Here is a 55,499-nt window from a genome sequence, read left to right as displayed (position 1 = left end):
TTCGGTGTGGGCACGCGGGCTGGACCTGCCGGGCCCGTTCATGACCGCGGCCGGGCAGATGATCTGCGGTGGCGCGCTGCTGGTGCTGATCGGCCTGGCGGTCGGCGAGCGCCCGAGCACGCTGCCCGATACCGGTGGCCTGCTGGCGATGGCGTACCTGTGCGTGTTCGGCTCCATCGTCGCGTTCACTGCCTACGTGTGGCTGCTGCAGAACGTGCGCCCGGCGCTGGCCGGCAGCTATGCGTACGTCAATCCGGTGATCGCGGTGCTGCTCGGCGCGCTGCTCAACGGTGAGCGTTTCGGCTGGCGCGACCTGCTGGCGATGGCGGTGATTCTCCTGGGTGTGGTGGTACTGACGATGGCAAGGACGCGAAAGAGATGAGCATGGACGAGAAAGAACAACGCCGGGGCCTGCTGGTCACCGCGTCCACCTTCGTGATCTGGGGCCTGGTGCCGGTGTACTGGCACCTGCTCAACGAGGTGCCTTCGTTCCAGATCATCGCCCACCGCATCATCTGGAGCACCGTGCTGGTGCTGGGCTGGCTGCTGATCAGCTCGCGCCTGGGCTGGTGGCAGAAGATCGCCGCGCAGCCGCGCGCGCTGCCGATCCTGCTGGTGTCGAGCCTGACCATCGCCTTCAACTGGGGCCTGTACATCTGGGCGGTCAACGCCGGCCATGTCATCGAGACCAGCCTGGGCTACTTCATCAACCCGCTGGTGAACGTGCTGCTGGGCGTGCTGGTGCTGAAGGAACGCCTGCGCCGCCTGCAATGGGTGGCGGTGGCGATGGCGGCGGTGGGCGTGGCCTGGCTGACCATCGACGCCGGCACACCGCCGTGGATCGCGCTCGGCCTGGCTTGTTCGTTCGGCCTGTATGGCCTGCTGCGCAAGCTGGTCTCGGTCGACCCGGTGGCCGGCCTGGGCGTGGAAAGCATGTACCTGTTCCTGCCGGCGCTGGCCTTCGCGATCTGGGCGGAAAACGGCCATGGCGGTGCGTTCTTCCATGGCTGGGGCTGGCGCAACGACCTGCTGCTGATCTTCGGTGGCGCAGTCACCGCCGTACCGCTGATCGGCTTTGCCTACGGCGTGAAGCGCATTCCGCTGTCGCTGGTCGGCATCCTGCAGTACATCGCACCGAGCCTGCAGCTGCTGCTGGGCGTGTTCTTCTTCCACGAAGCGTTCGATACCGCCAAGGCGATCGGCTTTGCCGCGATCTGGGCCGGCCTGATCCTGTTCGTCGGCGACAACATCCGCACGATGCGCGCCAAGCGCTAGCGCCGGCGGGGCTGCGGGGTCGGATCCCTCCGCAACGCGGAGGGCTCTGACCCTGTTCTATCCGTCGCGTGGGGTCAGAGCACTTCGCAGGGCGAAGGGATCCGAGCCGCTTCCACCCAAAAAAGAACGGCGCCCCGAGGGGCGCCGTTCTGCTTCCATCCACGGCCAGGAGAGAGGGATGGCCGTGGCGGGAACGCGGTTGCAGGCTTAGAAGCGCTGCTGGTACTTCATGTACATGAAGCGGCCGATGTCGAAGCCACCGTAGTAGGTGAAGCTGCTGTTCGGCTGGCTGTACATGATCGGACCCTGGTGGTTGAACACGTTGTTCACGCCCAGCGACACGGTGCCATCCGACGGCAGGCTGTAACGCACCTGCAGGTCGTGGAAGGTGTTGGAGCCCACCTTGTTGGTCGGCGACGCGCTGGTGTACGACGAGTTGAAGCCCGGCATGTTGCACTCATCCATGTACGAGCACTTCTCCTTCATGCTGGAGTAGTAGCGCGCGGTCCAGCCGATGCCGAGGTCGCCGTACTGCCAATCCAGGTTGAAGGTGGAGCGCACGCGGAAGTCGCCGGCCCAACCGGTACGCTGTTCCACCGGGGTGGTGGCGGCGCTGTCGTTGCGCTGCTCCAGGTAGTCGGTGTAGGTGGTGTTCCAGTTGACGGCGAACTTGCCGAACGCGGTTTCCGGCAGGCGGTAGCGCACGTTGATGTCATAGCCGGCGGTTTCGCGGTAGCCCGCGTTGACCAGCGAGCGGTCCAGCGAGTTGACCTGGCCGTTGCTGCCACGGGTGAAGCGGCCGCAGGCGGCATCCGAACCCTGCACGTAGCACTGTTCCAGGATGTTGGTGGCCGACTCACCGACGATGGCGTTGTCGATGCGGATCTTCCACCAGTCCAGGCTGACGTCCAGGCCCTGCACGAAGTCCGGGCTGTAGACCAGGCCGACGGTCCAGGTCTTGGCGGTTTCCGGCTTCAGGCCCGGGTTGGAGCCCGAGCTGAAATCGGTGGTGGCCTGCTGGCCGGGCTTGGTGGCCACGCTGCCATCGCTGTTGAGCTGGCGGAAGTTGGCCGGCACCTTCAGCGCCTGGCAGCGGGCAGCGACGGTCGGGCTGGTGGCGGCGGTACCGAAGGAGGTATCGCACGGATCGGTGAACGAGTCGCGGCTGCTGACGGTGCCGCCGTACAGGTCATCCACGGTCGGCGCACGGAAGCCGGTGCCGTAGGTGGCGCGCACCAGCAGGCTGTCGATCGGCTTCCACTTCAGGCCGAACTTGCTGTTGGTGGTCGAACCGAAGTTGTTGTAGTCCGAGTAGCGGCCGGCCATGTCCAGCGACAGTTCGCGGGCGAACGGCAGGTCGGCCAGCAGCGGCACCTGCAGCTCCAGGTAGACCTCGTTGAGCGAGTAGTTGCCGCGGGTCGGCTGGCCGCTGGTGCCGGCGATCTCGCCCTTCTGCACCATCGTGTCCGGAGTGTAGCTGGCTTCTTCGCTGCGGTGCTCGAAGCCCATCGCGGCCAGGATGTCGCCGGCCGGCAGGGTGAACAGCGAGCCGGAGATGTTGCCGCTGGCGACCTTGGTGGTGCTCTGCATCTTGTCGACGAAGCGGGTGAACAGGTAGTCCTGCACGTCCTGGTTGCTCAGCGAGCCGGGTCCGGTGTAACCCATCGGGGCGGCCGGGTTCCACGGCACGCAGCCGGCGATCACCGCGCCCGGCGCACCGCAGCGGGCCACGTTGCCGTCCATGAAGGACGGGCCGACGGCCAGGTTGACGTGCGGCTGGTACATGCTGCCGGTACCGATGCGCTCGCCTTCGTTGCGGTTGTACATGTAGTTGACGTTCCAGTCCCAGTACCGCGAACCGGTTTCGAAGCTGCCTTCCAGACCAATGCTGGCGCGCTTGGTTTCCAGGTTGTTCTCGGTGCCGCGCGGCAGTTCCTCGGTACGGTGCGCGAACAGCGCATCCTGGCCCCACAGGTTGAACGCGCTGTCCTTGGACAGGGCGGCACGGCTGCCATTGCGGGCCTGCGCGGCGCTGACCGAGTACGGGTAACCGGCCAGGTGCTTGGTCGACTCGCGCTTGCTGTACAACGCGTCGGCGACGATGCGCAGGTTGTCGGTGATCGAGAAGCCACCGTTGGCGAACACCGAGGTGCGTTCCAGGCCTGTCAGCAGGCTCATGTTCGACTTGGTGTTGGCACCATCAGCCGGGTCCGGCGCATGGAAGTTGCCGGCCTTGCCCGGGTCGCCGCCCGGGCCCACCGTCAGGTTCTTGCCACCGACGGTGACGTAGCCCCACGGGGTGTTGCCATTGAGGCCATCGTTGGGGTGGCGCGGGCCGTTGGTGTAACGGCTGAACTCGCGGTCCTTGCCCAGCACCTCATCTTCCTTGGTGCGCTCGGCGCCCACGCTGAACCAGCCGCGCTCGAAGGTCTTGCCGAAGGTCGCGCTGTAGGCGCGCTTCTGGCCGTCACCCTGGCCGTACTGGCCGACATAGACGCTGGCTTCGCCACCATCGAAATTCTTGCGGGTGATGATGTTGACCACGCCGGCGATGGCATCGGAGCCGTACAGCGCGGAGGCGCCGTCGGTCAGCACTTCCACGCGCTCGACGATGGACGACGGGATCGAGGCCAGGTCGGAGTAACCGCCGGCGCTGATGCCCATGCGGCGGCCGTCGATGAGCACCAGGCTGCGTTCCGGGCCCAGGTTGCGCAGGCTGACGTACATGCCGCCGAAGTCGCGCGAGGAGGTCAGCGACGAGGCGCGGCTCATGCTCGGCGCACCGGCGGCAGGAATGTCCTGCAGGATGTCAGCGACGTTGACGTAGCCCTTCTTCTCGATCTCGGCGCGGTTGAGCGCGACCACCGGCTGTGCGGTTTCGACACTGGCCTGGCGGATGCGCGAGCCGGTGATTTCGATGCGGTCGAGGTTGGTCGGGGTATCGCTGGTGCTCTGTGCGAAGGCGGGGGTGGTGCAGCTGGCGGCCAGCGCGATGACGATCGCGTTGCGCAGCGGATTGGTTTTCAGGGACATCCGTGAAATCTCGTGTTTCGGTAAAAACAAGCGCCCGTTCTATGGGCGCGTGGGGTGCTGCAAACCAACGTGGGGGGCGCGATTCTAGAATGTTTCCATTCGTAACTGTTTGTCTCGGCGCCGCTGGACGTGCGCGAAAATGAATCGCAACCAACAATCCACAGATGCGCTGTGCGCAGCGTCACGCGCGCTGCGTTTGCGATGGGCAGAGGCATCGATAGCGGCACGAAGCTGGCACGCTTGAGTGGTTGCGACAACGCGTCGCAGTACGCGCTTGTATGCAGGCGCGCAGGCGTTGTGATGCACGTGCCCGCATGAAATGCTCTTCGCCTTGTCATCGAAGGCAGGAGACGAAGGAATGATCCAGCTTGAAGAAGCACGCCGTCGCGTGGAGGCTGCACTTGCCAGCGACGATGAGCCGGTTGCCATCACGCATGAGCACGAAGTGGTCGAAGGCTGGCTGTTCTGCTTCCAGTCGCTGCGCTACCTGCAATCCGGCGAAATCTCGGATGCATTGGCCGGCAATGGGCCGATCTTCGTCGACCGGCACACAGGCGAGCAGCACGCGCTGGGCACGGCGTATCCGCCCGAGGAGGTCCTTCGCCAGCATCTGGCCGCGCGCGGCCCCGCCGTCTGATGCTGCGGCGGCGGATTTCTGAGTTCGGCAACGTGAAAGGGACGGAGCCTTCGCTCCGTCCCCTTGCGTGATGCGCAGTCCACCGCTGCGCGATGCTCAGGTTTCGCGCAGCGCCGTGGTGATCGGCAAACGTGCCGCGCGCAGTGCCGGGAACAGGCCGCCGACCAGGCCGATGCCCAGTGCCCATTTCAGGCCGGTCCACAGCAGTTCCGGCGACACATGGAACTTGAACACCACTGCGCTGAAGTTGCTGCCGATGGTGGACACGCTGTAGCCATTGAACAGCAGCCACGCCACCGCACAGCCGAGCAGGCCACCGAGCAGCGCCAGCAGCATCGTCTCCAGCATCACTGCCGTCACCACCGGCAGGCCGCGGAAGCCGATCGCACGCATGGTGGCGATTTCGCGGGCGCGCGTGGCGACGGCCGCATACATGGTGTTGAGCGCGCCAAACACCGCACCGACCGCCATGATCGTGCCGATCACCTTGCCAAGGATGTCGATCAACTTGGTCAGCCCGCCGCCCTGCTTGCTGTAGTACACGCGGGTGGTTTCCACGTCCAGTTTCAGGCGCGGGTCGGCGGCGACGGCGGCCTTGAACTGATCGAAGCCTGCCTTGCCCTCGGTGCGCACGCTGATCGACTGCCAGGCGCTGCGCTGGTAGGTGGTGGCCAGCGTATCGGCGTCGGTCCACAGTTCCGAATCATGCGCATCGCCGGTGGCGAACACACCCACCACGGTCCAGGTCTGGTTGCCCAGGGTCAGTGTCCTGCCCACCTCCATGTCGCGGAACTGGCCCTTGGCGCCCTGGCCGACCACGATCTCGCGCAGGCCAGTGGCGAACTTGCGGCCCTCGACGATCCTGACCTTGTCATGCACCGCCCACGCCTGCGGGCCCACGCCGCGGAACTGCGCGTTGACGTCGGTGCCATCGGACTTCGACACCAGGTTGACCACCTGCGACAGCTCCGGCGACAGCAGCGGCCGGCCCTGCGCATCGCGGCTGATGCCGGGCAGGGTGGACAGCATCGGTACCTGCTCGCGGGTGATCACCGAGTTGGTCTCGGCCTGCGAGCCACCGCGCAGCACGATGGCAGTGGTGTCATCGCCGGTGTTGTTGAGCGTGGCCTGGAAGCCTTCGCCCATCGCCAGCATTGCCACGAGCACGCCGACCACGCCGGCGATGCCGACCACGATCACCGAGGACGCGCCCCAGCGCTGCGGCAGGCTGGCCACGCCGATACGGGTGGCGGCCAGCGCCAGTCGCCCCCCGCGGGTCAGCAGAAGCCACAGGGCCACCAGCACGGTCACGGCCAGCACGCCGGTCCACGGCAGGCTGATCCACAGCACCAGGCCGACCGCCAGCAGCAGCACCGTCACGCCGTTGCCCAGCCACTTCTTGAGTTTGCTCTTGAACATGTCTGTGTTCTCCTCAGCGACCGGCCAGTGCGTCGACGATCTTCAGGCGCTTGGCACGCAGCGCCGGCAACAGGCCGACGATGATGCCGATCACCACGATCAGGCCCAGCCCCATCAGCCAGGTTGGCGTCGGCACGTGCGGCGGCAGCATGCCCATGCTCTTCGGGCCGATGGCCGGCAGGATCAGCGCGGCCAGGCCCATGCCGATCAGGCCGCCCAGGCCGATCAGCAGCACCGATTCCACCATCACCAGGGTCAGCACGGTGCTGTCCTTGAAGCCCAGCGTTTTCAGCGTGGCCAGCTCCGGCACGCGCTCGCGCACGGCCTGCGCCATGGTGTTGCCGGTCAACAGCAGCAGGGTGAAGAACACCGCGCCCATGATCGAGGTGACGATCATGCCGATATCCGCGAACTGCTTGACGAAGGCCTGCTGGAACGCCGATTCGGTCTGGGTCTTGGTCTCGTGGTCGGAGTTGGCCGAGATCGCGTCGATCGCCTGCGCCACCCGCGAAGAGTGGTCCGGGTTGTCCAGCGTTACCGTGTACCAGCTCACCTGGTTCTTGATGTAGTCGTTGGATTCATCGAAGTACTTCCAGTTCATCATCAACTGGCGTTCTTCGTTGGCGGCCAGCGCACGGTCCTTGGAACGGTAGATGCCCTTGAGCACCAGCGGCCAGTCGTTGCTGCCGCCACGCGGGAAGATCGTGGCCTGCAGCGGGATGGTGTCGCCGATCTTCCAGCCGAACTGCTTGGCCAGGGTTTCGCCGACGATGGCGCCGGTACGGGTCTGCTTCCAGTCTTCCAGCTGTGCCGGGTCGATCTGCAGCTCGCGGTAGACATCGAAGTAGTTGGGGGACACCGAGAAGTTCGGGAAGAAGTTCTTCGGGTCCTGGTAGATGCCACCGAACCACATGCCATAGGCCACGTCGCGCACGCCGGCCACCTGCCGCACCTGGGCCTCCAGGCGGATCGGCAGCGACTGGGTGATCGACAGCCGCGATGCGACCACCAGGCGGTTGGCGCCTTCCACGCTGCCGCCGGAGGTGAATGCCACGCGCACCGAATCGAGCATGCCGAACAGCAGGAACGCGGCCACCACGGAGAGCAGGGTCAGCAACGTGCGGGTACGGCTGCGGAACAGCTGCGCCCACACCAACGAGAAGTATTTCATCGCCGTGGCCTCCGTCAGTGGGCCAGCGGCGCGTCGGCCAGCTCGCCCTTGTCCAGGTGCACCGTGTGCGTGGCGTACTCGGCGGCCTTCGGGTCATGGGTGACCATGATGATGGTCTTGCCATGCTCCCGGTTGAGCTGCTGCAGCAGGCCGAGGATCTCCTCGGCGGACTGGCGGTCGAGGTCGCCGGTCGGTTCGTCGCAGATCAGGAAGGTCGGGTCGGAGACGATCGCCCGGGCGATTGCCACGCGCTGCTGCTGGCCGCCGGACAGTTCATTCGGGCGGTGGCTGCGGCGGTCGGCCAGGCCGACCAGGGTCAGCGCGATCTCGGCGTTGCGGCGGCGCTGCGCCGCATTGAGGTGGGTCAGCAGCAGCGGCAGTTCCACGTTCTTCTGCGCGGTCAGCATCGGCATCAGGTTGTAGAACTGGAACACGAAGCCGACGTGGTGGCTGCGCCAGGTCGACAGCTGGCCGCCGCTCATCTGGTCGATGCGCTCGCCCTCGATGCTGATCTCGCCGCCGCTGGGGTTGTCCAGGCCGCCGATCAGGTTGAGCAGGGTGGTCTTGCCCGAGCCGGACGGGCCCATCAGCGCGACGAAGTCGCCGCTGGCGATGTCCAGGTCGATGCCGTGCAGCACCTGCACTTTCTCGGGGCCACGCTGGTAGGTCTTGGTGATGTTGCGCAGTGAAACCAGGGTCGACATGGGTGGTTCTCCACGGAAGGCGGGAAACGGGGAAGCGCCACGGCAGGGGCCGCAGGCGTGCGTCGAGCGGTGCTGCCGGCGGCGCCCGTGGGCGCCAGGCCGCTACTGCGCTTGTTTCTGTTGCACCTTGGCGCCATCGCGCAGGCTGTCCGGCGGGTTCAGCACCACCGATTCACCTGCGCTCACGCCCTTGAGGATCTGGCGGTCCTTGCCCATCGCCTGGCCGGCCTCGACCGTGCGCTGCTGCACGCGGCTTTCGTCACCCAGCACGAAGGCAACCGAGGCGCCCTCGCGCTGGACCACGGCGCCCGCCGGCACGCGCACGCCCTGCGGTTTGGCGGCCGCCTGCGGCTGCGCCTGTTCCAGGAAGCTGACGCGCACGCCCATCTCCGGCACGATGCGCGGGTCCTTCACCTTCAGCGCCACGCGCACCTTCACCGTGGCCTTGCCGCGGTCGGCGGTGGGGATGATGGCGATCACCTCGCCCGGAATCTTCCACTCCGGATAGGCGTTGAGCGTGGCTTCGACCGGCATCTTCGGCTGCACGCGGCCGATGAAGGCCTCGCCGACCTCGACTTCGATCTCCAGCGAGTCCATGTCGACGATGGTGCCGATGCCGGTACGGGTGAACCCACCGCCCGCCGACAGCGGCGAGACGATTTCGCCGGGCTGCGCGGCCTTGGCAGTGACCACGCCGGAGAACGGCGCGCGCACGATGTTGTTGTCCACGCCCAGATCGGCGATGGCCAGCTGGTCGTTGGCCACCCTGACGTTGCGCTGTGCGGTGTCCAGCTGTGCACGCAGGCTGTCACGCTGGGCCACCGCCTGGTCGTACTGCGAGCGCGACACCAGCTGCTGGCCGACCAGCGCCTGCAGGCGGCTGGCTTCAGCGGCCGCCTGCCTCTGCTGCGCTTCCAGCCCGGCCACCTGGCTGCGTGCGGCCTGCAGCTGCGAGGCATACAGGCTGCGCTGCGCGTCGGCATCGATCGGGTCCAGGGTGGCCATGATCTGGCCCTGTTCCACGCGCATGCCTTCCTCGATCATCACCTCGCGCACCTTGCCGGTGATCTTGGCCGATACCGTGGCCATGCGCCGGGCGACCACGTAGCCACTGGCATCGAGCACCGAACTGCTGGCGCTGCCCTGCTGGATGGCCACGGCGGGGGCGGTTTCCACGTCCACTGCCGGCGTACGCCCGAACAGGGCGAAGCCGACAGCGGCCAGCAACAACACGACCACGATGATCGCGATCCACAGCCAGCGGCGGCCACCGCCACTGCCGCCGGAGGCGGGCGGCGGCGATTTGCGGTCGATACGGAGTTCCTTCAACAGCTCGGCAGAAGCGTTCATTCGTTCCATCACAGGCGTTTGGGCGGGTGTGGCCGGAAGGGCGGACGGCGGCGGTTCCGGCGGTGGAGCGTGCGGCACAGCATGCAGGCAGGCACAGCGATGACGGCAGTGACAGCTGTCACCCGATGACACTGACGGCGGCAACTGCGAAACGTGACCACGGCGGCACAGGATGGCAACGTCCCCGCTACCGGTACCGCCCATGGATCCGATCACCCCGTCGCTGGCCCGCCACAGCCGCGCCGCCAAGCGTACCGTGATCCGCGCTCGGTTGCGCCGGTGCCGCCCGGCCGGTGGTGGCGCCTGCGCGCAGGCGGCTGAACTGGCATGATCGGCGGCGATCGTCCCCGCCTGGAACCGCCCGTGCCGTCGACATGGCTTGCCTCGCTGCTGCGCCCCGCGCCGGACTCGGCGGTGGCCGATACGCTGCGCCGGGGAAAATCGCCCTGGAGCGAGGCAGTCCACCTGCTGTGGTCGGTGTGGATCTTCCTGACGCCCTTGCTTGGCCACGGCTTCACCCTGCGCTGGCTGCTGCTGACGCTGGCCAGCTACCCGGTGTTCCTGCTGCTGTACGCCAAGGTGATGGTGGCGCCGCGCCATCACGCTCCGCGCTATGCGCTGGGCCTGATCGCGATGTCGCTGGTGCTGCTGCCCTGGTATCCGTCCGGGCTGACCTACTTCGTGTTCGGCTGCGTGCTGCTGCGGGTGAGCGGGTGCGGTGGCTGGTGGCAGTATCTGCTGCAGCTCACTGGCCTGAACCTTCTGTTCTGCAGCCTCGCGCTGCTGTTCCAGTACCCGTGGCAGAGCCTGGTCTGGATCCCGGCCGTGTCCTACATCGTGGGGCTGGTCGTGAACGTGGAAGCGCTCAACCAGCAGAAGGATGCGGCACTGCAGCTGTCGCAGGACGAGGTGCGGCGGCTGGCGGCCACTGCCGAGCGCGAACGCATCGGCCGCGACCTGCATGACCTGCTCGGCCACACCCTGTCGCTGATCACATTGAAGCTGGAGCTGGCGCGCAAGCTGCACGACCGCGGCGACGCGCGCGCGCGGCTGGAGATCGGCGAGGCCGAGGCCATCGCCCGCGAAGCGCTGGCACAGGTGCGCAGCGCGGTTACCGGCATCCGCGCCAGCGACCTGGCCGGTGAGCTGGCATCGGCGCGGCTGCTGCTGGAATGCCAGCAGGTCCACCTTCAATACGCACCACCACCGGCGATGCCGGTGGATGTCGAACGCGGGCTGGCGCTGGTGCTGCGCGAGGCCGCAACCAATATCGTGCGCCATGCACAGGCGACACAGGCACGGGTGGAGTTCATGCTGGAGGGACGCATGCTGGCGATGCAGATCCGCGACGATGGCCGTGGCGGCGTGCAGGCCGAGGGCAACGGGCTGAGCGGCATGCGCGAACGCGTGGCCGCCCTGGGGGGCAGCCTGCAGGTACAGTCCGCAAAGGGTGAGGGCACGCGACTGACCGTGCGCGTGCCACTGGCTGCCGCGACCACACCGTTGCCGCCGGGAGCGCCGCCGTCGCTGGCACAGGACGGTGCCGCATGATCCGCATCCTGCTGGCCGAGGATCAGGCGATGGTGCGCGGTGCACTGTCGGCGTTGCTGGGCCTGGAGCCGGATATCGAGGTGCTGGGCAGCGCCGCCGATGGCGAAACCGCGTGGCGGATGCTGCAGCAGCTGCAACCGGACATCCTGGTCACCGACATCGAGATGCCCGGCCTGTCCGGGCTCGAGCTTGCCCAGCGCATCGCGCGCCACGAGCTGCCGATCAAGGTGGTGATCGTGACCACCTTCGCCCGCGCCGGCTTCCTGCGCCGCGCGCTGGAAGCCGGCGTGCTGGGCTACCTGCTGAAGGATGCACCGGCCGAGAACCTGGCCGATGCCCTGCGCAAGGTGAAACAGGGCATCCGCGCGATCGACCCGCAGCTGGCACTGGATGCGTGGTCGCAGGCCGATCCGCTGACCGACCGCGAGCGCCGCGTACTGCGGCTGGCGGGCGAGGGCCGCACCGCCAGCGAGATCGCCGAGCAGCTGGGGTTGTCGCACGGTACGGTGCGCAATTACCTGTCCGAGTGCATCGGCAAGCTGGGCGTGGCCAACCGGATCGAGGCGTACCGGCTGGCGCGGCAGAAGGGGTGGTTGTAGCGGATCATTTCCGCGCCTGCGGAGACGTGTCACTTTCTTTGCTCGTGCAAAGAAAGTAACCAAAGAAACACGCCGCCAGAGCGCGAGCCGTCGCTACGCGACGGTTCCCTGCGCTTCTCGGCGAATCAGGGGACGGCGCCGAACTCGCTGCGCTCAGACACCGGCGCCTCTGCGCCCCCTGATTCCCCTGCGATGCTCGGCTCGCTCAAGGCGGACCCAACGTCAAAGGCAAAATCTGCACCCGGTAGATCCACGCCATGCGTGGATGCTCTTGCTGTTGATCTTGACCTTCCAGTCCGCCTTGAGCGAGCCGAGCACCGCAGGACCGGCGAGGGCGAAGAGGCGCGGGTGTCTGAGCGCAGCGAGTTCCCGCGCCGTCCCTCGACGGACCGAGGAGCGCAGGGCACCGGCGTGCGAAGCACGCCGGCTCGCGGCCGGCGGAGCGTTTCTTTGGCTACTTTCTTTGCGCGCAAAGAAAGTGACACCCCCCGCGGTCGCGGAAACAATCCGCCGGGAACGCCCGGCGAATCCTTTCAATTCTTCCCGCGCGCCATCGCCTGGAACACCCCGTCACGCCGCACCCACAGGTGGAACAGCGCCGCACCCACGTGCATCAGCACCGTTGCGAACAGCACGTAGGCCAGCAGGCTGTGCGCATTGCGCAACGCGGCATACAGCGCCGGGGTATGCGGCACGATCGGCGGCAGGTGCAGGCCGCCCCACAGCACGATCGGGTAACCGCCGGCCGACAGCATCGCCCAGCCGATCAGCGGCATCGCCAGCATCAGCGCGTACAGCATCCAGTGCGAGGCCTTGGCCGCCATCACCTGCCACACAGGAAGATCCGCCGGCAGCGGCGGTGGGCGATGACGCAGCCGGTTGTACAGGCGCAGCAACACCAGTACGCCGATAGTGATGCCCAATGGGCGGTGCAGGTCGATCAGCATCGGCCGCAAGTGCAGCGAGGCGACCATGGTCACGCCAATGAACAGCATGGCGACGATCATCAGCGCCATGGACCAGTGCAGCACCCGCGCCAGCAGGTTGAAGTGGCCGTTGCCGGTGCTCATCGTGCGGCCTCCTTCCGTTGCTCGACGTTGCCGGTGGCGCGCTCGCGTTCGCGGCGGTTGAAGGACTGCGAATACACGGCCGAGCGGGCCGCCAGGATCGGATCGTCACTGCCACGCACGCCGCTGGGCAGGATCAGCGGATCGAAATTGATCTGCCCGCAGGCGCCCTGTTCCTGCGACTGCATGCGGTCCAGGCTGAGTACGCCGGCCACCACCTGGTCACGCGATTCGGGCCACGGTACCGACGGATCATCGATGGCATCGCCAGGCTCGGCGGTGGTCACGACCAGGTTCCAGCGCACCGGGCCGCTGGCCAGGCGCTGCTGCAGTTCCTGGCTGGGGAAATCGACGCTGGCCTGCTTGCGGGTTTCCGCATCCATCTCCACCACCGGCGCCTGCGGCTGCCAGCGCCAGCGCACCGCGCGCTTCTGGCCCTGCGCATTGGTGAACCAGAAGCTGTTGACGCTGTTGAAGGTGGTGTCGGCCCAGCTGCTGGTCCACGGCGCGGTCTTGGCCCACTGCTGGAAAGCCTGCGCACTGGGGTATTTGGCCAGCACCGCGGCCATCTTCTGCGGATCGGGCTTGCCGGTGGCCGGGTCGGGAATGGAGGCGCGGGTCTGCTCGTAGAACGCCTCGGCGCTGGGCACGGCGAAGAACGGGAAGCTGTTCATCGCCATGCGCCATTCCTGGCCATCATCGCTGACCATCTGCACCGCGAGGCTGCGCACGCGTGCAGTGTTGTCGGCGCCGTAGGGGTCGCCGCCGCCGATCGACAACCGGCCCATCCCCGGCACGCGGCGCTGCGAGAACACCCGTGCGCTGGACAGGGTGGGGGCCTGCGCGCTGGGTTCGAACCAGCCGCTCACGCAGATGCCCTTGCTGTGCGCGCGGCGGAAGCCCGGGTGGGCCGGGCCGGTGGCCTCGATGGTGTCGGTGAAGCGCTGCGCGGTCAGGCGGTTTCCAATCCAGCCGGCCAGCCAGGCGAAGGCCAGCGCGACCGCACCCAGAATGAGTGCGATCAGTGCGATCCAGAGCAGGGGTGAATGCTTGCGTGGCGCGCCCGGCGTCTGGCCAGCGCGGGTGTAGCGGAAGAGCGACATGGTCGGAGTCCTGCCTTCACGGAGCGTGTGGGTGGTCGACCCACACATCCTCGCAGAACCCGGCCGGGGCCGAAATTCAATTTTTCGTCAGATTTTCCGGGGACGGGGTGCCGACCAACGGTCGGCACCCACCCGATCAGCTGTAGCGCTGCTTCAGCATCGCCCACGCCGAGCGCAGCGCCAGCGCTTCGCCACCGGCCGGACGGCCCGGGCGCTCGCCGTCGTTCCAGGCATACACATCCAGGTGCGCCCAGCGCTGGCCGTCTTCCAGGAAGCGTTCCAGGTACAGCGCGGCGGTCACCGAGCCGGCCATGCGCGAACCGGCGTTGGCCAGGTCGGCGATGCCGCTGCTCAGGTAGCGCAGGTAGGGGCGCCACAGTGGCATGCGCCAGACCGGGTCGCGGGTCGCGTCACCGGCCTGCAGCCACTGCTGGGCCACCGTGTCGTCGTTGCTGAACAGTGCCGGCAGGTCCGGGCCCAGTGCGATGCGCGCGGCACCGGTGAGGGTGGCGAAGTCCAGCACCAGGTCCGGCTTCTGCTCACCGGCGAAGGTCAGCGCATCGCACAGGATCACGCGGCCTTCGGCATCGGTGTTGTCGATCTCCACGCTCAGGCCCTTGCGGGTGGCGATCACTTCGCCCGGGCGGAAGGCATCGGGACCGATCGCGTTTTCCACCGCCGGCACCAGCAGGGTCAGCCGCACCGGCAGCCCACGTGCCATCACCAGGCCGGCCAGGGCCAGTGCGTGCGCGGCGCCGCCCATGTCCTTCTTCATGTTGCGCATGCCGTCGGCCGGCTTGATGTCCAGCCCGCCGGTATCGAAGCACACGCCCTTGCCCACCAGCACCAGCGCCGGGTCGGTTTCCCTGCCCCAGCGCAGCACGACCAGACGCGGCGCACGATGCGAAGCGCGGCCCACGGCGTGGATGGCCGGGAAATTCTGCTTCAGCAGTTCGTCGCCGGTAATCGCCTCGACCTGCGCACCATGTGCATCGGCCAGCGCGCGCGCGGCGTCTTCCAGCTGCTGCGGGCCCATGTCTTCGGTCGGGGTGTTGACCCAGTCGCGCACGCGCAGGCTGGCGGCGATCAGGTCGGCCACTTCGCCGGTCGGCGAGGCCACCAGCTGCGCCGGTGCGCGATTGCGCTTGCGATAGCGGTCAAAGCGGTAGCTGCCCAGGCCCCAGCCCAGCTGCAGCAGCGCCAGTTCGGCGGCCGGCAGTTCATTGGCCAGCTGCCAGACGCTGCCTTCCGGCAGCGCGTGCGGCGCATGCGCATAGCTGTAGGCATCGGCACGATCACCCACGCCCATCACGGCACCGGCCAGGCCATCGGCGCCCGGCAGCAGTGCCACGCTGTGGGCGCCGGCGTTGAAGCCCTGCGATGCCAGCCACGCCTGCGTGGCAGCCGGCTGGCTGTCCTTCCAGGCGGCGAACTGCTCGCGGTCCAGCACGTACAACGGCAGCGCCGCAGCGGTGTCGGCAGTGAAACCAGTGATCTCGCTCATGCGTCAGGTACTCCGGGGTGCGGCGGCGTCGAGGTTGGCATCCAACCAGTCGGCCAGGCCGGTAAGGGTGTCGAACTGCAGGTCCGGCTGCAGCTGCGGATGGGTCCAGGTGGCTGCGTCGCGGTTGATCCAGCAGCCGCGCAGGCCGGCGGCAATCGCTCCGGCCACGTCCATCTCGGCATGGTCGCCGACGTGCAGCACCTGTGCCGGTGCCACACCCAGGCGGGTGCACGCGGCATGGAAGATGCTGGCTTCGGGCTTGGCCGCGCCGTGTTCGCGCGAACCCAGCTGGAAGGCGAAATGATGGGCCAGGCCGATCCGCTCCAGATCGGCATTGCCGTTGCTCAGCGCCGCCACCGGTACCCGTGCGGCAATGCGCGCCAGCGCGTCGATCGCATCGGGATAGCACTCCACCTGGTTGCGCGCGGCGTAGAACACTTCATACGCAGGCTCCAGCAGATCGAGGCTGGCACCGCTGGTGTGCAGTGCTTCGTGCAGGGTCAGCCGGCGCAGCGCACTCAGGTCGTGGTGGAGGTACGGATGGGCGTGGTACAGCCGCTCGCGCAGTTCGCGCATGGCCTCCACCGGATACATCGCGGCGGTAGCGGGGCTGTGTTCGCACATCCAGGCGTGCAGGACCTGTTCGATGCGGGCGCCGATCGGAGCGAACGGCCACAGCGTGTCGTCAAGGTCGAGGGTGATGGCTTGGACGGGGAAATTCACCTCGCCATTCTACCCCTGCCCGCGCGGGCTTTCATGCGACGCGGCGGGCGGGTGGGCACTGTGGCTGGGCCGGGTCAGCGCAGGTTGTACGAGCAGGCGATGGTGGTCTGGCCGTCGAACTGCTGCACGTCCAGGTTGTGCCGCCCAACTTCCTTCGTGTAGGTGCCTGCTACCGGGTCGGACATCTTCGCCAGTGCCGCGACCTGTTCCACACTGGCCGAGCTGAAGTACGCGGTGAAACTGTCGATGCCATCCTCGCCGCTGTCGCCGTCATAGGACTGCAGCCGGTTCACGGGCTGGCCCAGCACCATCAAGGGCGTGGTCAGCCGGAACTCGCCGCTGGATTCGCCGTCCTGCGCCCTTGCCGGGGCCGGTGCCAGCATCCGGGCCATGGCGTCGAACTGCATGGGCGTGAGGTGCCGCTTGCAGGTAACCGCCTCAGCAAGCTGGGTGCGCGCCTGATCGGCAGTCGGCGGCGTCGCGGCGAACGCGGGAGCGGCAATGCAGGCCAAGGCAAGGCAACGCGTGGCGAGAGAGTTCATACGAGCGGATCCATCCGGGTAGGGCGCCATAGTCTGCCACTTCGTCCCTGTTTCTGGTTCCGCCACCTGCGTCCATCCGTTGTTGATGCCGTCACTCCAGCAGGCGTGCCCAGCCCTGCATGCCATCCAGGCGTGCCAGCACCAGCTTGATGCACACCAGCAGCGGCACTGCCAGCAGCAGCCCGATCATGCCCCAGGCCCAGCCGAACACCATCAGCGCCAGGATCAGCACCAGCGGCGACAGCTTCATCCGACGGCCCAGCACGATCGGGGTCACCATCTGCCCTTCCAGGGTGTGCAGGCCCAGGTAGGCGGCGGCCGGCAGCAGGGCCTGCAGCGGGTCGCGGAACTCGACGAAGCCCATCAACAGCATCAATGCCACGCCGATCAGCGGGCCCACGTACGGGGCGAAGTTCAGTAGTGCAGCCACCGTGCCCCACAGCAGTGCTTCCTGCAGGCCGATGCCGAGCAGCATCAGCACGCCGGCGAACACCAGCCCGACCAGGGTGTTGATGACGCTGATGGTCAGCACGTAACGCGAGACCTCCCGTTCGATCGAACGCAGGATGTCGGTGGTGAACCGCTGCTGCTGGCGGTTCGGGAACAGGGCGATCGCTGCGCGCTGCAGGCTCTGCCCGTAGATCATGAAGAACAGGGTCAGCAGCACCACCGCCAGCACCGACGCGGCCAGGCGCGGTGCACGGGTCAGCATGCGGTATGGATCGTCCAGCTGGGTGCGGATCACCTGCACCTTGTGGTTGCTGTCACCGCCGGCCACGCGGGCGAAGTTTTCCGCCGCCTGGTTGGCCTGCTGCACCGGCTTGGTCAGGTCCTGCACCTGCCGGGCCACCTTGCGCAGCTGCTGCGGTGCTTCCTGCGCCCATTCCATCGCCGGACCGATCAACTGCACCGCCAGCGAACCGGTCACGCCCAGCCCGGCGCCGAGGATCAGCAGTGCGCCCAGCGCGCGCGGAATCCACAGCTTCTGCAGCAGGCGCAGGATCGGGTTGCCGACCAGTGCGAAGAAGATCGCCAGCAGCACCGGCAGGATGATGTCCTGCGCGGCCCACAGCGTGTAGCCCACCGCCAGGGTGGCCAGGACCACCAGCGACATCGGCCCGCGTGGACGCGACGGGGGCGGCAGCGGCGCCTCCGCACCCTGCGGATCGGCTGGTGACGGGGACAGGAGGGACTCGCTCATCGACGCACCAACCGGGAAGGGGAGCGCATTATCCGCCGGCCGCGATCGGCGCGGCGGAGTGCGTGGATCAACGTTCGGACAGCTCGGTGGCGGCTTCGGCCGGGCGCGGTTCGCGCGGTTCCGGTTCGGGTTCCGGGCGGGGGGCAGGTGCCGGCCGTGCGTTGGCGGCGGAGGCCGCCGCCTGTGCCTGTTCGCTGGCATCGTCGGCTTCTTCGGCCGCGTCGTCGGCGGTCGCTGCAGCCTGTGCCGCCATCGCCGTGGCGAACGCCGCCTGGGCACTGGCGAACAGGTTCGAGACCGAACCGACCATCTGCAGCCAGCGCGCACCGTTGACCTTGCCGGGCACTTCCAGCTTGCCGGCGATGAAGCCACCGGCCAGGCCGACCACCACGATGCGCAACGGCGACCAGCCCTTTCGCCAGACGTCGCTGAGCGTGGACCAGTGGTCCTGGGTCTCGCCCAGGCGCACGGTCACCACCTGTTCGCAGCGTTTCACCCGCCGCTGCAGCGCGCCGAACTTCATGGCTTGCCCTCGGGCAGCTGCACGCCGGCATCAGGGTCGTCTTCGCTGGGCTCGTCGAACAGGCCCAGGCGTGACAGCTGGCGCCGGGTGGCATGCATGCCGGTGTGATGGAAGAAGTAGGACACCCGCCAGATCGCGTAGCCGGTCACGGCCAGGCTCAGCAGCGAGGTGATCAGCAGCGCCTGCAGCCAGCTAAGGCCCCAGCTCTGCAGCAGGGCGATGAGGGTGGCCGCCATCAGCAGCCAGGCCGAGGCACCAAATACGATCGCCACGCCGGCCCAGGCCAGGGCACGGCCGAAGGCACTGCGGGCCAAGGCGAAGTCGGCCGAGGCCAGCCGGCGCAGCGAGCGCACGGTGTGCTTGGCCGAATCGGCAGCGGCACGACCGGCCGCGCCGACCTGGCGGATGCTCTCATCCAGCGGCGGGGTGGCCGCCGGATCAGGGGCTTGCGCGTTGTCTTCGCTCACGCCGCGGCTTACTTGTCGCTGCTGCCGCGGGCCAGCTTGGCGATGATCCAGCCGGCAGCGAAGGCGACGCCGAACGAAGCCAGCGGACGCTCACGGATCAACTCGGCGGCGCTGTCGATCAGGTCCTTGCCCTTGTCCATCAACGCGTCAACCTGTTCCTTGGCAGCGGCACCACCGAATTCGGCGGCGGCCAGGCCAGACAGTGCGCTGTCGGACAGTTCGGCCTTGACGTTGGCCTTGCCGATGCGCAGCTCGTCGGTCGCGGCACCGGTTGCGCCCTTGATCGCACCGCCGGCGGCCGTGGCGGCCTGCTTCAGGTGGGAACCGGCTTCACCCAGGTGTTCCTTCAGGTTCTCGGTATTGGTGGGGCTCATCGAATCACTCCTGTTGCGATGGGGGAACGGGTGTCGGCGGTGCCGACCTGGACTGACAGCAATAGCATTGCCGGGGTATAGGGGGTGTTACGGCAGGGCGATCAGCGCATCACGAGCTGGCCCTGCTGCTGGCCATTGTTGCGCAGCACGCGCACCACCAGGGTCGGCGGGCGCTGCTGGAAGTTGGCGCGCCAGCTGGCCAGGTCGGCGAATTCACCCACGGTGGCGTCGGTGATGATGTCGCCCTGCTGCAGGCCGTTGCTGGCCGCGCGGCTGCCACGCTTGACCTCGCTGACCAGCACGCCGCCGACACCCGACTGTCGCAGCGACTCGGGCAGGTCGACGAAGGTGGCACCGGTCAACCGCGGGTCCAGGCTCTCGCCGGTGACCGCACGCGCCTGTTCCTTCAGCGTGGCCTTGATCTGCACGGGCTTGCCTTCGCGGCGTACGTCCAGCGTCATCGGGCTGCCGACCGCAGCCAGGCCTTCCACGTTGTGCAGGGCTTCGGCGCTGTCCACGCGTTGCCCGTTGGCCGAGACCACCACGTCGCCCGGCTTCAACCCGGCCGCGGCGGCCGCCGAACCGGCCAGCACGCGGGTGATCAGCGCACCGCGCGTTTCGCCCAGGCCCAGCCCCTGCGCGATCTGCGCGGTCAGGTTCTGGCTCTCCACGCCCAGCGTGCCGCGTACCACCACGCCGTGCTTGACCAGCTGGTCGACCACGCTGCGCGCCAGGTTGGACGGAATCGCCAGGCCCAGGCCGATGTTGCCGGCCATGCTGCCCTGCGGGTTGAAGCTGGCGGTATTGATGCCGACCAGCTGGCCCTGCAGGTCGACCAGGGCGCCACCGGAATTGCCGGGGTTGATCGACGCATCGGTCTGGATGAAGTTCTGGTAGCCCAGGCCACGGATGCCGCTGCGGCCCACCGCCGAGACGATGCCCGAGGTGACCGTCTGGCTGAAGCCGAACGGGTTGCCGATGGCCACCACGAAGTCACCGACCCGCAGCTGGTCGCTGTTGCCGAGCTTGATGTCGGTCAGGTTCTGCGCCGGGATGCGGATCAGCGCGATGTCGGTATCGCGGTCCGAACCGAGGAACTCGGCCTTCACCGTGCGCCCGTCGGCCAGTGTCACCTGCACGTCATCGGCGTTGTCGATGACATGGTGGTTGGTCAGCACCAGGCCTTCCTTGGCGTCGATGATCACGCCCGAGCCCAGCGATTCGTTGATGCGCTCCTGCGGGATATCCGGGAACAGGCGGCGGAAGAACGGGTCGTTGAAGAACGGGTTGCGCACGCGCACCACCTGCTTGGTGTTGACGCTGACCACGGCCGGCATCGCCTTTTCCAGCATCGGCGCCAGCGAAGGCACCGCCTGTCCGGCCACCGCGGCCGGCAACGCGGCGGTGGTCGGCAGCACCGCTGGCAGCGGTGCTGCATCGGCACGGTTGTCCAGGTGGGCATTGATGCCGGTGGCAACGAAGCCACCGAAGGCGGCGGCGATTGCGAGCGTAAGCAGGGTGGGAAGCGGTCGCATGGTTGTCGGTTCGCTGGCGTGGGTGGGGGCGGTTCGGCCCTACGGTAAAACAAGCTGAATGAGTGTGTCGCGATCTGGATAAATGCGCCATGAAAACCGCAGGCCGCGAAAGGCGAGTGAGGAGGCTGACAGCATGGCTGTGGCGACACCGCACAGGCGACGCCTGCACCACCGAAGACGATCGCCGGGGGCGCCGACACAGACCGATACCTGCGCAGTTCCGCGCAACCGGGTGCCGCAATGCGCCACAGCACGCATCGGATGCCGCGTCCGTGCAACGGCACGCAACGGCCATCTTCGACCACGCGCTTGCTGTGGCGTAGTCCTTAAAAAAAGGGGTTTCCTGTCAACCCGCCGCTTCTGCGGCAGTGGTGGGCTACACCATGGCCGTCGCATCAGATGCGATTGCGGGCGCGTGCCCCGTTCCACGATCGTCAATGTCGGTATAGCATCGCCCCGTTTTGATACTTAAGGCCCCCAGGAGGGCAACATGAGCAACGGTAATGGTGTGTCGGTCGTGACCGACGCCGTCGAGAACGTCAAAGAAGCCGCCACCAACGTTGGCGAGACCATCGCCCACGCCGCCGAAGACGCCGTGAAGTCGGTCAAGAAGACCGTCAAGCGCGCCACCAAGGCGGCCGGTACCCGCGTTGCCAAGGCCAAGAAGGCCGTGGCCAAGGTCGAGAAGACCGTTGCCAAGAAGGCCGACAAGGCCGCCAAGTCGGTCGGCAAGACCGTTGCCAATGCCAAGAAGAAGCTGGAAGCGGCCAAGAAGAACGCCAAGGCCGAAGCCGCTGCCCTGAAGAAGGAAGTGGCCAAGAAGAAGGCCGCTGCAGGCAAGGCTGTGACCAAGAAGGCCGCTGCCGCCAAGAAGACCACCAAGGCTGCCGGCAAGAAGGTCGCCACCGTGAAGAAGGCCGCCACCAAGAAGGCCGCCGTCGCGAAGAAGACCGTTGCCAAGAAGACCGCGGCCGCCAAGAAGGTGGTCGGCAAGAAGGTCGCCACCGCCAAGAAGGCTGTGGCCAAGAAGACCGTCGCCGCCAAGAAGGTCGCCGGCAAGAAGGCCGTGGCTGCGAAGAAGGTTGTCGGCAAGAAGGTTGCCGCCACCAAGAAGGTCGCCACCAAGAAGACCGCGGCCGCCAAGAAGGTTGTCGGCAAGAAGGCTGCCGTCGCCAAGAAGGCTGTTGGCAAGAAGGCCGCCGTCGCCAAGAAGGCTGTCGGCAAGAAGACCGCCGTCGCCAAGAAGGCGGTGGGCAGGAAGGTTGCCGCCACCCGCAAGACGGTCGCCAGGAAGGCTGCGCCGCTGAAGAAGGTCGCCGCCAAGAAGGCTCCGGCCAAGAAGGCCGTGCGCAAGGTCGCCAAGCGCAAGTAATCGCGCCGTGACCGAAGGCCCTGCCACCCACCGGGTGGTAGGGCCTTTCGCGTTTCTGGGGCGCTACCTGGGGCAAGATGCAGGTTCTTCCCGCCGGAGCCCCGACCATGCGCGGTATCGACTTCAGTTCCTGGCAGGGCGTGCTGTCCACGTTGGCCGGCCTGGTCCTGATCACCCTGCTCGGCGTCGGCATCCGCCTGCTGGTGATGCAGACCCTGCAGCAGCGCCGCGAGCGCGAGAACCGGCAGATCAACGAACGGCTGCGCACGCTGATGGCCGCCTACAAGACCCTGGGCGGTTCGTTCACCGGCGAGCTGGGCGTGGATCCCAGCCATCGTCGCGACCTGCGCCAGCGCGAAGATGCCGACGGCATCGCCGAGCCGCGCTCGGACCGTGCGCGGCGCATCCGCGATGCGGTCGAGGCCGCGCTGTCGGACATCCTGCTGCTGGGCACCGACGAACAGGTGCGGCTGGCCACGCGTGCCGCCAACGAACTGGCACAGGGGCGCCCGGTGCATACCCACGAACTGGTGGTCTCGCTGCGCGACTTCGTGCGCGAAGCGCTGGATCTGGCCCCGATTCCGGCCGATCTGCAGATTCCACCGCAGGGGCCGACCCGGCCCGTTGCCAGTGGTGGCGGCAAGGGCCGTAACGACGGCGATGCCAAGGGCGGCCGTGCAGGCGGTGGCGGTGGTGGTGGAATGGGCGCCGGCATGGGCGGCATGGGCCTCGGTGCCGGCGCCGCACTGGGCGCCGGCCGTGCTGCTGCCAGCGATGAAACGGACGCGCGCTGAGCACGTCCGCCGGGTTCAGCGCGTCAGCTCGTAGAGCGGCACGAAGCCGCCGTAGATCATCCGCGCGCCGTCGAACGGCATCGGATTCTTCGTTGGATCAAACCGCGGGTCCTCCATCATCTTCTTCATGCCGGCGTCGCGGGTCGGCTTGTCCGGCCATTCGATCCAGGAAAACACCACCGTCTCATCCGGCGTGGCTTTCACCGCGCCGAAGAAGTCGGTGGCCTTGCCGTGCGGCACGTCATCGCCCCAGCACTCGACCACGCGCAGCGCGCCGTACTCGATGAAAACGGGATCCCCTGTGCGTGCATGGGCGAGGAACTTCTCCTTGTTGGCGGTGGGCACCGCCAGGACGAAACCGTCGATGTAGCTCATTGCCTGCCTCCGGATGGACCGTGCCACATGCACGGCCTTCAGGTACACGACGAACCAGGGGATCGGGGATCGACAACGGTGGACGGTGAAGAAACCTGAAAAATGCACGCGCGCCGCGCGCGTATGCCAGACGCAGCCTGAATCAAGCCAAAAAATTCAGCAATGCGAAGACCGCTGTTTTCAGGGAGCGTTGTGGCGAATAACGGAGAATTTACATTCCCGATGCGATGGCGCCCTGGCGCTGCTGCACACCATAAGAAAGTAAAGGTGTACCCCCATGAAGAATTCGCTGATTGCTCTGGCCCTGGCCGCTGCCCTGCCGTTCACCGCTTCGGCTGCTGAGAACCTGTCCTACAACTACGCCGAAGCCGACTACGCCAAGACCGACGTTGAAGGCATCAAGGCCGACGGCTGGGGCGTGAAGGGTTCCTACGGCTTCCTGCCGAACTTCCACGCCTTCGGCGAATACAGCCGCCAGGAAATCGACCACACCAACCTGAAGGTTGACCAGTGGAAGGTCGGTGCCGGCTACAACGTTGAAATCGCTCCGAGCACCGACTTCGTTGCCCGCGTTGCCTACCAGAAGTTCGACCGCAAGCACGGTCTGGACTTCAACGGCTACAGCGCTGAAGCCGGTATCCGCACTGCCTTCGGCGCCCACGCCGAGGTCTACGGCATGGTCGGTTACGAAGACTACGCCAAGAAGCACGGCGTCAATCCGGATGGCCAGTGGTACGGCCGCCTGGGTGGTCAGGTCAAGCTGAACCAGAACTGGGGCCTGAACGGCGAGCTGAAGATGAACCGCCACGGCGACAAGGAATACACCGTCGGCCCGCGCTTCAGCTGGTAATTGCTGCCTCGGCGCGATTGCGCGCTGGAGACGCCCCAACAGGCCCGGCATTTGCCGGGCCTGTTGCGTTTGCGCCGTGGCAAACCGGAATACTGTCTGACTGGCGGAATGCGCGGGCCAGCCATTGCAAGGAATTGGATTCCGCCGCTGCGGGCACCGACCTACGTTGGATGTCCCATGTTGCCTGGACATGCCGCAATGCCGCTGACCCTCCCGCCTCTGCTGCCTGATCGGCCACGACGCCTGGCGCTGCTGGACCCGCACCCGGTACTGCGGTTGGGCGTGGAAGTGCTGCTGCGCCAGCACGCGGGTGTGCAGGTACGGGTGAGCCTGTCCAGCGAGGCGCACCTGCTGCACCTGCTGGAGCGCAGCCCGACGTGTGTCGACCTGCTGCTGATCGATGCGTTGCCCATGGGCGACCTGGGCGATGGGTTGGCCCTGTTGCACGTGCTGTCGCAGCGCTGGCCGGCACTGCCGGTGCTGGTGCTCTCGGCACACTGCAATGCCAGCACGGTGGCCACCGCGATGCGTGCCGGTGCGCGCGGCTTCCTGTCCAAGTCGACGCCACCGGACGTGTTGCTGCGTGCCATTGATGTGGTCGCCCGGGGAGGGCGCTTCGTGCCACCGGAGCTGCGCGCGGAACTGAACCTGCCGGGCACGCGTGCACGCAGAATGCCGGCCCCGGCACTGGTGCCGTTGAGCCAGCGCGAACGGGAAGTGCTCGGGCTGGTGCTGAAAGGGGTCAGCACCAGCGAAATGGCCCTGCGATCGGGGCGTTCAGCCAGCACGATCAGCTCGCAGAAAACCTCGGCCTACCGCAAGCTCGGCATCCGCGGGGACGGTGACCTGTTCCGCTTCCGCCACCTGCTGGAATGCGGATGAGCGGCGTTACTCGCCCTGGTACTGCTTCTCTTCCACCAGTGCAGAACCGGCCACGCGGTTGATCTCGTTCTTCACCTGCACGCGCTCGCCATTGGTGCCATAGACACCGCGTGCCAGCTGGATGAATGCATCATCGAACACCTGGGCCGCTTCCTTGTCGCGCAGCTGGTCCTGGATGTCCCACATACGCTCGTTGATCGCCTTCAACTGCTGCTGCAGCGCGGCCAGGGCCGGCTGTGCCTGCAGCTGCTGCTGCAACAGGGGCAGCAGGCCGTCCAGCTCGGTGCGCACGTTGGTCAGCTTGGCGGCATCGTCGATGCGCTCGGCCTTGATCTGGAGAATGGTGATCTTGTCGATCAGCTCGCCGATCGATACCGGGGTCAGGATGGCGTCCACGCGGTTGGTTCCTGGAAACAGGGCGCCATGATACCGCGCCGCTGGCGCATGGCCCCGATCCACGGGATTTACGCCGAATTTGCGCCGCGGCCCGGGCCGCACCCTCGATCCGTTACGGCCACGCGCTGGACACTGCCGTCCCGGCGGCGTGACCGCCTTCGACGAGGAACACAGTGCAGTGAACAGCAAGGGGATGATGGCGGCGGTGGTGGCCGCCCTGGCAGGGCTGCTTGGCATGGGCAGCGCGCAGGCACAGGTGCAGGTCAGTGGCAGTGCGGCCTTGACCAGTGACTACGTGTGGCGCGGCAGCTCGCAGAGCGATGGTGACCCGGCGGTGCAAGCCGGCGCGAAGATCTCGATCCCATCGGGCTGGTACGCCAGCGTGTGGGGGTCCAACGTCTCGTTCAAGCCGGACAATGGCGCGCGCAGCGAGTTCGACCTGGTGGCGGGCTGGTCCGGCGCGCTGGCACCGGACTGGACGCTGGATGCGAACCTGACCCGCTATGTGTATCCGGGTACCGGTCGTGCGCTGGACTGGACCGAACTCAACACCACCGTGACCTGGAAGCAGCGCGCCTGGCTGCAGGTCGCGCATTCCAACGATGCGTTGGCCGGTGGCCATCGCGGAACCTATGCCCAGCTGGGCGTGCGTGTGCCGCTGCACGAACGCGTCCGCCTGGAAGCAGCGGTGGGCCAGTACTGGCTGGCCACCGCGCAGGGCCCGGATTACCTGCATGGCCAGCTCAGTGCCATTGCCACGCTGACTCCGGCATGGGAGCTGCGCGCCACCGTGCATGACACCGACAGCGCGGCCAAGCGACTGTTCCCGGGCAATGCCGGTGGACGCTGGGAGCTGGCGCTGCAGGGCAGCTTCTAGTTCGACGATGCCGCCTGGCGCGCGCGCAGCGCGCCGGGCAGCCACAGCAGCAGGGCCAGCACGGCCACGGCGGCACCGGCCACGCAGACGCCGGTCCAACCGTAGCGCTGGTAGACCTGCGCCGACAGCAGCGAACCCAGCGAGCCGCCGATGAAGTAGCCGGTCATGTAGCCGGCATTGAGGCGGTTGCGCGCCGCGGGCTGCAGCGCATAGATCAGGTTCTGGTTGCTGACGTGCAGCAGCTGTGCGGCCAGGTCCAGCACCACCACGCCGATCAGCAGCGCCAGCAGCGAGTGGGCCGACAGCCCCAGTGGCAGCCACGACAGCAGCAACAGCACCAGCGCGATGGCAGTGGCGCGTCCGGTCTGGCCGCGGTCGGACATGCGCCCGGCCAGGCCGGCCGCCAGCGTGCCGGCTGCACCGACCAGCCCGAACAGGCCGATGGTGGCATCGCTGTAGGCGTACGGTGGCTGCGCCAGCAGGAACGCGAGCGGGGTCCAGAAAATCGCGAACATGGCAAAGCTGCAGGCACCCAGCAGGGTGCGCTGGCGCAGCACCGGCTCCTGCACGAACAGCACGCCGATCGAGCGCAGCAAGGCGAAATAGCCCAGGCCGGCGCTGTGGTGGAATCGCGGCAGGCCGCGCTGCAATGCCAGTGCGGTCAGCACCAGGGTGCCGGCAGCGATGGCATACACCAGGCGCCAGTCACCCAGGCTGGACAGCAGGCCGGCCACGGTACGCGCCAGCAGGATGCCCAGCAGCAGGCCACTCATCAGCGTGCCGACCACGCGGCCACGATGTTCCGGCGCGGCCAGCGTGGCCGCGAACGGCACCAGCACCTGTGCCACCACCGAAAACAGACCGGTGATCGCGGTCCCGACCAGCAGCCAGGCCAGCGACGGCGCGCAGGCACTGATCACCAGGCCACCGGCCGACAGCAGGCTCATCACCACGATCAAGCGGCGGCGCTCGAACAGGTCACCCAGTGGCACCAGCAGGATCAGTCCGGCGGCATAGCTCAGCTGTGCTGCGGTAACCACCATGCCGACCTGGCCGAACGGCACGCCGAAGGCATCTGCGATGGTGTGCAGCAGCGGTTGCGCATAGTAGTTGCTGGCCACGGCCACGCCGGTGGCGACCGACATCAGCAGCACCTGCCAGCGGTGCAGAGGGGGAAGGGACGGGCTCACGCGGTGTTCCAGGAAGCGGGGTGCACAGTGTCCGCCTGCTGCGGTCATGATGGAAATGAATCATCATCATCCTTGTCATCTGAAAACAAGATAGCTGGATGAACCTCAAGCAGCTCGAGTTTGCCGTCGCCCTGGCCGAGGAGGGCAATTTCACCCGTGCCGCCGAGCGCTGCCACGTGGTGCAGTCCGCGCTCAGCCACCAGATCGCCCACCTGGAACAGGAACTGGGTGCCACGCTGTTCGAGCGCCTGCCACGCCAGGTGCGGGCTACCGCCGCCGGCGAGGCGTTGCTGGTGCACGCACGCCAGGTGCTGGCCAGCCTGCGCCACCTGCGCGCCGACGTGGCCGCCGTCAGTGGCGAAGTGCGTGGCCTGCTGGCCATCGGGCAGATTTCTTCGCTGACCGACATCGACGTCGTGGCGATGCTGGCGGCCTTCCAGCGGGTGCACCCACAGGTGGAGTTCCAGCTGCGCGTGGACAAGAGCGAAGACCTGATCGCACAGGTGCAGTCGCGCGCGCTGGATGTGGCACTGGTCGGCCTGGCGCCGTCGGCAGCGCTGGATGGCGTCTGCCACCAGGTGCTGCAGGAAGAGGATCTGGTAGCGGTACTGGCGCCGTCGCACCGGCTCGCCGGGCGCACGCGGCTGCCATTGACCGCACTGCAGGATGAAGCGCTGGTCGACTTCCCGCGCGGTACCGGTGCGCGCCGGCAGACCGACGATGCCTTCGCCGCCGCTGGCCTGCCGCACACGGTGCGTTTCGAGGTCAACCTGATGGAACTGGTCGAGCGCTTCGTCCGCCACGGATTGGCGGTCGGCATCGTGCCGGCGTTGATCGCCGAAGGTTTCCAGGGCGTGGTTCAGATTCCACTGCAGCCGACCCCGACCCGGCGCGTACACCTGGTCTGGCAGCGGCTGCCGACGCCGGCCGCGCGCGCCTTCGTCGAGGCCGTGCTCAGCCGCGCAGGCGCAGGCTCAGGCCCTTGAGGAAGTTGCGCAGCATCTGGTCCAGGCAGCGCCGGTAGTTGGTGTGCCCGGGCTGGCGGAACAACGCACCGACTTCCGACTTGGACACGTTGAAGCCGGCGCTGGCGAAGATCTCCATCAGGTCCACGTCGCGCAGCTGGAAGGCCACGCGCAGCTTCTTCAGCACCAGGTTGTTGTCGATGCGCGTTTCCACCGCACGCTGCGGCTGGCTCTCGTCGCGACCGCGCAGGTGCACGATCAGGCCATCGAGGAAGTGCGCCAGTGCGCTGTCGTTCATCGCCTCGAAACCGGCTTCGTCCTCGCGGCGCAGCCAGGCCTTCACCTGCTCGGTATCCACGGCGAAGGCCGGGTCGGCCATCTGGCACAGGGTGACCACGTGCTGGTCACCCAGGTCCAGGGAGTAGCGCACGCTGCGCAGGACATCATTGTTGATCATGGCGCAATTGTACCGGTCACCCCGGCACGTGGGGTCGCCGCCGGGGGCAGATCCCTTTGCTCCGCAAAGGGATCTGACCCCGGATCCGGCCGATCCGGCAACACGGGTGCTGCCGGACGGTGCCAGAATGGAGATCTGGTTTTCCCCCTGGAGTTGCCTGATGACCCGCACTGTCCTGATTACCGGCGCCACGTCCGGCTTCGGCGCCGCCGCCGTCCACCGCTTCGCCCAGGCCGGCTGGAAAGTGATCGCCACCGGCCGCCGCGGCGAACGCCTGCAACCGCTGGTCGAGCGCTATGGCAAGGACGTGGTGCACGCCGCCGCCTTCGACATCCGCGATCCGGTGGCGATGGAGGCGGCCCTGCTGGCGCTGCCGCCGGCCTTCGGCGAGATCGACCTGCTGGTCAACAACGCCGGTCTGGCGCAGGGCACCGCACCGGCACAGAGCGCCAGGCTGTCGGACTGGACCACGATGATCGACACCAACATCACCGCGCTGGTCACCCTGACCCACCGCCTGTTGCCGCAGCTGGTGGAGCGCAAGGGTGCGATCATCAACATCTCGTCGGTGGCCGGCGTCTACCCGTACCCGGGTGGCAACGCCTACGGTGGCACCAAGGCCTTCGTCAGCCAGTTCTCGCTGGGCCTGCGTTCGGACCTGCACGGCACCGGCGTGCGCGTGACCACGATCGAGCCGGGCATGGCCGAGACCGAGTTCACCGTGGTCCGCACCCATGGCGACCAGAATGCATCGGACAAGCTGTACAGCGGTGCCAATCCGATGACCGCCGAAGACATCGCCGAACAGATCTTCTGGGTGGCCACGCTGCCACCGCACCTGAACATCAATCGCCTGGAGCTGATGCCGGTCAGCCAGTCCTTCGCCGGGTTCCAGGTCGCCCGCGAGGGCTGACGCCGTGTGTGGAGTCGAGCCATGCTCGACTCGGCAGAAACAAAAAAAGCCGGGCAATGCCCGGCTTTCGATGCAGTCCCGCAGAACGTCACTGCGCCTTGATGGCCATCGCCTGCAGGCCGGTGCCATCCAGCTTCTGCTTCGCTTCAGACAGTTCGCCGGCGCTGCCGTACGGCCCCATGCGCACGCGATACACGGTCTTGCCGTTGATCTGCGCCGACTCCACGCGTGCCGCCAGGCCCATCATGGCCAGCTTGGCCTTGGTGGCTTCGGCGTCGCCGGACGCACCGAAGGCACCTGCCTGCAGGATGTAGCGGGCGTTGTCGGCGGGCGCCGGTGCGGCAGTGGTCGCCGGCGCGGTGGGCGCGGCTTCCGCGCGCGGCGCGGGGGCGGCGGCCGTGCTGGTCGACGCCGGTGCGGTGCTGGCCGGCGGCGTTGCCGCGGCCGGGCGCTCGCTCAGCGGTGCCGGCAGCGGACGGTTGCTCGCGGTCACCGGTGCGGTGCTGGCGACGCTGGCCGTTGCGGTCGGTGCCGGCGTGGCCGTGCTCGCCGGCGGCACCGGCTTGCCCTCCAGCGCGGCCTGCGCGCGCGACGCTTCGGCCTTGGCCCGGCGCTGGTCCTCGGCACGCGCGCTGGCGGCCAGTTCGGCGTCGGACATTTCCACTTCCTTGCCCGGCAGCAGGGTGTAGAAGTCGTACTGCGTCGCCGCGGGCTTCTCCGGTTCGGCCGGCTTCGGCGTGGCCGGCTGCGCGGCTGGCTGGCTGCCGACATCGCTGTCTGCATCAGCAACCGGGGCCGGCTGCGCGTTCGGGTTCGGCTGCGGACCGGCGCGCAGGAAGCCGTCGCCTTCGCCCTTGAACAGGTTCGGCGCCGCCAGGAACACCACGGCGGCGATCGCCACACCGGCCACCAGCCACACCCATCCGGGTGTGCCCTGGCTGCTGCTGTTGCGTCGTGCCTGGGTTTTGCCGCGTCGTGCTGCCATGTGTACTGCGTCTCCTGATGCTTACATTTTTTCCGGGGCGCTCACGCCCAGGAGTTCAAGGCCGTTGGCCAGCACCTGGCGCGCCGCGCAGGCCAGGGTCAGCTTGGCGTTGCGATCGGCGGCGTCTTCCACCAGCACCGGCGTCCCGTGATACCACGTGTGGAAGGCATGCGCCAATTCACGCAGGTACTGCGCCACCAGGTGCGGCTCCAGCGCCACGCCGGCCGCTTCCACCACTTCCGGATAGCGCGAGATCTCGTTCATCAACAGCAGCGAGGCATCGTCGGCCAGGTGGCCAAGGTTGGCCAGGCCATTGCCCTGCTCGTACACCAGGCCCTTTTCCTGCGCCTGGCGCAGCAGGCTGCAGACACGGGCGTGCGCGTACTGCACGTAGAACACCGGATTGTCGTTGCTCTGCTGGCGCGCCAGGTCGATGTCGAAGGTCAGCTGCGAATCGGGCTTGCGCGCGATCAGGAACCAGCGGGTCGCATCGCGGCCGGCTTCTTCGATCAGGTCGCGCAGGGTGAAGTAGCTGCCGGCACGCTTGGACAGCTTCACTTCCTCGCCGCCGCGCATGACCGTGACCATCTGGTGCAGCACGTATTCCGGCCAGCCCTGCGGGATGCCCACTTCCATCGCCTGCAGGCCGGCGCGCACGCGCGCCAGCGAGCCGTGATGGTCGGCGCCCAGTTCGGTGATCGCGCGCTCGTAGCCGCGCTGCCACTTGGACAGGTGGTAGGCCACGTCCGGCACGAAGTAGGTGAAGGTGCCGTCGGACTTGCGCATCACGCGGTCCTTGTCGTCACCGAAGTCGGTGCTGCGCAGCCACAGCGCGCCGCCTTCCTCATAGGTGTGGCCGGACGCCTGCAGCTTGGCCACCGCTTCGGCAACCTTGCCGTCGGCGTACAGCGAGCTTTCCAGGAAGTAGATGTCGAAGTCGACACCGAACGCGGCCAGGTCCAGGTTCTGCTCGTTGCGCAGGTAGGCCACGGCGAAGCGGCGGATTGCCTGCATGTCGTCCGGGTCCTTGGCGCCGACCACGGTGCTGCCTTCCAGGTCGACGCTGGCACCGGCCATGTAGGCGCGGGCGACATCGGCGATGTACTCACCGCGGTAGCCGCCTTCCGGCCAGCCGTCCTGGTCGGGTGCGATGCCCTTGATCCGCGCCTGGGTGGACAGCGCCAGGTTCTCGATCTGCACGCCAGCGTCGTTGTAGTAGAACTCGCGCTTGGCGTTCCAGCCGTTGGCATCGAGCACGCGGGCCACGCAGTCGCCGATCGCCGCTGCGCGGCCATGGCCGACATGCAGCGGGCCGGTCGGGTTGGCCGACACGTACTCCACGCCCACCGTGCGGCCATTGCCGGACAGGTTGCGGCCGTAGTCGTGGGCTTCCTTGATGACCGAGGCGGTTTCGCGCTGGTACGCGGCCGGGGCCAGATGGAAGTTGATGAAGCCGGGGCCGGCGATCTCGACCTTGCTGACGTCCTCGCTGCGCGGCAGCGCCTCGACCAGCGCCTGTGCCAGTGCGCGCGGATTGCTGCGCGCGGCCTTGGCCAGCAGCATCGCGGCGTTGGTGGCGAAGTCGCCGTGGTCACGGGTCTTCGGGCGCTCGACCACGAAGTCCGGCGGCAGGGAGTCGGCGGGCAGGGTGCCATTGGCGCGCAAGGCTTCGATGCCTTGGCTGATCAGGGCGCGGAGGAGATTTTTCACGAGGCCTGCTGTGAGAATGAGCGGCGGAATCGCCCATTTTAGCGCAGATGCCCGCGCCCACGCTGACCAGGACATGCCTGCGGGGCGCCCGCCCGGCCCTGACCAGGGCCGTTCAGCCGAACAGGCGCGGCTGGGGCGGGGACAGCAGGCCCCGTTCAGCAAATGAAACGGGGCGGCCCTCGCCGACCACGAAGTGGTCGAGCAGGCGCACGTCCACCAGTGCCAGCGCCTGCTGCAGTTCATCGGTGATGCGGGTATCGGCGCCGGAGGGCTCGGGGTCGCCGGAAGGGTGATTGTGGCTGAGGATCACCGCTGCCGCATTGTGCAGCAGGGCTCGACGCACCACCTCGCGGGGATAGACCGGGGCGGCATTGATGGTGCCCTGGAACAGTTCTTCGCAGGCGATCAGGCGGTGGCGGTTGTCCAGGAACAGCGCCATGAAGATCTCGCGGGCCTGGCCGCGCAGGCGGTGCTGCAGATAGCGGCCGACCGCAGCCGGGTTGTTGCCGACGGCCTCGCCCTGCTGGAGTTCGGCCGCCAGATAGCGGTGGGCCAGTTCCAGCCCGGCGGCCAGTGCACAGCTTCGAGCAGGGCCCAGCCCCGGCAACCGGGCCAGCTCGCGGGCCGGGCGGTCCAGCAGCACACGCAGGGGACCGTGCGCCTGCAGCAGGTCGCGCGCGGTCTGCACCGCATCGCGTCCACCGAAGCCGGAGCCGAGGAACAGTGCCAGCAGTTCTGCGTCGGACAGCGTGGCGGGGCCGCGTGCGATCAGCTTCTCGCGGGGACGTTCCTGTTCGGGCCAGTCGTGGATGGGCATGCCTGCATCATCGCCAGTGGGGGCGATGCGGCCCATCAGGGCAGGACGCATGCCCGGGTCGGCCGTTGCCTCAGTCGCGTCGCGACTGCAGGTAGGCGAACAGCTCCTGGTTGTTCTGCAGCCCCAGCTTGCGCTTGGCCTCGGCCTTCTGCCGGCTGATCGTCTTGGGGCTGCGGCCGCAGTGGACGGCGATGGCGTTCACTTTCAGCCCGGCGGCCAACAGGTCCAGCACTTCCTGTTCGCGGGCGGACAGCGCCGCCGGTTCGCGCGCGAACATCAGGTCGCGCGCCTGCAGGTGGTGGCGCAGCTGCTGTGAGACGAACACCTGCCCTGCCATGGCCGCGTTCAGGGCCTGCGGCAACTCGCCGAAATCGGCGCACTTGTCGACCAGGCCGCTGACACCCTCACGCAGCAGGCCATCGAGCAGGCCGGGGTGGCGGGCGCCGGTAAGCACCACCACGGGCATGCGCGGGTGGCGTGCGCGCAGTTCAGCGATCAGTTCCGGGCCATCCGGGCCGGTGCCCGGCATGGAGAGGTCGGTCAGCACCGCGTCGCAGCCGTGGTGCTCGACCAGCTGCAGCAGCTCGGCGCCGTCACGCGCGCTGCCGACGACCTCCATCAGGTGGGTCTGCAGCACGATGCGGATGCCGTGCAGGACGACGGGATGGTCGTCGGCGATGATGATGCGCGGGTGCACGCGGAATCCTCGAAAAGCGAAGCGGCACACCTGCGGCGGCCACTGACGATTCTGCAAACGTGGCCGGCCTACAGGTATAGGAAAGTTCCGAATCGCAGTGTCTTGAACCCCGGAAGCGCTGTGGTGCAAGTCCCATCTGCTGATAGCTGCCCGCTATGTGCGCTGTGCACCGGGACATTACCGACCATCGGGTAAGCTAATGCCCTCGTTTGCACAGGAATTCCAGGTGGCTGACTCCCCCAACGCTTCCCCCGCGCCCGGCCGCGCGCTGGAAGGCCAGAAACTGCTGTTGTGCGTCGGAGGCGGGATCGCGGCCTACAAGGCCCTGGAACTGGTGCGACGCCTGCGTGATGCGGGCGCCCAGGTGCAGGTGGCGATGACCGCCGGCGCCCAGCAGTTCGTCACCCCCCTCAGTTTCCAGGCCCTGTCCGGGCAGCCGACCCGCACCACGCTGTGGGACAGCGCCGCCGAACAGGCCATGGGCCACATCGAGCTGGCCCGCTGGGCGGACCGCATCGTGGTCGCGCCGGGAACCGCCGATCTGCTGGCCCGGCTGGCCCAGGGCCATGCCGATGACCTGGTCAGCACCCTGTGCCTGGCCAGCACCGCACCGCTGACGATCTGCCCGGCGATGAACCATCGCATGTGGCTGCATCCGGCCACCCAGGCCAACATCGCCCTGCTGCGCCAGCGTGGTGCGCAGGTGATCGGCCCGGTCGATGGCCCGCTGGCCGAAGGTGAATCCGGTCCCGGCCGGCTGGCCGAACCCGGCGACATCGTGGCCGCGCTGGCCGCCAATGGCGGCGCCGCTGCGACGGTTGCCGCGCCGGAAACCCGTGCGCTGCAGGGGCTGCGCCTGCTGATCAGTGCCGGCCCGACCTACGAAGACATCGATCCGGTGCGTTACGTCGGCAACCGCAGCAGCGGCAAGATGGGCTTTGCCCTGGCCGCCGCTGCTGCCGCGCTGGGCGCGCAGGTGGTGCTGGTCAGCGGTCCGGTACAGCTGCCGACGCCGCCGGGCGTGCAGCGCATCGACGTGCGCTCGGCCGCGCAGATGCGCGATGCCGTACTGAAGTCGCTGCCCGCCGACATCTATATCGGTGCCGCCGCGGTGTCCGACTACACGCCGCGCCAGGTCGCCGCGCAGAAGCTGAAGAAGACCGCCGACAGCCAGTCGCTGGTGATCGAACTGGTGCGCACGCCGGACATCCTCGCCGAAGTCGCTGCACAGACGCAGTCGCTGAAGCTGGTGGTCGGCTTCGCCGCCGAGACCCACGACGTGGAGAAATACGCGCGCGGCAAGCTGGTCGACAAGCGCCTGGACCTGGTGATCGCCAACCAGGTCGGCATCAGTGGCGGCGGTTTCGAGAGCGACAACAATGCCGCCACGGCCTTCTGGCAGGACGGCGAACAGGTATTCCCGGCCACTTCCAAGCGCGAGCTGGCCGAACAACTGCTGGCGCTGATCGCGCGGAGACTCCAGGCATGACCCAGGCATCCACTTCCCACCCGCTGCAGGTCAAGCTGCTCGATCCGCGCTTCGGCGACAGCTGGCCGCTGCCGGCCTATGCCACCGAGGCCAGTGCCGGCATGGACCTGCGCGCGGCGCTGGATACCGCGCTGACCCTGCAGCCGGGCGACACCGCGCTGGTGCCCAGCGGCCTGGCCATCCATATTGCCGACCCGAACCTGTGCGCGGTGATCCTGCCGCGTTCCGGGCTGGGCCATCGGCATGGCATCGTGCTGGGCAACGGCACCGGCCTGATCGATGCCGACTACCAGGGGCCGCTGCTGATCAGCGTCTGGAACCGTGGCCGCGAGGCCTTCACCATCGAGCCGGGCGATCGCATCGCGCAGCTGGTGGTGGTTCCGATCGCCCGCGTCAGCCTGCAGGTAGTGGATACTTTCACCGACAGCGTGCGGGGCGCGGGTGGATTCGGCCATACCGGGGTGCGTTGACAGGGGACATCGATGAGCGGCATCGGGGAAGGACAGCGGGGACGGTCGTTGGGTCGCAGTGCACCTCTACTGGGGGTGCTGTTGATCCTGTTGGCCGGCTGGTTCGGATGGAGCGCGGTGCAGCAATGGCGGCAGGAGGCCAACGGGCAGGCGCTGGAAGAGGCGCGTGACCAGGCCGTGCAGGGCCTGCAGCAGGCTGCTGTCGGCCAGTTGCAGCAGCTGCAGCAGCAGTTGAAGAATGATCGCGTGCAGCAGGCGCTGCAGGCCGGCGACGCCGCTGCGGCGGCGCTGGCCGTTCGCGAGAGCTGGACCGGGGTCGAGCAGGTCGAGGTGCTGGCGGCCGATCTGGCCAACGCCTATGCCGATCCGGCCACCTTCGGGTATTCCCGCCTGGCGCTGCTGGAAGCGGCGCTGGCCGAGGCCAGGCCAAGCCTGCGCGTGGTCCGCGACGGCGGCGGCAACCGCCTGGGCCTGGCCGCGCCGGTGCAGCTGGGCAGCCTGGGGCCGGCCGTCATCTATGTCCGCCAACCGCTGCTGCGGCTGACGTCGCCGCTCGACCAGGTCAGCGCGCCGTCCGCCGGCTTCCTCGGCCTGCGCCAGGGAGCATTCGATCTGGTCACCCAGGGCGACCCGAGCCTGGCCGAAAGCGCGGAAGCGCTGGCGCGCCCGGTTGCAGGCACGCCGTTGCGGCTGGTCGCGTCGGTGCCGAATGTCGAGGCCGGTCCGCTCGGCCTGGGCGCGCTGGCCAGCGCCATTGTGGCGTTGCTGCTGGCGTTCATTGCCGTGTTGCTGGTGGTGGGGCGCGACCGGCTGCCGAAGTCGCTGCCGTTGCCGCGCCGCGCCGCCGCGTCCGAGGCCGACCATGGCCCGACCCTGAGCGAGAGCCTGCAGCAGGCGCCGCCACCGGTGGCCGCCGTGACCGGCAGTGGCGATGCCACGCCACCGCCGCCACCGCCGGTGCCTGCCGAAGAGCTGGCCGCCAGCATCTTCCGCGCCTATGACATCCGCGGCATGGTGGGCAGCGAACTGACACCGAAGACCGCGGCGCTGATCGGCCAGGCCATCGGCACCGTGGCACTGGAGCAGGGCCTGCGCGAGGTGGTGATCGGGCGCGATGGCCGCCTGTCCGGACCCGAGCTGACGGCCGGGCTGGCCGAGGGCCTGCGCCGTGCCGGCTGCGCGGTGATCGACATCGGCCTGGCGCCGACCCCGCTCGTGTACTACGCCGCCTTCCATCTGCGTACCGGCACCTGCGTGGCGGTCACCGGCAGCCACAACCCGCCCGAGTACAACGGCTTCAAGGTGGTGATCGGCGGCGAGACGCTGTCCGGCGATGCGATCACCGACCTCTACCAGCGCATCGTCGAGGGCCGCCTGGTGCAGTCCGCCGAGCCGGGTGACTACCAGCAGCGCGATGTCAGTGCCGACTACATCCAGCGCATCGCCGATGACGTGCAGCTGGACCGTCCGCTGAAGGTCGTGGCCGATGCCGGCAATGGCGTGGCCGGCGCACTGGCCCCGCAGCTGCTGGAAGCAATCGGCGCCGACGTCATTCCGCTGTACTGCGATGTCGATGGCACCTTCCCCAACCATCATCCCGACCCGAGCGAGCCGGCCAACCTGGAAGACCTGGTGCAGACGGTCAAGCGCTTCGGCGCCGACCTCGGCGTAGCCTTCGATGGCGACGGCGACCGGTTGGGCGTGGTCACCGGCGAAGGCAGGATCATCTATGCCGACCGCCTGCTGATGCTGTTCGCTGCCGACGTGCTGATGCGCAATCCGGGCGCGATGGTGATCTACGACGTCAAGTGCACCGGCAAGCTGTCCGACCATGTGCTGCGCAACGGTGGCAGCCCGCTGATGTGGAAGACCGGGCATTCGCTGATGAAGGCGAAGATGCGCGAGACCGATGCCGAGCTGGCTGGTGAGATGAGCGGCCACTTCTTCTTCAAGGAACGCTGGTTCGGTTTCGACGACGGCCTGTACGCCGCTGCGCGCCTGCTGGAGATCCTGGCCCAGCGCGAGGAAACCCCGGACGAAGTACTGGGCGAACTGCCGGAGATGGTCGCCACGCCGGAGCTGAAGGTTGCGGTGGCCGACGGGACGCCGCATGCGCTGGTGGCGATGCTGGTGGCGGCGGCGCAGTCGCCGGACAACCCGTATGTGGGGGGCCGCCTGTCGACCATCGATGGCCTGCGCGTGGACTTCGCCGATGGCTGGGGCCTGGTGCGCGCCTCCAACACCACGCCGGTGCTGGTGCTGCGGTTCGAAGGCAACGACGATGCCGCACTGGAGCGCATCAAGGCCTTGTTCCGCAGCCAGCTGCAGCCGGTGCTGGGCGACACCCCGCTGGGGTTCTGAGGTGGGGCCGGGCGGCGCCCGGCACCCGCCGAATCAACGTCAACGTCAAAGGCCGGCTATCCGTGGGGTGCGGGGTGGGTCCGGTTACGGGGGACGCTGCAAGTCCCCCTCCGGGGCCCGGCCCAGCCGCTGGCGGCTGGGCGTTCGGGCGCTTGCGAAGCAGTGCTTCGCAAGCAAAGCGCCCTCACCCATGTAAGCTCGGTCGCCGCTTGCTCGTGTGCGCAGTCCTGCGCACACGGCAAGACCGGGGTTGGGCGTCCTGCCCAACCCGCCCGAGGCATACCTCGGGCCCATGCGGCTCACGCCCCCGCAACCGGACCCACCCCGCCTTCGACAGATTCCCGCGATCTGTCCGAACCGCATGAACTGCTCTTGGTAGGTGTCGACCTTGGTCGACACAGCAGAGATCCACGCCATGCGTGGATGCTCTTCCGAATTTGCTTTGGTGGGTGCCGACCGTTGTTCGGCACACCCTCACCCCTTGAATCGCAAGCCCACGCCCGGTTCGGTGAACAGGTAGCGTGAATCCAGCGCCGAATCGCCCAGCTTGTGCCGCAGCTTGCCGACCAGGATGCGCAGGTAATGGGTATCGTGCTGGTGGGTCGGCCCCCAGATCTCCTGCAGGATCTGCGGCTGTGTCACTACCCGCCCGGCATTGCGCAGCAGCAGCGACAGCAACGCGTATTCCTTGCGGGTCAACGCCACCGGTTCACCCTGCAGGGCGACTTCGCGGCGCACCAGGTCCACGCGCAGGTGGCCGTCGTCGAACACCGGTGGCGTGCCATCACTGGGTACGCTGCGCGTGCGCAGCAGCGCCCGCACCCGTGCCATCAGTTCCTGCGTGCCGAACGGCTTGGTCACGTAGTCGTTGGCGCCGGTATCCAGTGCGCGCACCTTCTCGGCTTCGCCGGCGCGCACGGTCAGCATGATCACCGGCACCTGGCTCCACTGCCGCAGCTGTTCAAGTACCTCGTGGCCTTCCATGTCCGGCAGGCCGATATCCAGGATCACCAGGTCCATGTCCTCGCTGGCCGCCAGCTGCAGGCCTTCCTGGCCGGTGGCGGCCTGCCGCACCTGGTAGCCCTGCGCGCGCAGGCTGATGTCCAGGAACCGGCGGATCTGGGTTTCATCATCGATCACCAGCACGCGCGCGGCCGGCACGCTGGCATCAATCGGGGTCGGGCTCATCGTGGGAGGCTGGCTTGAGCAGGGGCAGGGTGATGCGGATCAGGGTACCGCGACCGTCGCGTCCGGGCAGCGCCTGCACGCTGCCGCCATGTGCGCCGATCATGCCCTGGCAGATGGTCAGGCCCAGGCCGGTGCCGTGGCGGCCGCGGTCGCCGCGCTCGACGCTGTAGAACATGTCGAAGATGCGCGCGCGCTCGTCGTCGGGAATGCCGGGGCCGGCATCGATCACGTCGATGCGCAGCTGGCCGTCCAGTTCGCGCGCCTGCACCTGCACGGCGGCGTCGGGCGGCGAGAACTTGGCCGCGTTCTCCATCACGTTGAACACGGCCTGTTCGACCAGCGCCGGGTGTACCCAGATCGGCGCCAGCGTGGACGGAATGTCCAGCTCCAGCCGCACCTTGGGCTGGTAGCGCTGCAGGCGCCGTGCGGCCGAGCCGATCAGTTCGTCCACGCCGATCCAGTCACGGTTGATCTTCAGACCTTCGTGGCCAAGGCGGGTCATGTCCAGCAGGTTCTGGATGTAGCGGTCCAGCCGCTCGCCTTCGACCAGGATGGTGTCCAGCAGGGCACGGCGATCGGCCGTGTCCATCGCCGCGCCGTAACTGGCCAGGCTGTCGGCCGAACCGATCATCGCCGCCAGTGGAGAGCGCAGGTCGTGCGACACCGAAGAGAGCAGGGCCGAGCGCAACCGCTCGGTCTCGTTGCTGACATGCGCCTGTTCCAGTTCGGCCACCAGCCGGGTACGCAGTGCGGCCTGCGCGATGTCATCGACCATCGCTTCGGCAAGCTGCCGCTGTTCGGGCAGCAGGCGTGCCTGTGCGCCGGGCAGGTACAGGCCGGCCACGCCGATCGCGCGATCTTCGCCATCCAGCAATGGCAGGAACCACCACTGCGCACCGGCCAGGGTGTCGGTGAAGCGGCCGCTGGGCTGGCCGTGGCGCAGCGCCCAGTCGGCGGCAGCCAGGTCGGTATCGCCGGGTTGGCTGCGGCCACCGGCGGCAGTGTCCGCGCCGATCCGCAGCCACGCCGGCACATCCATCGCCTGCTCCAACGCATGCCGACCTGCCTGTGCCACCTCGCCGTTGCCGGCGGCGCTGGCCAGCTGACGGCCCAGCTGCTGGCGTGCACGTGCATGGCGGTTGGCCGCACGCAGCGCAATGACCTGCATGCGCAGGCGCGAGGCCAGCCGTCCGGCCACCAAGGCGGCGGCCAGGAACAGGAACACGGTGATCACGCCCTGGCGCGCACCGATGGCGAAGGTGAAGCGGGGCGCGATGAACAGGAAGTTGTAGGCCAGGAAGCACAGGATCGCCGCCATCACCGCCACGCTGGCACGCGTGCGCGCCGCCACCAGCACCACTGCCACGATGAACACCATCGACAGGTCGGCCATGCCGACCCAGCGTTCGGCCAGCCAAGCCACCGCACAGGCCAGCGCGGTGGCGATCAGTGCCTGTACCGGCTCGTAGCTGATGCCGCGCATCGGTGGCAGCAGACCCTCGCGGCGCGAGCGCGCCCGGGCCTGCGGCGTGCTGATGATGGTGATCTCGTAGTGCGCCCCGCGCTGGATCAGCTGCTGGGTCAGGGTTCGGTTGAACATCCGCGCCAGCGGGCGCTCACGGGTCCGCCCCAGCACCAGGGTCGATACGCCGTTGTGCGCTGCATGGTCCAGCAGGGCATCGGCGATGCTCGATCCGTGCAGCAGTTCGGCGTCGCCACCCAGGCGCCGTGCCAGGGCGAAGGCCGCATCGATCTCGCGCCGCGTGGCCTCGTCCTGGCGCCGGCCCTGCACGGTCACCACCGTCCACGGTGCGTCGCGGCGCTCGGCGATGCGGCGCGCCACCCGCACCAGGTACTCGCTCTGGCCGCCGCCATCGATGGCCACCAGCACGCCGCGCCGCAGCGGCAGGTTGCCTTCGCCCCGTGCGGCGCGGGTTTCACGCAGGCTGCTGTCGACGCGGTCGGCGGCTTCCTGCATCGCCAGCTCACGCAGGGCGGTCAGGTTGGCCGGCGAGAAGAACGCCTGCAGCGCCTGCGCGGCCTGTTCGGGCACATAGACCTTGCCCTGCTGCAGGCGCGCGATCAGTTCGCGCGGCGGCAGATCCACCAGCACGATGTCGTGCAGGCGATCGAGCACGCCATCGGGCACGGTCTCGCTGACCCGCACGCCGGTGATGCGCATCACCACGTCGTTGAGGCTTTCCAGATGCTGGATGTTGACCGTGGTCCAGACGTCGATGCCGGCGTCCAGCAGCTCCATCACATCCTGCCAGCGCCGCTCATGGCGGCTGCCGGGCGCATTGCGATGGGCCAGTTCGTCCACCAGCACCAGCGCCGGATGCCGTGCCAGCACGGCATCCAGGTCCATCTCCTGCAGGGCGTGGCCATGATAGGCCACGTCCTTCAACGGCAGCTGCGGCAGGCCTTCCAGCAGGGCCTGGGTTTCGGCGCGGCCATGGGTTTCCACCAGCCCGACCACCAGGTCCACGCCGCGGCGCAGCTGCTCCTGGGCACGGGTCAGCATGGTGTAGGTCTTGCCCACACCCGGCGCAGCGCCGAGGAACACGGTCAGCTTGCCACCGGCTTCGCGTTGCAGGCCTTCCACCAGGGCATCGGCCTGGCGGGTACGCGCATCAGTCATGGGGGCCGCTGTCATGGCCGCCATTGTGCGCGCAGCCGATGCAGGCCGGCATCACGGCGCCTTGGCCGCATGGTCCAGCGCGAAGTTCAGCGTCACCACGTTCACCCGCGGCTGGCCGAACACGCCCCACTGGCGCCCTTCAGTATGTGCCTGCACCAAGGCCTGCACGCGCTCCACCGGCAGGCCGCGGGCACGTGCCACGCGTGCCACCTGCAGCTGCGCCGCCGCCGGCGACAGCTGCGGATCCAGCCCGCCGCCGGACTGGGTGACCAGGTCGGCCGGCACCTGCGCCGGGGCGACACCTTCGCGCGCGGCCACCGCCGCCGTGCTGGCGGCAACACGCTCGGCCAGCGCCGGGTTGCTGCGCGCCAGGTTGGAACCGGCCGCGGCCATCGGGTCGTAGTTGGCCGCCGACGGCCGTGCCTGGAAGTAGCCATCGCCGGTGAACGGCTGCGACAACCATGCCGAGCCGCGCACCTGGCCGCTGCCATCGCGCAGCAGGCTGCCCTCGGCCTGGGTGGGGTAGGCCAGGCCGGCGAAACCGGTGGCGATGCCGGCGTAGACCGCGCCGGCCAGCAGCAGGGTGGCCAGGCCCAGGCCGATCGCCGGGCGCCAGCCGGCGCCGTCCTGCAGGCTGGCCACGCGGGCTTCGGCCTTCGGTTCGCGGGGCAGGGAGGTGGAGGTGGAAGCAGAACGGTTCATGCGCCGAATACCAGGACAAGGAAGAGGTCGATCAGCTTGATCGCCGCGAACGGCAACAGCACGCCGCCGAGGCCGTACACCAGCATGTTCCGGCGCAGCAGCGCGGTGGCCGTGGCCGGACGGAAGCGCACGCCACGCAGGGCGAGCGGGATCAGCGCGGGAATCACCAGCGCGTTGAAGATCAGCGCCGCCAGCACCGCGTTGCGTGGGCTCGACAGCTGCATCACGTTCAGTGCGGCCATGGCCGGAACCGCAGCGGCAAACAGCGCCGGCAGGATCGCGAAGTACTTGGACACGTCGTTGGCCAGCGAGAAGGTGGTCAGCGCACCGCGGGTGATCAGCTGCTGCTTGCCCACTTCCACGACCGCCAGCAGCTTGGCCGGGTCTGAATCGAGGTCGACCATGTTGCCGGCCTCCTTCGCCGCCTGCGTGCCGGAGTTCATCGCCAGGCCGATGTCGGCCTGGGCCAGCGCGGGAGCATCGTTGGTGCCATCGCCCACCATCGCCACCAGGCGGCCACCGGCCTGTTCCTGGCGGATGCGTGCCAGCTTGTCTTCCGGACGGGCCTCGGCGATGTAGTCATCAACGCCCGCTTCGGCAGCGATGGCGGCGGCGGTCAGCGGGTTGTCGCCGGTGATCATCACCGTGCGGATGCCCATCGCCCGCAGCTGTGCGAACTTCTCGCGCATGCCGTGCTTGACCACGTCCGACAGCTCGATCACGCCCAGCACGTGGCGGCCCTCGGCCACCACCAGCGGGGTGGCGCCATTGCGCGCGACCTGCTCGACGCGGCCGGCCAGTTCAGCCGGCACGCTGCCGCCCAGTGCCTGCACGTGGGTGCGGATCGCATCGGCAGCGCCCTTGCGGATCTGCCGCCCGTGTTCCAGATCGACGCCGGACATCCGGGTCTGGGCACTGAAGGCCAGGTAGTCGGCACGGTCCGGCTCGGCGGTGGCGCAGCCCTGTTCGCGCGCCAGGCGCACGATCGACTTGCCTTCCGGGGTCGGGTCGGCCAGCGAGGACAGCAGTGCCGCCTCGCGCAGCTGGCTGGCGTCGATGCCGGCCAGCGGATGGAAGTGGCTGGCCTGGCGGTCGCCGTAGGTGATGGTGCCGGTCTTGTCCAGCAGCAGCACGTCGACGTCGCCGGCCACTTCCACTGCCTTGCCCGACTTGGCCAGTACGTTGGCGGCCAGCGCACGGTTCATGCCGGCGATGCCGATGGCCGGCAGCAGGCCGCCGATGGTGGTCGGGATCAGGCACACCAGCAGTGCGATCAGCAGCAGTGGATCGACCTGCACGCCCACGGCCGCGCCGATCGCCGGCAACGTGGCCACCACCACCAGGAAGGTCAGCGTCATCGCCGCCAGCAGCAGGGTCAGCGCGATCTCGTTGGGGGTCTTCTGGCGATTGGCACCTTCCACCAGCGCGATCATGCGGTCCAGGAAGCTGTGGCCCGGCTCGGCGGTCACCCGCACGATGATCTGGTCGGACAGCACCTTGGTGCCACCGATCACACCGGAACGGTCGGTACCGGCCTCGCGCAGCACCGGTGCCGATTCGCCGGTCACTGCCGCTTCGTTGATGGTGGCCAGGCCCTGCACGATCTCGCCATCGGCCGGCACCAGCTCACCGGCACTGACGATCACATGGTCGCCCGGGCGCAGCTCGGCGGCAGGCACCTGGGCTTCGGCTGCGCCCGGCTGCGGCGCCGCCAGCCGGCGCGCCACCAGGTCCTGGCGGGCACGGCGCAGCGAGGCGGCCTGGCCACGGCCACGCGCTTCGGCCACTGCCTCGGCGAAATTGCCGAACAGCACGGTCACCAGCAGGATGGCGGTTACCGCCAGGCCGAAGCCCAGCGGTGCATTGCCGGTCAGGGTGACGATCGCGGCGACGATCGTGCCGGCCATCACCACCGCCATCACCGGGCTGCGCACCAGATGCATCGGCGCCAGCTTGCGCACTGCTTCGACCAGCGCACGGCGCAGGCCGGCGCCATCAAGCAGGGCAGGGCGCGGTGCATGGGTACTACGGGTTGAACTTGCTTGGGTACTCATCAGGGTGTCCTCAGCGCAGTCCCAGGCTCAGGTGATCGGCGATCGGGCCGAGTACCAGCGCCGGCATGAACTGCAGCACGGTCAGGATGACGATCACCGAGACCAGGGTCAGGGCGAAGGTCGGGGTTTCGATCTGCAGGCTGCCGGCAGACTCCGGCGCCTGGCGCTTGGCGGCCAGCTGTGCGGCCACCACCAGCGGAATGATCAGCAGCGGGAAGCGGCCCAGCAGCAGTACCAGCGAGCAACTCAGGTTCCACCACAGCGTGGCGTCACCCAGTCCTTCGAAGCCCGAACCGTTGTTGGCGTAGGCCGAGACATACTCGTAGAACACCTGGCTGATGCCATGGAAGCCGGGGTTGGAGGTGCCGGCCAGGCCGGGCACGGCCAGGGTGATCGCAGTGAACACCAGCAGGGTGATCGGCTGCAGCAGCACCAGCAGGGCCAGCAGGCGCACCTGGGGCGTCTCCAGCTTGCGGCCGAACAGTTCCGGCGTGCGCCCGGTCATCAACCCGGCCAGGAACACACCCAGCAGCAGATAGACGATGAACTGCTGCAGGCCACAGCCGATGCCGCCCCAGATCGCGCTGACCAGCATGTTGACCATCGCGATGCCACCGCTCAGCGGCGCCAGCGAATCGTGCATGCCGTTCACCGAGCCATTGGAGACCTGGGTAGTCACCGCCGCCCACAGCGCCGTGCCGTCGGCGCCGAAGCGCACCTCCTTGCCTTCCATCAGCAGCGGGGTGGCGGCGCTGGCGCTATGCCCTTCGCTCCACATCATCGCGCCGGTGGAAAGCAGCGACATGCCCAGCATGCAGCTGAACACCAGGGCGCCGAAGCGACGCCGGCCGGTGAACGCGCCGATCATGAAGATCACCGCCATCGGCACCAGCAGGATGCCGACGATTTCCAGCGCGTTCGACAGCGGGGTCGGGTTCTCCAGCGGGAAGCTGCTGTTCGGGCCGTACCAGCCGCCACCGTTGGCGCCGAGCTGCTTGGCCGCGACCATCGCCGCCACCGGGCCCAGCGGCAGCTTCTGTCCGGTCATGCCGGCGCTGGCATCGATCGGCGTGGCCTGCGGGCCACCGGCCATCGTCGACGGCACACCCTGGCTGGTCAGCAGCAGGGTCCACACCAGGCACAGCGGCAACAGGAAGCGCACGCACAGGCGCACCACGTCCACGTAGTAGTTGCCTACCGCCACCTGGCGGTCATCGCCGGCACCGGTGGCCGCCGCAGCCTGCGGCGCACGCGAGAACAACGCGCGCAGCGTCGCCACCGCCAGCGCCAGGCCCATCATCGGCGTCACCACCTGCAGGCCGGTGATGCCGGTCATCTGCGAGAGGTAGGACAGCTGCGCCTGGCCCGAATAGTGCTGCTGGTTGGTGTTGGTCAGGAACGAGATCATCGTGTGCAGCGCGGTGTCCCAGCGCATGTTCGGGATCTGGTCCGGGTTCAGTGGCAACCAGGCCTGGGTCATGAACACCGCCTGGGTCAACACAGCGACCACCACGTTGCTCAGCACGAAGGCCAGCACGTAGCCGCGCCAGGACATCGCGCGCGAGGGATCGACGCCGAACACCTTGTACAACGGCTTTTCGATCCAGTTGAACAGCACGTCGACCTTCATCGGCGTGCCGCGCATCACGCGGGCCAGGTACAGGCCCAGCGGCCACGCCAGCAGCAGGCTGGCGGCAAGAATGACAAGCATCTCAGTCATGGCCGGCTCCGTTAGAACGATTCGGGCCGCAGCACGACATAGAGAAGATAGGCGGCGGCGACCAGCACCAGCACGCCACACAACAAAGACAGCCAGGGGGACATTTCAATAGCGACCTGGTGGAACCCCTCCACCTCAGGCCGTCATCGTCGTCCTGCCGCCCATAAACGCACTACGCGCCGGACCGGGCCGACGCGTAAAGAGTGCATAAATTCCGTGGGCCAACCCGTAACCAGGCGCCGCCTGCTGTAGAGCCGAGCCCATGCTCGGCTGCCCTTTCCCAAGGTCACGCGGAGCCGAGCGTGGCCCGGCGCTACAGGCGAATCACGGCGCCTGGCTCGCCTGCGCCACGCCCTTCAGCTCGCGATAGCGCTGCAGCGTGCTGTCGATCTCGGCCTTCAGCGCCTGCTGCTGCTGCAGGAACCCGGCCTGCAGGCGTTGCTGCGACTGCAGTTGTATATGCCGCTGGCGGATCGCCTCGGCCTGCTTGTCGGCCACCTTGCCACCGGCCAGTTCGCGGTCACCGGCGGCCGACAGCAGCGCCACCAGCGATTCGCGCAGGCTGGTGACGTTGTACTCGGCGGTCTTCAGGTTGTTGTCCAGCACTTCCTGGCGTTCGGCGAACACCCGGCGCAGGTCGTCCTCGCTGCCATAGGTGGACAGCATCGCCTGCTCGGTGCGCTGGCGGGTCTGCTCGGCCATCAGGTCCAGCTGCTGCTGCTGTGCCACGGTGCTGGCTGCGGCGCGCTCCTCGTCGGTCAACGCGCGCTGGACCTGCGCATTGCGCAGGCCGCTCTTCGCGTTGAACTCCTCGCGGGCGTGATTGACCGCATCGGCCGGCAGCGAATCACTGCAGATCCGCTCCTTGCCCTCGTTCCAGCAGTACAGCTTCTTCTCCACCTTGCCGCCGTCGCGCGACTGCGCCGGCACGGTGAACGGCACGGCCAGCAGCAGGCCGGCAAAGAGAACAGCAGGAACTCGGGACATGACCTTTCCCCTGGTCGGTCAGCGGATCGAACGGACGCCGTACTGGGCCCGGTAGGCTTCCAGCGGCTGCCGGTAACCGACAAGTTCCGGGTTGCCGGAGGCGAAATCAAGGAGATCGGCCAGCGACGCCACGGCGATCACCGGAATGCCGGCTTCTTCGGCCACCGACTGTGCCGCCGAGCGACGGTCGGCTTCCGAGGCGATCTCCTGGCGGTCCAGTGCCACCACGATGCCGGCCGGGGTGCCGCCGGCAGCGCGGATGATGCCCAGCGCTTCGCGGATCGCGGTACCGGCGGTGATCACGTCATCGACGATCAGCACGCGCTTGCCATTCAGGTCGGCGCCGATCAGCTGGCCGCCTTCACCATGGTCCTTGGCTTCCTTGCGGTTGAACGACAGCGGCAGGTCGCGGCCACGCTGGGCCAGCTCGCAGGCCATCGCGGTGGCCAGCGGAATGCCCTTGTAGGCCGGGCCGAACACCACGTCGTACTTGATCCCGGTGGCATCGATGGCATCGGCGTAGCAGGCGCCGAGCTGCGACAGCAGCGAACCGGAGTCGAAACGACCGGCGTTGAAGAAATAGGGGCTCAGCCGGCCGGACTTGAGGGTGAACTGGCCGAAGCGCAGGGCGTCGGCAGTCAGGGCCAGCTGCAGGAAACGGTGGCGGTGGTCGCTCATCAAAACTCGATTCATCTTCATTTGGAGCACAAATCCTAATCCAGCTGGGCGTTTCGCGCTCGTCCAGCGCCATGTGAAAGCCGTCCAGGCCCGGCCTGGCGGACTGCGCAGCCCTGCGGGCAACCGGTATGCTTGCCCGGTTTCCCGCCGCAGGTCCCCCGCATGCGCATCATCAGTTTCAACGCCAATGGCATCCGTTCCGCCGCGACCAAGGGCTTCCTCGACTGGTTCCGTGCCCAGGACGCCGACGTCCTGTGCATCCAGGAAACCAAGGCCCAGGAAGACCAGCTGACCGACCCGATGTTCCGTCCGGACGGCCACCACTGCTTCTATCGCGATGCCATCACCAAGAAGGGCTACAGCGGCGTGGCGATCTACAGCAAGCGCGAACCGGACCAGGTCATCACCTCGCTGGGTTGGGCGCCGTTCGACGACGAAGGCCGCTACATCGAGGCGCGCTACGGCAATCTCAGCGTGGTTTCCTTCTATATCCCATCGGGCAGCTCGGGCGACCTGCGCCAGGGCTTCAAGTTCGAAGTGATGGAATGGCTGCGGCCGATCCTCGAAGCGTGGGCGCGCAGCGGCCGCGACTACGTGCTGTGCGGTGACTGGAACATCGTGCGTTCGGCGCTGGACATCAAGAACTGGAAGTCCAACCAGAAGAACTCCGGCTGCCTGCCGGAGGAGCGCGACTGGCTCAACGCGCTGTGCGCCGACCACGGCCAGACCACCGATGTCGCCGGCGGCCGTGGGTGGGCCGATGCCTACCGCCTGCTCAACCCCACCGGAGAGGACTACACCTGGTGGAGCAACCGCGGCGCCGCCCGTGCCAACAATGTCGGTTGGCGCATCGACTACCAGTTCATCACCCCGGGCCTGCGTGACCGACTGCGCAGCTGCTCGATCTACCGCGACGAGCGCTTCTCCGACCACGCCCCGTTCACCGTGGACTACGACCTGTGACCGAGGCCGCCACGCCGGTCAGCTACAAGGGCTGGGCCGGCATCAAGCGCGCCTTCGGTACCCCGTCGGCGCTGACCATGGCCATGCTCGGCTTCGGCAGTGGCCTGCCGTTCCTGCTGATCGCCTCGCAGACCCTGTCCACGCGCCTGCGCGACGTCGGGCTGGACCTGGGCAGCATCGGCCTGATCAGCCTGGCCAGCTTCTTCTACCTGCTCAAGTTCCTGTGGGCACCGCTGCTGGACCGCTACGCCTTCCCGCTGCTGGGGCGGCTCGGCCGCCGCCGCTCCTGGCTGCTGGTGTCGCAGGTGCTGGTGCTGGTCGGGCTGGTCGCGCTGGCCTTCGTGCGGCCCGAACAGGGCGTGTGGCCGTTGGTGATGTGGGTGCTGGTGGCGTCGTTCGCCGGCGCCACCCAGGATTCGGCCGTCGATGCCTACCGCATCGAGATCGCGCCGCAGACCGCCCAGGCGGCGCTGGCCGCCACCTATACGCTGGGCTACCGGATCGGCCTGATCCTGGCCGGTGCCGGCGCGCTGTACCTGGCCCAGTTCGAAGGCTGGATCGTCGCCTACCTGGCGATGGCCGCGCTGATGCTGCTGCCGATCGTCACCACCCTGCTGTGCGCCGAACCGCAGCGCCCGGCCACCGCCGTGCAGCGCCGCATCGATATTGCCGAAGCGTTCGTCCAGCCCATCTCCAGCTTCTTCAGCCGCAATGGCGTGGCACTGGCGCTGGTGCTGCTGGCGTTCGTCGGCCTGTTCAAGTTTCCCGACCAGGTGATCGGAGTGATGGCCGGGCCGTTCTATCTCGACTCGGGGTTCGACAAGGCCGACATCGCCACCGTCTCCAAGCTGTTCGGTGTGTGGATGGGCATCGGCGGCGCGTTCCTTGGCGGCATCGCGGTGGCTGCGTTCGGCTTCCGCCGCATGCTGCTGGTGGCCGCGCTGGGCGTGGCGCTGTCCAACCTGGCCTTCCTGCTGATGGCGCACAATCCGGGCAAGCTGTGGGCGTTCTACGCCGCGCTCAGTGCCGACAACCTGTTCCAGGGCTTTGCCGGCACCGTGCTGGTGGCCTTCATGTCGTCGCTGACCGACCGCAACTTCACCGCCACCCAGTACGCATTGCTGGTCTCGCTGGCCAACCTGCCGGGCAAGTTCGTCGGTGGCGTCTCCGGCTACATCGTCGAAGCCACGTCCTACAGCACGTTCTTCATCCTCAGCTCGATCACCGTGGTGCCAACCCTGCTGCTGCTGGCGTGGCTGTGGCCGCGGATCGCCGATCGCGGGCCGCCGCCGGTCGCCTGATTGCCTGCCCGCCCGGACTGCGGGATCATCGCCCCCGACGCGCCGAGGGGGCGGTGCCTTGCGAACGGGGAAGTGAGCATGGCCGACGTTGTGCTGCGGGACCTGGACCCGCTGCTGCTGGAACGCATCCGACGGGTCGCGGTCGCCCGCGGCTGGACCCACGAACAGACCTGCGCCGCCTTGCTGGAGCAGGGGCTGTTCAGCAGTGAACTGGAGGTCCGCTCCGGCTTCGGCGATCCCGAAGTGGACGCCCTCTCCGCCGCGATTGCCGCCCTGCAGGCCCTGCCGGCAGGGCAGGGCTTCGATTAGCGCCTTTGTAGAGCCGAGCCATGCTCGGCTGCTCTTGGCCCGGCCCGCGCTAAGCCGAGCAGGGCTCGGCTCTACAACGGCGCCTCACCTGCGCGGACGGCCCACCTCACGCCAGGTGGATCGCCCCCAGGATCCGCGGGCCCGTTGCCCCGGTCACGCTCGGCAGGTTGCCCGCCAGCCCGTCCATCGTCCGCTGCGCCAGCCAGGCGAAACCGATCGCCTCCACGTACTCCGGGTCCAGCCCATGCACCGCGCTGGACTCAACCTGCACCTCCGGCAGCCGCGCCGCCAGCCGCTTCATCAGCTGCCGGTTGCGCACACCGCCGCCACAGACCAGCAGGCGCCGGGTCTGCGGCTGCTGCGCCAGCAACGCATCGGCCACGGTCGCCACGGTCAGCTCCAGCAGGGTGGCCTGCACATCGGCAGCGGCGTACTCGCCTTCCCCCATGTGGGCTTCGGCCCAGGACAGGTGAAACTGTTCGCGCCCGGTGCTCTTCGGCGGCGGCAGCGCGAACCACGGGTCCGAGCGCCAGCCGGCCAGCAGGCCCTCGTCCAACGTGCCACTGGCAGCGTAAGCGCCATCGGCATCGAAGGTGCGGCCGGTATGGCGCTGGCACCAGGCGTCCATCAGCGCATTGGCCGGGCCGGTATCGAAGCCACGCACCGCGCCTTCGCGCGGGATCAGGGTCAGATTGGCGATGCCGCCCAGGTTGAGCACCGCGCGGTCTTCGTCGGCGGTGCCCAGCATGCCCAGGTGGAAGGCCGGCATCAGCGGCGCACCGTGGCCCCCGGCCGCCACGTCGCGGCGGCGGAAGTCGGATACCGTCGTGATCCCGGTCAGTTCGGCAATGCGGTTGCCGTCGCCCAGCTGCACGGTGAACGCCGGGTCGGCCAGCGGGCGGTGGCGCACGGTCTGGCCGTGCGAGCCGATCGCGCGCACCTGGCTGCGGTCCACGCCGGCCTCGGCCAGCAGTTGATTGGCGGCCCCGGCGAAGTTGATCGCGATCCGCGCGTCCAGTTCGCCCAGTTCCTCCAGCGACTCCAGCGGGCCACCTTCGCCCAGCGCCACCAGCCGCGCGCGCAGCACCGGCTCCCAGCGGGCGGTCAGGCCGTGCACGAAGCGGCAGCCACCGCCGGCGGGGAACTGCACCAGCGCGGCATCGATGCCATCGGCGCTGGTGCCCGACATCAGGCCAAGGTACAGGGGGGCGTCAGCGTCGGCAGTCGTGTTCATGGCAGGCATAAAAAAAGGACGCGGCAAGCTTGGGCTGCCGCGTCCTTCTTCGTCAACGCAAGACGCTCAGCCGCGCTTGCGGCCGGTCGCCTGCTTGTCCTTGGCGCTGGCCACCTCGGGCGCAGCCTCGTCGCGGCTGGTCGGTGCCGGGCTGGCGTCGGCGTAGATCAGCTTCTCCATGCCCTGGATGCGCGCCATCGCCGGCGCGGTCTGCGCGCGGAAGGCGACCAGCTCGGCGCCCTTCAGCGGTTCCGGCGGCGGCATGGTCACGGTCAGCGGGTTGCGGTGCTCGCCGTTGACGCGGAATTCGTAGTGCAGGTGCGGGCCGGTCGCCAGGCCGGTCGAGCCGACATAGCCGATCACCGTGCCCTGGGCCACGCGCTGGCCGGTCCTGATGTTCGCAAAGCGCGACATGTGGCCGTACAGGGTGGTGTGGCCGCGGCCATGGTCGAGGATCACCACGTTGCCGTAGCCGCGCTGCACGCCGGCGAACTGCACGCGGGCATCGCCGGCGGCCATGATCGGAGTGCCGGTGCGCGCGGCGTAGTCCACGCCCTTGTGCATGCGCATCTTGCCCAGCACCGGGTGCTTGCGTGCGCCGAAGGTCGAACTCAGCCGCGCGAACGGGATCGGCATGCGGATGAAGCTCTTCTTCAGCGAACGGCCGTTGATGTCGTAGTACTCGGACTTGCCGTTGCGGTCGAAGCGGAAGCCGGAATAGGTCTTGCCACCGGTGGTGAAGGTCGCCGCCAGGATCTTGCTGGTGTCCACCTTCTCGCCTTCGCGCCAGGTTTCATCCATCACCACGCTGAAGCGGTCGCCCGGCTGCAGGTCCTTGGAGAAGTCGATGTCGTACTTGAAGATGTCGTCGGTCATCGTCGCGATCGCCGACGGCGACAGCCCGGCCCGTCGGGCCGCGGCATACAGCGAACTGGTGATCTCGCCGCTGGTGACCACGGTGCGCGTGGAGGACTCGCGCTTGGTCACTTTCTCCTTGATGTCATCGCCGGCCAGGCTCAGTTCCACGCGGTTGTCGGCATCGCGGTCGAAACGGATGCTGCGCAGGTCGCCGGACAGCGGCATGTCGAAGGCGATCTCGGCACCCGGGCGCAGCTTGGTCAACGCCTCACGCGCGCCGGGGTGGTCCAGCACCCGGTGCAGGGTGGTGGCCGGAATGCCAGCCTTGTCGAACAGGTCGCTCAGGGTCTGGCCACGCTGCACGCGCAGCACCTGCCAGCTGTCACCCGGCACCTGCTGCTGGCGGGCCATGGTCAGCGGCGGCAACGGCAGCGCCAGGCTGGTGTGGCTGTCGGCGTAGGGGGCATCGATGGTGTGCGAGAAACCGGGGACGATCGTCGCCACCAGGGCGCCGATGGTCGCAAACAGGCTGGCATGCATCCAATGGCGGCGGGTCCAGCGCTCATTGAAGGCGGCGGGAAGATGTTGCCTGAGCTTCCGATGCAGGGTGTTGTCGTGCAGGACGTGGAGGCGTTCCTGGAAGCGCTGCTTGCGTGCGCGCCCTTGTTCGGAATTGTGCATCGGCGGTTTTTTCCTGGCGGCCTGGGAGTGCGGGCCTGATCGCCGGTTACCATAGACACCTGAGAAAACCGCGTCAAACCCTTGTGCCCATTGGCTTTTGTGAAGCCAATCGGGTTAACTTCGCTTTAACACCCCACACAAGAATCGGCGTTGCCGGGAGTAGTCACGTGTCCTCGATTGAAGAAGCCCTTGCCCTGATCGGCCGTGGTGCCGACGAGATCCTCAAGCTCGAGGATCTGCGTGCGCGCCTGCAGGAAGGCCGTCCGCTGCGGATCAAGGCCGGCTTCGACCCCACCGCGCCCGACCTGCACCTGGGCCATACGGTGCTGCTGAACAAGATGCGCCAGTTCCAGGACCTCGGCCACCAGGTCATTTTCCTGATCGGCGACTTCACCGGCATGATCGGCGACCCGTCCGGCAAGAGCCTGACCCGCAAGCCGCTCAGCCGCGATGACGTGCTGGCCAACGCCCGTACCTACGAGGAACAGGTGTTCAAGGTGCTCGACCGCAGCCGTACCGAAGTCCGCTTCAACTCGGAGTGGTTCGGCAAGATGGGCGCGGCCGACATGATCCGCCTGGCCGGCCAGCACACCGTGGCGCGCATGCTCGAGCGCGACGACTTCGCCAAGCGCTATGCCGCCCAGCAGTCCATCGCCATCCACGAATTCCTGTACCCGCTGGTGCAGGGCTACGATTCGGTGGCCCTGGAGGCCGACGTCGAACTGGGCGGTACCGACCAGAAGTTCAACCTGCTGATGGGCCGTGGCCTGCAGGAACACCACGGCCAGAAGCCGCAGGTGGTGCTGACCATGCCGCTGCTGGAAGGCCTGGACGGCGTCAACAAGATGTCCAAGTCGCTGGGCAACTACATTGGCATCAGCGAGCCGGCCATCGACATCGTCACCAAGACCATGAAGGTGGACGACACCCTGATGTGGCGCTGGATCGAACTGCTGTCCTTCGACATCAGCCAGGCCGAAGCCGTGCAGCTGCGCGAGCAGGTGGCCAAAGGCGGCTTGAACCCGCGTGTGGTCAAGCTGCGCCTGGCGCGTGAACTGGCGACCCGTTTCCACGACGCCGCGGCGGCCGAGCAGGCCATTGCAGGCTGGGAAGCAGCGGTGACCGGGCAGGGTGACATTACCCAGCTGCCGCTGCAGGACGTGGCGATTCCGGCCGAAGGACTGCGTATCGCTGCGCTGCTGACGGCGGCCGGCCTGACCCCGAGCAACTCTGAAGCCAATCGCAAGCTCAAGGAGCGCGCGGTCAAGGTCGACGGTGAAGTGGTCGAAGATGGCCAGCAGGTGCTGCAGCCGGGCTTCGAAGGCCTGCTGCAGGTCGGCAAGCGTACTTTCGCCCGCGTGCGCCTGGTCACTGCCTGACAGCAGGGAAGGGCCGGCGCCAGCCGGCCCTTCCTTATGCTCTTGTAGAGCCAAGCCTACGCTTGGCTGCGCTTCGCGGGTTCCTACCGCAGCGCGACGGATGAACAGATGCAACATCCGGTGAAAAAAATCGCCACACCCCCTTCACAAATGATGTGGATGGGGCCATACTTCTCCTCCCCCGTCGCAGGGGTCGCCACCAAGGGGCTTCAGCGACATCAGGGTGCCCACCACCGCCGAACGAGATGATCGAACGAAGGTGTTGACGGACTGAAAAAGTCTGGCATAATGGGCGGCTCGCTACGAAGGAAACTTCGCAGCACACGGGAACGGCGCTGAGGCCACTTCCCCGGATCTTTGAAAGTATGCGCAGGTATCTTGTGAAGGCGCCTGCAGGAAGGATGATTGTCCATCTTGCAGACGTTT

Annotated in this window: 53 protein-coding genes (1 of these 53 running past the window's edge); 20 read left to right on the top strand and 33 right to left on the bottom strand. The window is 67.9% G+C overall.

Annotation, left to right across the window (positions count from 1 at the left end; translation table 11 throughout):
- Positions 1–382, top strand: partial view of a drug/metabolite exporter YedA gene (gene yedA, locus AC5P7F_RS20510; RefSeq protein WP_032956239.1) — the 3' portion only. It extends 524 nt beyond the left edge of the window; 382 of the gene's 906 nt are visible here — the last part of the coding sequence; the start codon falls outside the window, past its left edge; it ends in the stop codon at positions 380–382.
- A complete protein-coding gene (gene rarD / locus AC5P7F_RS20505) occupies positions 379–1,275 on the top strand; it encodes an EamA family transporter RarD (RefSeq protein ID WP_014645638.1) in 897 nt (298 codons plus the stop codon). The genes yedA and rarD overlap by 4 nt, the downstream gene beginning before the upstream one ends.
- 207 nt (positions 1,276–1,482) lie before the next feature.
- On the opposite strand, the gene AC5P7F_RS20500 is transcribed toward rarD, so the two are convergent.
- Positions 1,483–4,308 carry a TonB-dependent receptor gene (locus AC5P7F_RS20500; protein ID WP_495204200.1) on the bottom strand — a complete coding sequence of 942 codons (2,826 nt, stop codon included), beginning with the start codon at positions 4,306–4,308 and terminating at the stop codon, positions 1,483–1,485.
- Positions 4,309–4,627: 319 nt separating this feature from the next.
- Here AC5P7F_RS20500 and AC5P7F_RS20495 point away from each other — a divergent pair, with 319 nt between their 5' ends.
- The gene (locus AC5P7F_RS20495) at positions 4,628–4,945 is read left to right on the top strand and encodes a YrhB domain-containing protein (protein ID WP_239510533.1); all 318 of its coding nucleotides are present in this window, start codon (positions 4,628–4,630) and stop codon (positions 4,943–4,945) included.
- 96 nt (positions 4,946–5,041) lie between these two features.
- Here the strand turns inward: AC5P7F_RS20495 and AC5P7F_RS20490 are convergent, their stop codons facing one another.
- The 4 genes from AC5P7F_RS20490 to AC5P7F_RS20475 form a co-directional block, all read right to left on the bottom strand.
- Positions 5,042–6,364, bottom strand: a complete 1,323-nt coding sequence (locus AC5P7F_RS20490; protein WP_032956233.1) for an ABC transporter permease — start codon at positions 6,362–6,364, stop codon at positions 5,042–5,044.
- 13 nt (positions 6,365–6,377) lie between these two features.
- Positions 6,378–7,535 carry an ABC transporter permease gene (locus AC5P7F_RS20485; RefSeq protein WP_014035671.1) on the bottom strand — a complete coding sequence of 386 codons (1,158 nt, stop codon included), beginning with the start codon at positions 7,533–7,535 and terminating at the stop codon, positions 6,378–6,380.
- Between the two features lie 14 nt (positions 7,536–7,549).
- Positions 7,550–8,239 carry an ABC transporter ATP-binding protein gene (locus AC5P7F_RS20480; protein WP_004137569.1) on the bottom strand — a complete coding sequence of 230 codons (690 nt, stop codon included), beginning with the start codon at positions 8,237–8,239 and terminating at the stop codon, positions 7,550–7,552.
- 102 nt (positions 8,240–8,341) lie between these two features.
- Complete coding sequence (locus AC5P7F_RS20475) at positions 8,342–9,589, bottom strand: efflux RND transporter periplasmic adaptor subunit (RefSeq protein ID WP_164077833.1); 1,248 nt, start codon at positions 9,587–9,589, stop codon at positions 8,342–8,344.
- 202 nt (positions 9,590–9,791) lie between these two features.
- Here AC5P7F_RS20475 and AC5P7F_RS20470 point away from each other — a divergent pair, with 202 nt between their 5' ends.
- Genes AC5P7F_RS20470 through AC5P7F_RS20460 form a run of 3 tightly spaced genes read left to right on the top strand, consistent with a single transcriptional unit; the run spans position 9,792 to position 11,739 of the window.
- Positions 9,792–9,920: a hypothetical protein gene (locus AC5P7F_RS20470; RefSeq protein ID WP_257473236.1), complete on the top strand. Its 129-nt coding sequence runs from the start codon at positions 9,792–9,794 to the stop codon at positions 9,918–9,920.
- On the top strand, positions 9,917–11,140 hold the full coding sequence (locus AC5P7F_RS20465) for a histidine kinase (RefSeq protein WP_164077834.1): 1,224 nt from the start codon (positions 9,917–9,919) through the stop codon (positions 11,138–11,140). The genes AC5P7F_RS20470 and AC5P7F_RS20465 overlap by 4 nt, the downstream gene beginning before the upstream one ends.
- Positions 11,137–11,739: a response regulator transcription factor gene (locus tag AC5P7F_RS20460; protein WP_014645643.1), complete on the top strand. Its 603-nt coding sequence runs from the start codon at positions 11,137–11,139 to the stop codon at positions 11,737–11,739. The genes AC5P7F_RS20465 and AC5P7F_RS20460 overlap by 4 nt, the downstream gene beginning before the upstream one ends.
- Before the next feature lie 533 nt (positions 11,740–12,272).
- Here the strand turns inward: AC5P7F_RS20460 and AC5P7F_RS20455 are convergent.
- From AC5P7F_RS20455 to AC5P7F_RS20410, 10 genes are all read right to left on the bottom strand, one after another.
- Positions 12,273–12,809: a cytochrome b gene (locus AC5P7F_RS20455; protein ID WP_049441850.1), complete on the bottom strand. Its 537-nt coding sequence runs from the start codon at positions 12,807–12,809 to the stop codon at positions 12,273–12,275.
- Positions 12,806–13,909 carry a catalase family peroxidase gene (locus AC5P7F_RS20450; RefSeq protein WP_495204199.1) on the bottom strand — a complete coding sequence of 368 codons (1,104 nt, stop codon included), beginning with the start codon at positions 13,907–13,909 and terminating at the stop codon, positions 12,806–12,808. The genes AC5P7F_RS20455 and AC5P7F_RS20450 overlap by 4 nt, the downstream gene beginning before the upstream one ends.
- 136 nt (positions 13,910–14,045) lie before the next feature.
- Positions 14,046–15,413: a leucyl aminopeptidase family protein gene (locus AC5P7F_RS20445; protein ID WP_005411979.1), complete on the bottom strand. Its 1,368-nt coding sequence runs from the start codon at positions 15,411–15,413 to the stop codon at positions 14,046–14,048.
- A gap of 3 nt (positions 15,414–15,416) precedes the next feature.
- Positions 15,417–16,136 carry an HAD-IA family hydrolase gene (locus AC5P7F_RS20440; protein WP_164077660.1) on the bottom strand — a complete coding sequence of 240 codons (720 nt, stop codon included), beginning with the start codon at positions 16,134–16,136 and terminating at the stop codon, positions 15,417–15,419.
- Positions 16,137–16,210: 74 nt separating this feature from the next.
- Positions 16,211–16,678, bottom strand: coding sequence for a hypothetical protein (locus AC5P7F_RS20435; protein ID WP_032961458.1), 468 nt, complete (start codon positions 16,676–16,678; stop codon positions 16,211–16,213).
- Between the two features lie 91 nt (positions 16,679–16,769).
- Positions 16,770–17,879 carry an AI-2E family transporter gene (locus AC5P7F_RS20430; protein ID WP_164077659.1) on the bottom strand — a complete coding sequence of 370 codons (1,110 nt, stop codon included), beginning with the start codon at positions 17,877–17,879 and terminating at the stop codon, positions 16,770–16,772.
- Positions 17,880–17,946: 67 nt separating this feature from the next.
- Positions 17,947–18,402, bottom strand: coding sequence for a hypothetical protein (locus AC5P7F_RS20425; RefSeq protein WP_014645650.1), 456 nt, complete (start codon positions 18,400–18,402; stop codon positions 17,947–17,949).
- A complete protein-coding gene (locus AC5P7F_RS20420; RefSeq protein ID WP_014645651.1) occupies positions 18,399–18,869 on the bottom strand; it encodes a phage holin family protein in 471 nt (156 codons plus the stop codon). Before AC5P7F_RS20420 ends, AC5P7F_RS20425 begins: the two co-directional genes overlap by 4 nt.
- Before the next feature lie 8 nt (positions 18,870–18,877).
- Entirely contained in the window at positions 18,878–19,243 is a 366-nt protein-coding gene (locus AC5P7F_RS20415; protein ID WP_004153835.1) for a hypothetical protein, read from the bottom strand.
- Positions 19,244–19,344: 101 nt separating this feature from the next.
- Complete coding sequence (locus tag AC5P7F_RS20410; protein ID WP_014645652.1) at positions 19,345–20,778, bottom strand: Do family serine endopeptidase; 1,434 nt, start codon at positions 20,776–20,778, stop codon at positions 19,345–19,347.
- A gap of 490 nt (positions 20,779–21,268) precedes the next feature.
- Between AC5P7F_RS20410 and AC5P7F_RS20405 the strand changes: the two genes are divergently transcribed.
- Positions 21,269–22,150 (top strand): histone, encoded by an 882-nt coding sequence (locus AC5P7F_RS20405; protein WP_164077658.1) that lies wholly within the window; start codon positions 21,269–21,271, stop codon positions 22,148–22,150.
- Positions 22,151–22,257: 107 nt separating this feature from the next.
- Positions 22,258–22,944 carry a hypothetical protein gene (locus AC5P7F_RS20400; protein ID WP_164077657.1) on the top strand — a complete coding sequence of 229 codons (687 nt, stop codon included), beginning with the start codon at positions 22,258–22,260 and terminating at the stop codon, positions 22,942–22,944.
- 15 nt (positions 22,945–22,959) lie between these two features.
- Here the strand turns inward: AC5P7F_RS20400 and AC5P7F_RS20395 are convergent, their stop codons facing one another.
- Positions 22,960–23,319: a DUF1428 family protein gene (locus AC5P7F_RS20395; protein ID WP_164077656.1), complete on the bottom strand. Its 360-nt coding sequence runs from the start codon at positions 23,317–23,319 to the stop codon at positions 22,960–22,962.
- A 277-nt stretch (positions 23,320–23,596) separates the two neighbouring features.
- Between AC5P7F_RS20395 and AC5P7F_RS20390 the strand changes: the two genes are divergently transcribed.
- Together AC5P7F_RS20390 and AC5P7F_RS20385 are read left to right on the top strand one after the other, a co-directional pair.
- Entirely contained in the window at positions 23,597–24,169 is a 573-nt protein-coding gene (locus AC5P7F_RS20390) for an OmpO family porin (RefSeq protein ID WP_014645657.1), read from the top strand.
- 198 nt (positions 24,170–24,367) lie between these two features.
- A complete protein-coding gene (locus tag AC5P7F_RS20385; protein ID WP_032961444.1) occupies positions 24,368–25,051 on the top strand; it encodes a response regulator transcription factor in 684 nt (227 codons plus the stop codon).
- A 6-nt stretch (positions 25,052–25,057) separates the two neighbouring features.
- Here AC5P7F_RS20385 and AC5P7F_RS20380 read toward each other — a convergent pair whose 3' ends face one another.
- A complete protein-coding gene (locus AC5P7F_RS20380) occupies positions 25,058–25,447 on the bottom strand; it encodes a DUF6165 family protein (protein WP_164077655.1) in 390 nt (129 codons plus the stop codon).
- Between the two features lie 178 nt (positions 25,448–25,625).
- Between AC5P7F_RS20380 and AC5P7F_RS20375 the strand changes: the two genes are divergently transcribed.
- Positions 25,626–26,324, top strand: coding sequence for a TorF family putative porin (locus AC5P7F_RS20375; RefSeq protein WP_049408698.1), 699 nt, complete (start codon positions 25,626–25,628; stop codon positions 26,322–26,324).
- Here AC5P7F_RS20375 and AC5P7F_RS20370 read toward each other — a convergent pair.
- Positions 26,321–27,469, bottom strand: a complete 1,149-nt coding sequence (locus AC5P7F_RS20370) for an MFS transporter (protein ID WP_329768298.1) — start codon at positions 27,467–27,469, stop codon at positions 26,321–26,323. The two genes, AC5P7F_RS20375 and AC5P7F_RS20370, sit on opposite strands and share 4 nt — an antisense overlap.
- 143 nt (positions 27,470–27,612) lie before the next feature.
- On the opposite strand from AC5P7F_RS20370, the gene AC5P7F_RS20365 reads away from it, so the two are divergent.
- Positions 27,613–28,500 carry a LysR family transcriptional regulator gene (locus tag AC5P7F_RS20365; protein ID WP_014645661.1) on the top strand — a complete coding sequence of 296 codons (888 nt, stop codon included), beginning with the start codon at positions 27,613–27,615 and terminating at the stop codon, positions 28,498–28,500.
- Here AC5P7F_RS20365 and AC5P7F_RS20360 read toward each other — a convergent pair.
- Positions 28,469–28,936 carry a YehS family protein gene (locus AC5P7F_RS20360; protein WP_014645662.1) on the bottom strand — a complete coding sequence of 156 codons (468 nt, stop codon included), beginning with the start codon at positions 28,934–28,936 and terminating at the stop codon, positions 28,469–28,471. The two genes, AC5P7F_RS20365 and AC5P7F_RS20360, sit on opposite strands and share 32 nt — an antisense overlap.
- Positions 28,937–29,096: 160 nt before the next feature.
- Between AC5P7F_RS20360 and AC5P7F_RS20355 the strand changes: the two genes are divergently transcribed.
- Positions 29,097–29,849, top strand: a complete 753-nt coding sequence (locus AC5P7F_RS20355) for an SDR family NAD(P)-dependent oxidoreductase (protein ID WP_014035694.1) — start codon at positions 29,097–29,099, stop codon at positions 29,847–29,849.
- A gap of 88 nt (positions 29,850–29,937) precedes the next feature.
- On the opposite strand, the gene AC5P7F_RS20350 is transcribed toward AC5P7F_RS20355, so the two are convergent.
- The 4 genes from AC5P7F_RS20350 to AC5P7F_RS20335 all read right to left on the bottom strand — a co-directional run bounded on the left by AC5P7F_RS20350 (position 29,938) and on the right by AC5P7F_RS20335 (position 34,058).
- Complete coding sequence (locus tag AC5P7F_RS20350; protein ID WP_032961433.1) at positions 29,938–30,834, bottom strand: SPOR domain-containing protein; 897 nt, start codon at positions 30,832–30,834, stop codon at positions 29,938–29,940.
- A 21-nt stretch (positions 30,835–30,855) separates the two neighbouring features.
- Positions 30,856–32,544: an arginine--tRNA ligase gene (gene argS, locus AC5P7F_RS20345; RefSeq protein ID WP_032961431.1), complete on the bottom strand. Its 1,689-nt coding sequence runs from the start codon at positions 32,542–32,544 to the stop codon at positions 30,856–30,858.
- A gap of 112 nt (positions 32,545–32,656) precedes the next feature.
- Entirely contained in the window at positions 32,657–33,361 is a 705-nt protein-coding gene (gene radC, locus AC5P7F_RS20340; protein ID WP_014035697.1) for a RadC family protein, read from the bottom strand.
- Between the two features lie 70 nt (positions 33,362–33,431).
- A complete protein-coding gene (locus tag AC5P7F_RS20335; protein ID WP_014645666.1) occupies positions 33,432–34,058 on the bottom strand; it encodes a response regulator in 627 nt (208 codons plus the stop codon).
- A gap of 199 nt (positions 34,059–34,257) precedes the next feature.
- Between AC5P7F_RS20335 and coaBC the strand changes: the two genes are divergently transcribed.
- Genes coaBC through AC5P7F_RS20320 form a run of 3 tightly spaced genes read left to right on the top strand, consistent with a single transcriptional unit; the run spans position 34,258 to position 38,378 of the window.
- Positions 34,258–35,547 (top strand): bifunctional phosphopantothenoylcysteine decarboxylase/phosphopantothenate--cysteine ligase CoaBC, encoded by a 1,290-nt coding sequence (gene coaBC, locus AC5P7F_RS20330; protein WP_014645667.1) that lies wholly within the window; start codon positions 34,258–34,260, stop codon positions 35,545–35,547.
- Positions 35,544–36,017, top strand: a complete 474-nt coding sequence (dut, locus tag AC5P7F_RS20325) for a dUTP diphosphatase (RefSeq protein ID WP_014035700.1) — start codon at positions 35,544–35,546, stop codon at positions 36,015–36,017. Before coaBC ends, dut begins: the two co-directional genes overlap by 4 nt.
- Positions 36,018–36,029: 12 nt before the next feature.
- On the top strand, positions 36,030–38,378 hold the full coding sequence (locus AC5P7F_RS20320; RefSeq protein ID WP_164077654.1) for a phosphohexomutase domain-containing protein: 2,349 nt from the start codon (positions 36,030–36,032) through the stop codon (positions 38,376–38,378).
- A 474-nt stretch (positions 38,379–38,852) separates the two neighbouring features.
- Here the strand turns inward: AC5P7F_RS20320 and AC5P7F_RS20315 are convergent, their stop codons facing one another.
- The 8 genes from AC5P7F_RS20315 to pyrE all read right to left on the bottom strand — a co-directional run bounded on the left by AC5P7F_RS20315 (position 38,853) and on the right by pyrE (position 48,348).
- Entirely contained in the window at positions 38,853–39,566 is a 714-nt protein-coding gene (locus AC5P7F_RS20315; protein WP_032961423.1) for a response regulator transcription factor, read from the bottom strand.
- Positions 39,547–42,207: an ATP-binding protein gene (locus AC5P7F_RS20310; RefSeq protein ID WP_014645670.1), complete on the bottom strand. Its 2,661-nt coding sequence runs from the start codon at positions 42,205–42,207 to the stop codon at positions 39,547–39,549. Before AC5P7F_RS20310 ends, AC5P7F_RS20315 begins: the two co-directional genes overlap by 20 nt.
- Positions 42,208–42,258: 51 nt before the next feature.
- On the bottom strand, positions 42,259–42,909 hold the full coding sequence (gene kdpC / locus AC5P7F_RS20305) for a potassium-transporting ATPase subunit KdpC (RefSeq protein WP_075076360.1): 651 nt from the start codon (positions 42,907–42,909) through the stop codon (positions 42,259–42,261).
- Positions 42,906–44,963, bottom strand: coding sequence for a potassium-transporting ATPase subunit KdpB (kdpB, locus tag AC5P7F_RS20300; RefSeq protein WP_014645672.1), 2,058 nt, complete (start codon positions 44,961–44,963; stop codon positions 42,906–42,908). Before kdpB ends, kdpC begins: the two co-directional genes overlap by 4 nt.
- A gap of 10 nt (positions 44,964–44,973) precedes the next feature.
- Positions 44,974–46,683 (bottom strand): potassium-transporting ATPase subunit KdpA, encoded by a 1,710-nt coding sequence (kdpA, locus tag AC5P7F_RS20295; RefSeq protein ID WP_014645673.1) that lies wholly within the window; start codon positions 46,681–46,683, stop codon positions 44,974–44,976.
- An 11-nt stretch (positions 46,684–46,694) separates the two neighbouring features.
- Positions 46,695–46,787 (bottom strand): potassium-transporting ATPase subunit F, encoded by a 93-nt coding sequence (locus tag AC5P7F_RS20290; protein ID WP_005407770.1) that lies wholly within the window; start codon positions 46,785–46,787, stop codon positions 46,695–46,697.
- A gap of 220 nt (positions 46,788–47,007) precedes the next feature.
- The gene (locus AC5P7F_RS20285; RefSeq protein WP_014645674.1) at positions 47,008–47,670 is read right to left on the bottom strand and encodes a hypothetical protein; all 663 of its coding nucleotides are present in this window, start codon (positions 47,668–47,670) and stop codon (positions 47,008–47,010) included.
- 18 nt (positions 47,671–47,688) lie between these two features.
- Positions 47,689–48,348 carry an orotate phosphoribosyltransferase gene (gene pyrE, locus AC5P7F_RS20280; RefSeq protein WP_032961411.1) on the bottom strand — a complete coding sequence of 220 codons (660 nt, stop codon included), beginning with the start codon at positions 48,346–48,348 and terminating at the stop codon, positions 47,689–47,691.
- Positions 48,349–48,510: 162 nt separating this feature from the next.
- On the opposite strand from pyrE, the gene AC5P7F_RS20275 reads away from it, so the two are divergent.
- From AC5P7F_RS20275 to AC5P7F_RS20265, 3 genes are all read left to right on the top strand, one after another.
- Positions 48,511–49,311: an exodeoxyribonuclease III gene (locus AC5P7F_RS20275; RefSeq protein ID WP_069118571.1), complete on the top strand. Its 801-nt coding sequence runs from the start codon at positions 48,511–48,513 to the stop codon at positions 49,309–49,311.
- Positions 49,308–50,612, top strand: a complete 1,305-nt coding sequence (locus tag AC5P7F_RS20270) for an AmpG family muropeptide MFS transporter (protein ID WP_014645677.1) — start codon at positions 49,308–49,310, stop codon at positions 50,610–50,612. The genes AC5P7F_RS20275 and AC5P7F_RS20270 overlap by 4 nt, the downstream gene beginning before the upstream one ends.
- A 78-nt stretch (positions 50,613–50,690) precedes the next feature.
- Positions 50,691–50,921: a hypothetical protein gene (locus tag AC5P7F_RS20265; RefSeq protein WP_014645678.1), complete on the top strand. Its 231-nt coding sequence runs from the start codon at positions 50,691–50,693 to the stop codon at positions 50,919–50,921.
- 106 nt (positions 50,922–51,027) lie between these two features.
- On the opposite strand, the gene AC5P7F_RS20260 is transcribed toward AC5P7F_RS20265, so the two are convergent.
- Positions 51,028–52,155 carry an anhydro-N-acetylmuramic acid kinase gene (locus tag AC5P7F_RS20260; RefSeq protein WP_164077653.1) on the bottom strand — a complete coding sequence of 376 codons (1,128 nt, stop codon included), beginning with the start codon at positions 52,153–52,155 and terminating at the stop codon, positions 51,028–51,030.
- A gap of 66 nt (positions 52,156–52,221) precedes the next feature.
- On the bottom strand, positions 52,222–53,694 hold the full coding sequence (locus AC5P7F_RS20255) for a M23 family metallopeptidase (RefSeq protein ID WP_032961400.1): 1,473 nt from the start codon (positions 53,692–53,694) through the stop codon (positions 52,222–52,224).
- 167 nt (positions 53,695–53,861) lie between these two features.
- Between AC5P7F_RS20255 and tyrS the strand changes: the two genes are divergently transcribed.
- Positions 53,862–55,073 carry a tyrosine--tRNA ligase gene (tyrS, locus tag AC5P7F_RS20250; protein WP_049441862.1) on the top strand — a complete coding sequence of 404 codons (1,212 nt, stop codon included), beginning with the start codon at positions 53,862–53,864 and terminating at the stop codon, positions 55,071–55,073.
- Positions 55,074–55,499 lie beyond the last annotated feature (426 nt).

The sequence above is a fragment of the Stenotrophomonas sp. YJH_SMC_105-26 genome (assembly GCF_059368915.1).
The sequence above is the reverse complement of the archived record's forward strand: the minus strand, read 5'-3'. Positions and strand labels throughout refer to the sequence as shown.

What these genes read in the sequence shown, in the direction of transcription:
- AC5P7F_RS20275 (WP_069118571.1), top strand. Translation starts at nt 48,511, where the DNA reads ATGCGCATCATCAGTTTCAACGCCAATGGCATCCGTTCCGCCGCGACC.
- AC5P7F_RS20365 (WP_014645661.1), top strand. Translation starts at nt 27,613, where the DNA reads ATGAACCTCAAGCAGCTCGAGTTTGCCGTCGCCCTGGCCGAGGAGGGC.
- pyrE (WP_032961411.1), bottom strand. Translation starts at nt 48,348, where the DNA reads ATGAGCGACCACCGCCACCGTTTCCTGCAGCTGGCCCTGACTGCCGAC.
- coaBC (WP_014645667.1), top strand. Translation starts at nt 34,258, where the DNA reads ATGCCCTCGTTTGCACAGGAATTCCAGGTGGCTGACTCCCCCAACGCT.
- AC5P7F_RS20465 (WP_164077834.1), top strand. Translation starts at nt 9,917, where the DNA reads ATGATCGGCGGCGATCGTCCCCGCCTGGAACCGCCCGTGCCGTCGACA.
- AC5P7F_RS20395 (WP_164077656.1), bottom strand. Translation starts at nt 23,319, where the DNA reads ATGAGCTACATCGACGGTTTCGTCCTGGCGGTGCCCACCGCCAACAAG.
- AC5P7F_RS20400 (WP_164077657.1), top strand. Translation starts at nt 22,258, where the DNA reads ATGCGCGGTATCGACTTCAGTTCCTGGCAGGGCGTGCTGTCCACGTTG.
- AC5P7F_RS20290 (WP_005407770.1), bottom strand. Translation starts at nt 46,787, where the DNA reads ATGTCCCCCTGGCTGTCTTTGTTGTGTGGCGTGCTGGTGCTGGTCGCC.
- AC5P7F_RS20390 (WP_014645657.1), top strand. Translation starts at nt 23,597, where the DNA reads ATGAAGAATTCGCTGATTGCTCTGGCCCTGGCCGCTGCCCTGCCGTTC.
- AC5P7F_RS20435 (WP_032961458.1), bottom strand. Translation starts at nt 16,678, where the DNA reads ATGAACTCTCTCGCCACGCGTTGCCTTGCCTTGGCCTGCATTGCCGCT.
- AC5P7F_RS20285 (WP_014645674.1), bottom strand. Translation starts at nt 47,670, where the DNA reads ATGTCCCGAGTTCCTGCTGTTCTCTTTGCCGGCCTGCTGCTGGCCGTG.
- AC5P7F_RS20255 (WP_032961400.1), bottom strand. Translation starts at nt 53,694, where the DNA reads ATGCACAATTCCGAACAAGGGCGCGCACGCAAGCAGCGCTTCCAGGAA.
- AC5P7F_RS20430 (WP_164077659.1), bottom strand. Translation starts at nt 17,879, where the DNA reads ATGAGCGAGTCCCTCCTGTCCCCGTCACCAGCCGATCCGCAGGGTGCG.
- AC5P7F_RS20475 (WP_164077833.1), bottom strand. Translation starts at nt 9,589, where the DNA reads ATGAACGCTTCTGCCGAGCTGTTGAAGGAACTCCGTATCGACCGCAAA.
- AC5P7F_RS20450 (WP_495204199.1), bottom strand. Translation starts at nt 13,909, where the DNA reads ATGTCGCTCTTCCGCTACACCCGCGCTGGCCAGACGCCGGGCGCGCCA.
- kdpC (WP_075076360.1), bottom strand. Translation starts at nt 42,909, where the DNA reads ATGAACCGTTCTGCTTCCACCTCCACCTCCCTGCCCCGCGAACCGAAG.
- dut (WP_014035700.1), top strand. Translation starts at nt 35,544, where the DNA reads ATGACCCAGGCATCCACTTCCCACCCGCTGCAGGTCAAGCTGCTCGAT.
- AC5P7F_RS20500 (WP_495204200.1), bottom strand. Translation starts at nt 4,308, where the DNA reads ATGTCCCTGAAAACCAATCCGCTGCGCAACGCGATCGTCATCGCGCTG.
- AC5P7F_RS20320 (WP_164077654.1), top strand. Translation starts at nt 36,030, where the DNA reads ATGAGCGGCATCGGGGAAGGACAGCGGGGACGGTCGTTGGGTCGCAGT.
- AC5P7F_RS20315 (WP_032961423.1), bottom strand. Translation starts at nt 39,566, where the DNA reads ATGAGCCCGACCCCGATTGATGCCAGCGTGCCGGCCGCGCGCGTGCTG.
- radC (WP_014035697.1), bottom strand. Translation starts at nt 33,361, where the DNA reads ATGCCCATCCACGACTGGCCCGAACAGGAACGTCCCCGCGAGAAGCTG.
- AC5P7F_RS20485 (WP_014035671.1), bottom strand. Translation starts at nt 7,535, where the DNA reads ATGAAATACTTCTCGTTGGTGTGGGCGCAGCTGTTCCGCAGCCGTACC.
- AC5P7F_RS20490 (WP_032956233.1), bottom strand. Translation starts at nt 6,364, where the DNA reads ATGTTCAAGAGCAAACTCAAGAAGTGGCTGGGCAACGGCGTGACGGTG.
- AC5P7F_RS20415 (WP_004153835.1), bottom strand. Translation starts at nt 19,243, where the DNA reads ATGAGCCCCACCAATACCGAGAACCTGAAGGAACACCTGGGTGAAGCC.
- AC5P7F_RS20350 (WP_032961433.1), bottom strand. Translation starts at nt 30,834, where the DNA reads ATGGCAGCACGACGCGGCAAAACCCAGGCACGACGCAACAGCAGCAGC.
- AC5P7F_RS20385 (WP_032961444.1), top strand. Translation starts at nt 24,368, where the DNA reads ATGCCGCTGACCCTCCCGCCTCTGCTGCCTGATCGGCCACGACGCCTG.
- AC5P7F_RS20425 (WP_014645650.1), bottom strand. Translation starts at nt 18,402, where the DNA reads ATGAAGTTCGGCGCGCTGCAGCGGCGGGTGAAACGCTGCGAACAGGTG.
- AC5P7F_RS20410 (WP_014645652.1), bottom strand. Translation starts at nt 20,778, where the DNA reads ATGCGACCGCTTCCCACCCTGCTTACGCTCGCAATCGCCGCCGCCTTC.
- AC5P7F_RS20455 (WP_049441850.1), bottom strand. Translation starts at nt 12,809, where the DNA reads ATGAGCACCGGCAACGGCCACTTCAACCTGCTGGCGCGGGTGCTGCAC.
- AC5P7F_RS20370 (WP_329768298.1), bottom strand. Translation starts at nt 27,469, where the DNA reads ATGTCGGTCGCCACCGGCGTGGCCGTGGCCAGCAACTACTATGCGCAA.
- AC5P7F_RS20460 (WP_014645643.1), top strand. Translation starts at nt 11,137, where the DNA reads ATGATCCGCATCCTGCTGGCCGAGGATCAGGCGATGGTGCGCGGTGCA.
- AC5P7F_RS20470 (WP_257473236.1), top strand. Translation starts at nt 9,792, where the DNA reads ATGGATCCGATCACCCCGTCGCTGGCCCGCCACAGCCGCGCCGCCAAG.
- AC5P7F_RS20260 (WP_164077653.1), bottom strand. Translation starts at nt 52,155, where the DNA reads ATGAACACGACTGCCGACGCTGACGCCCCCCTGTACCTTGGCCTGATG.
- AC5P7F_RS20480 (WP_004137569.1), bottom strand. Translation starts at nt 8,239, where the DNA reads ATGTCGACCCTGGTTTCACTGCGCAACATCACCAAGACCTACCAGCGT.
- AC5P7F_RS20495 (WP_239510533.1), top strand. Translation starts at nt 4,628, where the DNA reads ATGCTCTTCGCCTTGTCATCGAAGGCAGGAGACGAAGGAATGATCCAG.
- AC5P7F_RS20445 (WP_005411979.1), bottom strand. Translation starts at nt 15,413, where the DNA reads ATGAGCGAGATCACTGGTTTCACTGCCGACACCGCTGCGGCGCTGCCG.
- AC5P7F_RS20265 (WP_014645678.1), top strand. Translation starts at nt 50,691, where the DNA reads ATGGCCGACGTTGTGCTGCGGGACCTGGACCCGCTGCTGCTGGAACGC.
- AC5P7F_RS20405 (WP_164077658.1), top strand. Translation starts at nt 21,269, where the DNA reads ATGAGCAACGGTAATGGTGTGTCGGTCGTGACCGACGCCGTCGAGAAC.
- AC5P7F_RS20310 (WP_014645670.1), bottom strand. Translation starts at nt 42,207, where the DNA reads ATGACTGATGCGCGTACCCGCCAGGCCGATGCCCTGGTGGAAGGCCTG.
- AC5P7F_RS20360 (WP_014645662.1), bottom strand. Translation starts at nt 28,936, where the DNA reads ATGATCAACAATGATGTCCTGCGCAGCGTGCGCTACTCCCTGGACCTG.
- rarD (WP_014645638.1), top strand. Translation starts at nt 379, where the DNA reads ATGAGCATGGACGAGAAAGAACAACGCCGGGGCCTGCTGGTCACCGCG.
- kdpA (WP_014645673.1), bottom strand. Translation starts at nt 46,683, where the DNA reads ATGACTGAGATGCTTGTCATTCTTGCCGCCAGCCTGCTGCTGGCGTGG.
- kdpB (WP_014645672.1), bottom strand. Translation starts at nt 44,963, where the DNA reads ATGAGTACCCAAGCAAGTTCAACCCGTAGTACCCATGCACCGCGCCCT.
- AC5P7F_RS20355 (WP_014035694.1), top strand. Translation starts at nt 29,097, where the DNA reads ATGACCCGCACTGTCCTGATTACCGGCGCCACGTCCGGCTTCGGCGCC.